This window comes from Microcystis sp. MC19 (genome assembly GCF_003019735.1).
GTDB lineage: Bacteria > Cyanobacteriota > Cyanobacteriia > Cyanobacteriales > Microcystaceae > Microcystis.
On the sequence record NZ_CP020664.1, the window covers coordinates 2,868,636 to 2,925,028 of the forward strand.

Below are 56,393 nucleotides of genomic sequence, written 5' to 3' on the forward strand. Positions count from 1 at the left end.
ATTGATCGCTAATCATTGTCAATGCTGACTGTGCTTTATCATTAATTATAGTCATTCACCCTAATTAAATACAAATGTTCAGGTTAATGATCGGGGTTGGGTTTTGGGGTTGGGTTTTGGGGTTTTAGTTGAAATTTCCCCACTTCCCCACTTCCCCACTTCCCCACTTCCCCCCGCAACGCGCACGAAGTGGTCTCCCCACTTCATAATTCATAATTCATAATTCATAATTCCCACTTCCCCTTTAAACAGGATTTAGTATGACTTTAATTGACTCCTCGGCGCTCTCCCCGGCCGTCTATTTTATTGGTGCGGGCCCCGGAGATCCGGAATTATTGACGGTAAAAGCCTATAAAATTCTCCAAAAAGCCGATGTTATCCTCTTTGCTGATTCCCTCGTCCCCAAACAGATTCTTGAGGATACTCGTCAAGATGCCGAGTTAATTCCCACCAGTAGCATCACCCTAGAGGAAATTATCCCTTTAATGATCGATCGCGTGCGTCGGGGTTTAGCGGTGGTGCGACTGCAATCGGGGGATTTAAGTCTCTATAGTGCCATCCAAGAACAAATTGAGCTTTTGACAGCAGCAGATATCCCCTTTCAGCTAATCCCCGGAATTAGTGCCTTTCAAGGATTAGCGGCCAAATTGGCCCTAGAATTAACGATTCCGGAATTAGTCCAGACAATTATTCTAACCCGGGTGGAAGGAAAAGCATCTCCCATGCCAGAAAGTGAAGAATTAGCCGCTTTAGCCGCCCATAAAGCCAGTTTATGCCTATATTTAGCCGCCCGTCATGTTGACAAAGCCCAGGAAAAACTCCTACAATACTACGGGCCAGAGCAACAGGTGGCCGTTTGTTTCCGTCTCGGTTGGCCCGACGAAAAAATCTGGATTGTCCCCCTGTCAGAGATGGCCCAATTAACCCATCGGGAAAATTTAACTAGAACTACCCTTTATCTAATTAGTCCCGCTTTAAACCAGATTACAGGAACTCGATCGCAACTTTATCACCCGCAACATTCCCATCTTTTCCGTCCTCATCCTTAGGTATTTTCTGGGAAGTCTATCGAAAGAAACACTAGGTTTCTACCTAAAGTTAGAGTTAAAGAGCGGCGATTTTGTTTAAAATCGCAGTAGGAGGTAAGACAATTTTAAAAGCTTTTAAAATTAGTCTAACAATCCATGCACAACTGCCCTATATGTTCGGGAATTACCCTTCGTCACCTTGTGGCTAGTCGTGCCTACTGGTATTGTCCTCACTGTCGTCAGGAGGTTCCTAACTTCCTTGATTGCTCCATTCCTCGCAGGGTAGAGCGAGTTAGAGCGGAAAAAACAGTCTAGATTTTCAAGTTGGTAGATGGCAATAAGATCTGTGGGATGGGTTAAAAATTAACCCATCCCACTTTACCTATCTATACATCCCGAGGATTGAGATGGCTCATTTCCCAAGTCACATAGGTACCGATCGGACTCCAAATCAGGTAGGGTAAGAGTAGGATGCCCGCCCAAGAAGAAACAGGGAAAACCAATAGCGCCAGAAGACAACCCAAGAAAAAACCCGTACCTCCGATAATCGTTCCCGCTTTGAGACTGCGTAGTTTACAGGTGACGGGAGTATAGGCAGTAATAGTCAATTCCACCAACAGATAAAAAGCCATCAAAAACCAGCGATTAGCCGGTTGAGCTTCCCAGACTAAATAAGCAGAAATTGCCCCACAAATATAGATAATTGTCCAGATAAGCGGGATTAATCTTTCAAAGGTTAACCAATCGGGACGACGCAATCGCGCAAACCAACGTACATCGCGAGAATTGAGTAATCCCCCAGCTAACGCTACCAAAAACCCCACGACACCGATAAGCAACCAAGAGGGAATCATGATTTTTAGCTATCCTCCGCTAATTTTGGCTTTGTAACCCGATTCAATGAGAATTTGTAGAATTTTTTGGCGATGATCTCCTTGGATCTCAATGGCATTTTCTTTCACTGTACCACCCGTTCCGCAAGCAGTTTTTAACTGTTTTAATAATTTCGTCAGAGTTTCGGTTTGGCATTGAAAACCTGTAACCATGGTAACGGTTTTTCCCGCACGACCAGAGCGGGAGGTTTGAACTCGCAAATTCTGCTGATTTGGGGGTAATTCAGGAATGGAACGCTCAAAAGCTTGAGAATTACTTTGATCTCCAAATTCCTGATAGGCAATCCGGTTTTTTTCTTTTGATTTACTCATATAGCAATTATCATAGTGGGTTTGGGGGTTGGGGAAGTGGGGAGATGGGAATTATGAATTATGAATTATGAATTATGAAGGGGAGCATCCCACTTTTGCAATAAGAAATTGTACTTAGATGCGAAATGCTTAGATGGCAAGCCTTTTCGGGAGTTCATAGATTTTTAACGGTTCTCTAAATTGTGTGATTCAAACCAGAATCGTTACTACAAAAGCCTTCTCCCCCTTCCGAGCATTTATACTCATTACATAATTGGGATGCTCCCATTATGAAGTGGGGAGAAGGGAGAATAAATAAAGATATAGCGTTTCCTGTTTGCAAGAGGTACATTATCGATGTTGAAAAGCTTAATCAGCAAAAGTTTAAATGTACCACACAGGTGTGACAAACGCTATAATCTCCCGACTATTGACTACTGACTCCTGACTCCTGACTACTGATAGCTCTTAATTGGTTGGACTGGCAGCGCATTTGATTAAGTTCAGCTGCCGACATTCGATCGAGATGACCTAAAATCATATTAACTCGACCTTGGGATTTTAATTTTTCTCGATGTCGTGCCAAAAAATCCCAGTAAAGAAAGTTAAAAGGACAGGCTAAATCCCCGACTCGTTCATTTTTTTTATACAGACAACCCCGACAATAATCACTCATTTTATCAATATAGTTGGCCGAGGCGGCGTAGGGTTTGGAGGCGAGAATTCCCCCATCGGCAAATTGTCCCATTCCCAACACATTAGTCTGCATTACCCAATCGTAGGCATCGATAAAAACACTATGAAACCAGTTTTCAATCTCTTGGGGAGAGCAACCAAAAATTAAGGCAAAATTGCTCAAAATCATTAATCTTTGAATATGATGGGCATAACCGGTATTTTCCACCTGTGATAATACTTGTTTGAGGCAATTCATCTCGGTTTGTTTACTATCCCAAAAGAAAGCTGGTAAGGGTTGTTGATGCTCAAACCAATTACCATTAGCGTAATCTTCTCCCAAATAATGATAAATACCCTGCATATATTCCCGCCATCCTAACACCTGACGGATAAATCCTTCGATGCTATTTAGGGCTAAATTATCTTTTTTATAGGCAATTGCTGCCCCTTGAATCACTTCCATCGGCGTTAGTAATCCTAGATTCAGATAGGGAGATAATAGGGAATGCCAGAGGGTTTCTTCTCCCGTTACCATCGCATCTTGGTATGGTCCAAAGTTGGGCAGACAATTAGTAATAAAATGCTCCAAAACCTGTAAAGCTTGTCTGCGGGTTACTGCCCAGCGAAAAGGTTTGATTTTTCCATATTTAGGAATATCTAAAGCTTCCACATCAGCGATAACCTGAAGGGTAATTTCATCGGGTTCAAACCAAAGAGGATCAGTTGTTTTTAATCCATCCTTGGGCGGTTTGCGGTTTTGTTTATCAAAGTTCCATTGTCCTCCTATGGGTTGATTATTTTCCATTAAAATCTGCCATTTTTTGCGACTTTCTCGATAGAAATCCTCTAGTAATAGTCTTTTACGAGATTTAGCCCAATTATTAAAATCTGTCCTTGTCCAGAGAAAGTGATTATTATCAATTAGGGTTATAGCACAGTCTAAATTGAGATTTTTAATTAATCTAAGAAAGGGCAAATCATTAGGCATCATTATCTGTAATTCTTTAATGCCTAATCGTTTAATCCAAGCGGATAAAATCGGCTCAAAATCTTCAGTAACTTCGTAGGTTACAGACCATCCTAAAGTTTTTAATTCTTCGGCAAAATGACGCATCGCCGACCAGATTAAAACTAATTTTTGCTGATGATAGGGTCTTTGTCGAATATGATTGTGGGATTCAATTAAAATAACTGGTGTTTCCTGTGAATAGGCTTGACGATTAGCTAAGGCCGCTTGTCCTGTCCATAATTGATCCCCTAAAATCCAAATGCCAATGGTCATAATTATCTCATGGCCTCTACTATTCCCCCGTATTTTTTAGCCATAATATCCGCCATTTCCCGAGCAGAAAATTTACTGGCTTTGTCCATGCTAGGTGTAAATGTCCCCGTAGAGGTTAAATAATGGGTAAATACACCGACTTTTTTGCTAATAATCCACATATTTCTTGAAGTCAAAAATCAAAAAGGGGATGGGAAGTGGGGTGTGGGGTGTGGGGTGTGGGGTGTGGGGTGTGGGGTGTGGGGAGTTTTCTCAGTGAACTGATAACTGATAACTGATAACTGATAACTGATTAGGTTTTTGTCCTGAGACTTTGGGCGCTTAGATAAAGTTGCGTCCATTCTTTGACCACTTGCGTGCGTTTACAGTTTAATTCGCCAGCGATTTCCTCAAGGGTTTTACCCGCTTTTAAGCCCTCGATAACGCTTTTACCCGTGGGAGAAAGGCCAGCATAGTAACTTTGCCATTGACTGAGAGTTAAGCCAAAATTATGCTCTTTCGGGCTGATTTGTAACCATTCAGCGATTAATTCTCTCTCTTCCTTGAGGGCAAAAACCTTAATCGCATGATAGCCAACTTTTTCCCGGAGACGATAGATCTGTTGGATGGGAATATTCATCTCTTTGGCGATCGCATCTTGGCTTTCGCCCCCTAGATAGAGGTTAAACCAAGTCACCGCCTCCCGACTAACATTTTCCTCTAGATACCTAGCAAAACTCTCTTGAACTTTTGCTCGGAGAATTTGCGCTTCTTGACAAGTGCGTTGATCTTCGTAGGTGGCAATCGCATTTTGATCCAGTAAACTTAAGCTAGTTTCCCCCTCATCACCACTAATTTCATCGGAGAGAATCCGGATCATTTCTTGCTGCGGCACATTAGTGATACCGCTTCTCGATTGACGACGGAGATAATTAACAAAACGATAGGCTAACAGGGGTTGATTGCGGATCGGACGCAGAGCGTATTCCTCTAGGGTGGCTAACAGCAGCTGATCGCGAGTAGCTTGCTCGTTGGTACAACGAGCGATCCATGTTAACTGGGATTGCAGATAGCGATCGCTATTTAACATTTCTTGAATAATTTCTTGCAAGACATCGGCCACCGCTTGCCGACGATCGCGACTTAAGGAAACCCAAGTGCGAATTTTTTGCCGGAGAGTGACACAAGCGCCGAGACGATCGATCAGGTTACGATAGGCGCGGGTGGGACTAACCTTGAGATAGCGTTGCCGCAGAATTTGCCAAAGATAGACTAATCCCCGTTTAGCGATTTCTAGCTCTCTCTCATCTAAATTTTCCCAACGTTGGCTATCTTCACCGAGTAACCAATTGATAATGGTATCCCTTTGGCGATCGGTTAAGGAATCCTCTGTTTGAGAGAGGCGATCTTGCCATTGTTGCCTTAACTCGTCGATTATTGTCGTCATCGAAAAATTGAGTTCCAAACCCCGTCTTTTGAGGACGGCTTTAGTTTGAATATTAGCGCATTTACACGATATATGCTAGAACCTGAGCCATCGAGAAAGCCGATCGCACCGATTTTACCCCACACCCGACTAGAACGAACTAATCAATTAAGTCTTTTGCCAGATAAGGATTTGGGGCGCACGCATCGCTTCCTAGGGTGCGTTTCCCTGAAAACATGACAATTTCAAGGTTAACCAATATTTGGGAATGCACCACCCCTACCATTTATAATTCGGGAACATTTTCCTGTGCATAGTTTTCTGTTAATATTCCCAAAATTTCCATTAAAGAAGCAAGAGGATGATTTTCATTTTCTCCTATTTCATCTATCAAATTATCTAACATAATTACTAATTGTTCATATTCTGATTCGCTACGAGGAATAAAGAGTATTGGCTTTAAGTTTGTCCAGGCTTGCCGTGTTTTCTCTAGATCTATCGTCGGCATTTTTTTACTCCTTCCATTTATTTTTGTCCTATTCAGCATGAGCCTGTAGGGTGCGTTCCCTCAAACCATTGTGGCTTTAACATTAATTTGTATTTGGGAACGCACCACCCCCAACGTTTACTCCCTATTGGGTTTCACTATCATTCAACCCAACCCACAATTGAAGGGTGATTATTCTTTTAATTGTCAGCATCAGGATTTTCAGGCTTGGGGGACTTTCAGGATGGTTTAGTTGAGGGCTGTGATTGATTTGCTGCTCAAAACCTAGGGCTATAGGTGAGAATTTTATTAATCAGTCCCGAAAATATTCCCGTTAATTAGCTTTAACTTTCTGCCCGATCGTATCGGCAGTGGTAGTAGAAACCATGGCCGCCATAACTTGTTCGGGGGAAACCGTAAAAGGCAGACGATGAATGTCCGAATTAGGCTGACAGGCAATTGCGGCCGCGTGGCGCAACTGGGCAAGGGAAACATCTCTTAATCCTAAATCCTCTAGGGATTTCGGTAAACCAATTTGTTCATAAAACTGGATTAGTTGCCCCCGGGCCGATACTGCCAATTGATTACCCAAAACTATTTCCTCTAGACGCAATTGGGCGAGGATGCCGTAGGCGACTTTTTCCCCGTGGAGCGCGTGATGGCAAGCGGGAATATGGGTTAAACCATTATGAATTGCATGGGCGGCCACGGTACGACAATTAGCGCCCCCTAAACCACCAATTACTCCGGCTAATAAAACGGTGGCATCTACCACCTGTTTCCAGTCCTCCCCGCCGATATTTTCCAGGGCTGCCGGGGATTTTTGGAAAAGAATATCCCGCAAAACCCGGGCTTGTTGGACAGCGGCAATGATCAGGGTTTCTGTGGAATGACCGCTACTGACGGAAGCTTCGTACCATTTAGCGATCGCATCGCCAATACCGGCGATTAAGGTTCTTTTCGGGGCAGTTTGGATAATACCGTAATCGAGAATTAATAAATCTGGACAACGGGCTAGGGACAGATCGTAAAGAAACGCCCCCGCGTCAGAATAGATGTTAGATAGGGCTGTCCAAGCGGCACAGGTGGCCGCGGAGGTGGGAATCGTGGCGATCGGCAAATGGCACTGATGGGCGAGTAATTTGGCCGTATCGAGGGCCTTGCCGCCACCCACACCGATGATAAAATCTGCCTCATGACTCTTGACAGATGCCTTTAAATAGGCTAGGGAATTTTCCGAACAATCGGGGGCGTAACTGTGATAGCTAGGAGTGAGATTTTTCAGGGGAGATGACAAAAAAGCTAAATTGCGATCGCCGCCCACCACGAGGGGACGTTTACCCAAATCCGCTAATTTGCCGGTGGATTCTTCTAGGGCATTGTCACCCCGAATCACTTGTGCGGGGGCGATTAACAGGGGCAAAACAGCGACAGCATTGGACATTTTTTGACAACCTCAAGGATTATTGGCTAATTTTAGCGAAACTTTCGGGAAAAAGCTGTAGTTCGGGTGTATTATCCCCCGGGGCGGAGAAGGATTTTTTAATCTGTCCTAAGTACAAAGGAGCAGATAAACCGGGCTGAGGATGAACGAGAGTGCGAGCGCTAATGATAAATTGATTATTACCGCCAGCACCGGCGCGACCAGAGGAAAACAAGTCACTAGCGGCTTGTTTTAGGGTTGCTTCCACTTGCTCGGCAGTAACAGTATTGGGCAGGGAGATAACAGCTTGATTTGCTCCGTTATCATAGACAAGGGAGAATCTCACCGCTCCCGGAATTTCGGTACGGGTAAATAATCCTAACCCAAGACCGAAAATCCCCACCGTCAACACAGCCATAAAGCTAGTGATACCGACGAGACGAAAGCGGATTCCCCAACCGACGAGAAAAGCGATAATCGTAAGTACCAAAAAAACCAGCGTGGCAATGCCAGACCATTGGATGTATTTGGCAAAGTTCAGGGGAATGTCCATATTTTCTATAATACTGATTCTATGAAAACGGTTAGCATAAACCATTGTACCTATCCTGTGGTCGAAACTTTCCATTCTGTTCAGGGCGAAGGCTTTTGGACGGGAAGCAATGCTTTTTTCCTCCGTTTGGGAGGTTGCGATGTCTATTGTCCCTGGTGCGACCAAAAAGAGTCTTGGAATGCCCACCGTTATCCCCAAAAATCCCTGGGGGAATTGGTAGAGATGGCAAAAGGGGCTAACCCCGCTATGGTGGTGATTACTGGGGGTGAACCTTTGATGCACAATCTTGATCCTTTAACCAAGGAATTAAAAAATCAGGGTTTACGGGTACATTTAGAAACTTCTGGCGCTCATCCTTTTACTGGGGTTTTTGATTGGGTGACTTTTTCTCCTAAAACTTATAAAATGCCCGATCCTAGTATTTATACACGGGTGAATGAGTTAAAAATTGTCGTGGCTCATCCAGAGGATTTAGACTGGGCAGCTATGCAGGAAAGTAAGTTATCGGAAGGGGTGATCAAATATCTACAACCCGAATGGAATACGGTAGAAAGCAAAGAGTTAGTCTTTAATTATGTTCTCCAGCATCCCCAATGGCGTCTCAGTCTCCAAACCCATAAGTTTTTAGGAGTCCGCTAGTCAGTTATCAGTTATCAGTTATCAGTTATCAGGAGTCAGGAGTCAGTAGTCAGTAGTCAGTTATCAGGAGTCAGTCTCGATGAAAAAATTTTCACCCCCACAGATGAAAGAGGTTTCCTTCCCTACACCCCACACCCTACACCCTACACCCTCTTTCAAGTCAGGAGATTACTTTTTATTTATTCTCCCCACTCCCCAATTCATAATTCATAATTCATAATTCATAATTCATAATTCATAATTCATAATTCATAATTCATAATTCATAATTCATAATTCATAATTCATAATTCCCAACCCCTAATTTACTAACAAGAGGTCAAATACTATGTCTAACAACAATTCTGAACGAGTAGTGCGTCGTGGTCGAGTTTTTCCGGAGATTCAATCTACAGAGGAAGAAAAGGCCAAACATCGCGCCCGACAATTAGAATTTTATCATCGTTGTTGGCCGATTTTTCAGAGTTTACAGCCCCGGTTAATGAAACATTATTATGGTTGGTACATTGCGATCGAACCCGATAGCGGCGATTATTTTATCGATCCCGATCAAGAAGTGGCCAGTAAAAAAGCAAGGGCAAAATATCCCGACAAAATCCATCATATCTTTGGCATTAATGAAACTGGAGTTAGTGGCAGAATATGATTGAAGGGAGATTTGGAACCAAAGGACAAATTTATTTTGATATCGATTTAGTTGGCGATGATGGATTGATTCTACCCGCAGAAGTTATGCTGGATACGGGTTTTACCGAGTTTTTAGCCATAAATAGTCAAGATGCTGACAGTCTTGATTGGCGTTTTTTGCGACAAAATAAATTGATAACCGCTCAAGGAGAAGCATTTTTTGATATATATTTAGGCAGAGTAAGAATTGATGGTCAGGAATACGAAATTCCCGTCTTTGCAGGGGAGGCAATTAAGGAGATTTTGTTAGGTTCGCGGTGGCTCAAACAATTTATCTTAGTAGCTAATTATCAACAAACACAGGTGACATTAGGATAATGACAAAAAAGGCGATTATTTTACTTTCTGGGGGATTAGATTCAGCGACAACAGCAGCGATCGCTCTAGCGGCTGGTTATCAATTAATTGCCCTTTCCTTTCGTTATGGACAAAGACACGAGCGTGAATTAGCGGCGGCGAAAAAAATTGCTAATTTTCTCGATATTAAAGAACATCATCTGATCGAAGTCAATCTATCTTTGTGGGGAGGTTCCGCTTTAACGGATCAATCTATAGCTATTCCCCAAGAGGGAATTAACCCGAATATTATCCCGATTACCTATGTGCCGGGGAGAAATACAGTTTTTATTTCGATCGCTCTTTCTTTAGCGGAAGCAAGGGAAGCGGAGGCGATATATTTAGGAATTAATGCGGTGGATTATTCTGGTTATCCCGATTGTCGTCCCCAGTATTTAGAGGCCTTTCAAACTTTAGCGAATTTATCATCGAAAGCGGGTTTAGAAGGGAAAGCACCCCAATTAATTGCTCCTTTGGTGATGGATAGTAAGGTAGATATCGTCCGTCGTGCTGTTAGTTTAGGTGTTCCCATTGCTGATACTTGGTCTTGTTATCAAGGAGAAGTTGAACCCTGCGGTTTATGTGATTCCTGTCGCATCAGAGATCAGGCTTTAATTGAGGCCGGTTATCCCGAATTAGCTACTTCCTTCTTGAAACAGTCAGGAAAAGGGGGAGCATAGTGAAAAATGGAGATAATCTAGGCGATTAAATGTTCAATGAGGATTTTACCGCCGATTAATATTAAAACTAAACCGCCGAGAATTTCCACCTTTTGACTAAATAAATTACCGAATTTATGCCCGATAAAAACAGCTATAAAACATAAAGCAAAGGTAATAAAACCAATGACAGTGCAAGCTAAAAGTAAGGGAGTTTTAATCATCGATAAACCCAAACCAACTACTAAAGCATCAATGCTAGTAGCGATCGCTAATCCGATTAAAGTATAGCAATCTAGAGGATTAAATTTTTTTTCTTCGTCGTCATTTTGAACAGCTTCGTAGATCATTTTACTGCCGATCGCCCCTAAAATAATAAAAGCGATCCAATGGTCAAAAGAGGCGAGGAAATCGCGACAGGTTAGGCCGATCCCCCAACCAATCATCGGCATAATTGCTTGAAATCCCCCAAAAAACAAAGCAATTTTCAGAGCCTTATTAACATGAATATGACGAATCATCAGGCCACTGGTCAGAGAAACGGCCACGGCATCGGCGGCTAATCCCACGGCAACAAAGGAAGTGGTTAAAAGTTCGAGTGAAGTAAACATCTATAGTTGTTTATCCTTTAATTTCCCCTTATCTTAACTAATTTTTCCCCAAAAAACTTTCATATTTCTCTCATGATCCTCTCATTTATCTATCATTTCTCTAACCTAATTAGGTAGGCGTTAAAAGTTGTCAGATACCCCCCTTATCAAGGGGGGATTAAGGGGGGATCGGCACCCCCCTTATCAAGGGGGGCAGGGGGGATCGAACCTAAAATCCATTTTTAATTTAATTATAACCAGCTACCTAATTAGTGAGAGGATCGAATTGAAAACGTTTAAAACCACATTACCGGTTCCTGACCGATTGCCTCGACCTGATGGATTGCTTCTGGGGTAAAACTGATAATATCCTCAGCTTCTAGGACTTTTTCGCTCGCTACTGCCATTTTATCGGGAAATTCAGCCGTAGGAGTCCGAGTAACCAATGCTGCTGTTTCATAAATTCCCCTGAATTTTTTCCCAGACAAAGTTAAGAAAGATACTTTTTCCCATCATCGATCATCCCGTCTGCTTTTAAGGTGGCGAACGCTACCATATAGGAAAAGTGCCAAGTAAAAAATTATGATAATTTCGAGAATTACCGGAGAATGAGGTGGGAGAGAACGGTGATAAAATTAGCTAATTGACTCCCCTAACTGAAGCCCCCAATAACCGCTCACTGAAAATATGGCTGATTTTTTTACCACCTATGGTTTTTTAATTGTTTCAATGATATTTGGAGCCAGCTTAGGCATTTCAGTTTATCTGCCCTTAATGGCCGGTCAATTATCCTTAGCAACCCCCGGTTTTTACGCTTTAGGGGGTTATGTGGCCGCCATTCTTTCCACGAAAGTTTTTACTAATACCGGTGGCAATTATCCCCTGGCTTTGGTCTTTTTAGAAATGTTAATTGCTGGCATTATTGCGGGAATATTAGCCATAATTTTAGGTATTCCTGTTCTCCGTTTGCGAGGTATTTATTTAGCTATTGCCACAATCGCCTGGGTAGAAATTTTGAGAATTATTGCCCTTAATCTCGAGATAACCGGCGGTGCGGTCGGTATTTTCGCCATCCCCCAACCTTTCACCACTCAATTAGGCTACCTTTGGCTGGCTTTGCCCCTCTTATTCCTAACTATGCTGTTTCTCTACCGGTTAGAAAACATCAAAATTGGTCGGGCATTTAACGCCATTCGTGCCGATGAATTGGCGGCTGCATCCATGGGAATTAATCCCACCTATCACAAAGTTTTATCCTTCACTTTCGGGGCAGTTTTAGCGGCAGTGGTGGGAGCGGTAAGCGCCCATTTTCTCAATACATGGAATTCCCGTCAAGGAACCTTTGATTCTAGTATTATTTTCTTGGCTTTTGTTTTAATTGGTGGTTCAAGAACTTTTGTCGGTCCGGTGGTGGGAGGCATTGTTTTAACTGCTTTGCCCGAAGTTTTACGCGCCCTCGGCGGCGTGAATGGTTTACCAATTTGGTTGGGGAATTTCTTGCGCGATGGTCGTTTGATTATTTTTGGAATTTTAATCGTTTTGGGAACAATTTTTTATCCACAAGGCTTAATTACACCTGAATTAATCAAAAAAATAATGCCTTTTAAAAGACGTTCCTCTCCTATTCAAGTTGATTCCTAGTTAGGGATCAATGTTGTCGATTGGATTCCTTTTTAATTAATGATATAATAGGATAGTTTATCCCCCTTTATATTCTCAGTCATCTCCGAGAATGACCCGCCAAATTCACGACCAATTTGCCAAGGAATATTTAGAGGAACTGTTAGCGCCTCTAGGAACCATAAAAAAGAGTAAGAAAGTGAAAAGTGAGGTTCAAGAAATAGATGTCTGGTTTGAACCGGCCAGTTCACCATCAAGGACCGAACTCCCTTTAGGTTTACTCGGAAAAATGGCGGCGACTTCCTGTTTGTTTGAACCTTTCCGTAACCCGCCCTCAGAAATAGAGATTCGCAGTTGTATATCAAAGTTATATACTGTTCATAATGACCTGTTAAGAAAGGCGAAACGGGCAAACAAAACTCTGACGGTCGCAGAATTGCCAGTTTTATGGATTCTCACCCCCACCTTTTCAGCTAGAATGATTCAAGGATTCAGGGCTGACAGCGATGAGAGGAATTGGTTAAAAGGGGTTTACTTTTTAGCTGACTTCCTCAAAGTGGCAATCGTTGCCATCCACCAGTTACCAGTGAGTGAAGACACTTTATGGTTGAGGGTTTTAGGAAAAGGAGAAACACAAAAAAGAGCCGTAGAAGAGTTAGTTCAATTGCCAGAAGATAACTCTTTTAAAGAAAATTTGTTAGAAATTCTAGCCAACTGGCGTAAGAATTTGGAATTGAGAGATAATTTAAGTAGCGAGGAACAGGAGGACATCATGAACCTATCACCAGCCTATCTAAAACAGCGAGAAGATTGGAAAATAGAAGGAAAACAGGAAGGCACTTTAGAGGGACAACTCTCGCTGATAGCTAGTCTTCTGGAAGGGCGGTTTGGAACCCTAGATTCGGAATTGTCTGGTCTAGTTGAACAGATTGCCCAACTTCCCATCTCAGAACGCACCGGGTTACTTCTTTCTTTAGTGAATTTATCCCGCTCTGAACTGTTAGAAAGATTGAGAAAAGATTAAAGTTTTAGTCCGCTCAAGCCATGAATTTTCATGCCAAAATCCTGATGGTAGTTTGTCTGCTGAGTTACTGTCATGGTCAAATCTAGCATTCCCTCAGACGCTCTAGCCCTGGGTTGGGTTGAGCTATTATTATTGAGCAGGTATTACCAATCGGATCAAAAGGCGAAACCCAACCAAGATTGTGAAAATATTCCTGGAAGTTGTTGGGTTTCCTTGGGTCAACCTAACCTACGAGTTTTACTCTAAACTTGGTCTGACTGAATCAAGGGGGCATTTGTCATATTTTTAGTGGGCAATTTAGCCTACTTTTGTGGTTTCTTTTCCGGTGGATTTAGAGGACTTCAGTTTGCGATTGAGGGTTGAGGCTGCGCCGAGAGTGCCGAGGGCGAGGAGGCCGATGGTTGAGGTGGGTTCAGGGCATGGCTTAACATTGAATGGTATCTCTTGACCACCAGAAGACGTACTTGTGATTGGGCTTTTAATTATTAACGTATGTGTACTAGGGGTAAACTCACCGCTCATTGTTAACCTGTTATTAGTACCGTGAAAACTATATGTTCCATTAGACTCGGTTACGCCGTACATATACATAGTACCGTTAAATTTTCCTCCAGATGGAGAATTACTACCTTTAACTGTAAATGTTATTTTGTTCATAACCGTATCTAGACTTACTCCGAAAAGCCAACTCCCATTATACAAAGACTTAGGAACACCGGGTCGGTTAACCTCATAGCAATAACAAAGGGTAGCTGCCTGAGCAGGTTCAACAGCAACAGCAACACCCACCGCAGTAACCATTGTTATTATTGGAACCATTGATAATCTTTGTAAGATATTCATTTTTACTGTTTCTATACATTTATTAGCTCATGTACCTTGAGTCAAGCAGCACCCCAACCCAACACCAAAGGGAGATAGCAGAAGCATACACACTCCCCCCCCACAACTGTAGCAAAAGCTACAATTTAATAAATCTTTATATTCTTCTCCCTAACTAGCGATTCACAGGGGAAAGAGTTTCAGGTATTTTCCCCTGTTTTACTGCTTCTCAGGCGACCTATCGCCTTCCGTGAGGGATTGTGGCGCGGTGTGTCAGATTCGATAATAGGGTTCAAAATTTCGCTAACATTGTTAGGTAATTATTTATTAACTGTTGTTAAGTCTTGCATCTCCCCGGTAGGCATGATTTCTAGACTTAGAGGTTATCTTGGTAGTTGGGAGGGTGTATTATACATCGCTTGCGATCGCAGTATAATTTCTTAGTTTATGGAGTTAGAGTCAAAAGATGGAGTTCGAGTGGGATGACCAAAAGAACAACATCAATATTGAAAAACACGGGATCGACTTTAATTTTGCCAAGGAAATCTTTTCAGGAGTCTGGATATCAAAACCTGATAATCGCAGAGACTACGGCGAAGAAAGATTAATCGCTTTGGGACTTTTAGGAGAATTTGTCCTAGTTGCAGTGTACACTCTACGAGAACAGAAAATACGGCTTATATCTACAAGACGCGCTAATGCAGAGGAAAGGGGAATTTATTATGAGTATGTCGAGAGAGGAACAATTAAATATCCTTGGTCAGATGAAAGATTCTGATATAGATTATTCAGATGTACCTGCTACTGATGCCGAATTTTGGCAAGAAGCTACTGTTAATTCTCCTCTAAAAGTTCCTGTAACTCTGCAGCTTGAACCCTCAGTTGTTGCTTGGTATAAACAGCAATTTCCCAAAAAATATCAGACTTTAATTAATGCCGTACTAAAAAAATATATGCTAGAACATAATTGTTAAGTGCGATTTCCGGTTCATAGAAAACTTTTACTTGAGCCATAGCGTTTTCCCTTAAGCAGAATTCACGCCGCCTCCAGTTCATAATGCAAGACCAGAAGCTCATCGCCTGGCAGAATAGCCATCGCATATTCCCGCCCCTGACTGTCAGAAAATTCCACTAAATATTGATAGCGCGAACCTTTTTCATACACCTCAACCACTGTTCCCACCTGTCCGCTTGGCAAGCTGGGGACAGCCTCATAATCTGGCTCAACCAAAGTCAATCGCTCCCGAGGGACGGAGTTGAGGATGGCAACCGGATCTAAAAGTTTGATGTCTTTCATGGTAGTTCACTGGATAAAGGCAGAAATTAGGCGAGGGTTGGGATTAATTAAGCCGATTTCCCAGATAGTTCGCAGTTGTGTTCCTTCCCGTTCTGGTATCGTCCAATCCACTTTAAACTGCTGGCCGAATTCCGTGACCGCTTGTTGCACAACTTACCCCTCCAGGGCAGCCTGTGAGATGAGCGATCGCAAAACCTCAGCGTTCTCGGCAGTTATTCCCAGACGAGAGCGAAAGACTCTGGCTTGATTTTTTCCTCTGGAATGTTCTGGATTTAAGCAATAGCCAATCAGTTTTTCCATCGAGATTTCTGCCAGTTCCCCGTTGGGTAATTTCATCTGCGGCACTCCGAACTTTCTGACTTCCCTCAGAGCAACTCGATTCGCAATTGGCGGCCCACCACAGAAGCCGCCCGTTGGATAGTATCGAGGGAAACGCCCGTCTTTTCCGGGTCGAGGAGGCGGTCAAGTTGCGCTCGACTGGTCTGCATCCGCGCCGCCATCTCCGTTTTGGTCAGAGAGATCCGTTTCATCTCCTCAGCCAACTGCCGCGCCAGTACCCGTTTGAGTGCCACCGCACTACAGTCCTCCTCAAGACCTTCTTCTTTGAGAAAATCATCGAAATCGGAGCCAGTATGGGGGTTAGCGGTCATATTTTTCCTGTTCCTTCTTGCGCTAGTAGGGGCGAACGGCCGTTCGCCCCTACTAGATTTCCCGTTTTGGGGTTTTTGGGACTTCGCCGATGTTGCCGTGCGGCAGAATCATCTCCCCTCGGCTGATGTAAAAGATGACCCGCGTGATGCGTCTGCCCGTAGGGGCAATTCATGAATTGCCCCTACTCCGCACCTCCCATAAGTCTTGATAACCGGAAAGTGAACGGCACAGGGGCAGCCGATGGGAAAGCTAAACTCTACGTCCTTGATATCGCTGCCAATAATCCGGCAATCTTCACGGCTGAGAGTTTTCCACCAATCTTTGACTGGCTCCGACCCACCTTCGGCTCGAAAAAACTTGGCTGGCAGCCTTTTCAATCCTTACCTTCTCAGTTATATGGTACATCAATCGGATTAATGAGATCTTCAACGGTCGCCCAGAAATTACTGGGAGTACCGCCCTTCGATTGGCGAAATATTGGCAAGTTTCCCCATCTCCCCCCGCAACGCGCACGAAGTGGTCTCCCCACTCCCCCATCACCCCACTTCATAATTCATAATTCATAATTCATAATTCCCACTCCCCACTCCTGTCCCCTAACCCACCCTACTGATACGGATATCCCCCTTCCGGCTAATGTAAAGAAAACGTTACAGTAACAGATAAAGCCCAGTAGCCAGGAAGCCGTCGATCATGTTTGAATACTTTAACCAGAAAGCTATCAAAGCGGTGATGTTCGCCCAAGAGGAAGCCCGTCGTACCGGTCACAGTGTCGTGGGTACGGAGCATTTACTGTTAGGATTGATAGGAGAAGCCACCGCCACCGCAGCCTCAATTCTCAAGGATTTAAAAGTCACCCTGCACGAAAGTCGCCGCCTGATTGAAGGAATGACCGGCCGCGGCACCGGTTACAGTCCCGTTAATATCCCTTTTACCCCGAAAGCGAAAAAGATGTTCGAGCAAGCATTTCAGGAAGCTCGACAATTAGGGGAACAGGCGATCGCACCTGAACATCTATTACTCGCTATCACCACCGATCCCGAATCCCTAGCCGCTAAAATTTTAATTATGCAGGGTGTTGATTTGATCAAACTTCGCGGACTTTTAATTAAAAATGCCGGGGAAAAAGTCGCTAGTGGTCGCTTCACGGCAAAGAGTGACTATGAAGACCAGAAAAATGCTCCCCAAGGCGGGATTTTAGCCCAATATGGTCGCAATTTAAGCCAAGAGGTCAAAAATGGCAAAATTGACCCTGTAATCGGTAGAGAGCCAGAAATCGAGCGAGTTGTCCAAATTTTAGGCCGTCGTACCAAAAGTAACCCGATTTTACTCGGTGCGCCGGGGGTGGGGAAAACAGCGATCGCTGAAGGGTTAGCACAACGCATCCATAGTGGCGATATTCCCGAACTTTTGCAGGATAAACAGGTAATTGCCCTCGATATGGGGTCTTTACTGGCGGGAACCCGTTTTCGCGGCGATTTTGAAGAACGTTTAAAGGGTGTGGTGGAGGAAGTTCGCAAATCGGGCAGTATTATCCTGTTTATCGATGAAATTCACACTCTTGTGGGTGCTGGTAGCATGGGAGGAGCTATGGATGCTTCTAACTTGCTTAAACCTGCTTTAGCTCGCGGCGAGTTACAGTGTTTAGGGGCAACTACTCTCGATGAGTATAAACAGCATATTGAGCGAGATGCGGCTCTAGAAAGACGTTTTCAGCCAGTTATGGTGGGAGAACCGACTAAAGAGCAAGCGATCGAGATTTTACGCGGTTTAAAAGCCACCTACGAGGATTTCCATCAGGTAAAATACGATCAAAAAGCGATCGAAGCTGCCGTTAATCTATCCTCGCGCTATATCAATGATCGCTTTTTACCGGACAAAGCGATCGATCTTCTCGATGAAGCGGGATCCCGCACCCATCTACGCTATTCCCTGCAAAGTAAAAGTCCCGCAGAGGTTAACGAAGAATCACCCCTAATTAACCCCGAATCTTTAATTCCGGTGGTAGATGCGGAGGAAATCGCCCAAATTGTCGCCGCTTGGACAGGTATTCCCGTTACCCAATTAACTGAAACTGAGTCGGAATCGCTCTTAAATCTGGAATGTCAACTGCACGAGCGGATTATTGGCCAACAGGAGGCAGTGAATGCCGTTTCTCGTGCTATTCGTCGAGCGCGAGTCAATTTAAAGAATCCTAACCGTCCGATTGCCTCGTTTATTTTTGCCGGTCCCACGGGAGTCGGTAAAACTGAATTAACGAAAGCCTTAGCTAAGTTGCTCTTTGGCTCGGAATCCAGTATGATTCGCCTAGATATGTCGGAATTTATGGAATCCCACACGGTTTCTAAGTTAATTGGTGCGCCTCCCGGATACATCGGTTACAATGAAGGCGGTCAATTAACGGAAGCAGTGCGTCGTCAACCCTATAGAGTGGTTTTGTTTGACGAAATCGAGAAAGCACATCCCGATGTTTTTAATCTTCTCCTGCAACTGTTAGAAGATGGTCATTTGACCGATAGCCAAGGTCGTCGGGTGGACTTTAAGAATACCCTAATTATCATGACCTCAAATATTGGCTCAAAAGTCATCGAAAAAGGCGGTAAGAGCTTAGGATTCGAGATTGCTGACGATTTTGCTCAATCCCGTTACCAACAGATATCTAATCGGGTGACAGAGGAGTTAAAACAATATTTCCGTCCCGAATTTCTCAACCGTCTCGATGAAATTATCGTTTTCCGACAGTTAACTCGCGAAGAAGTTACCCAGATTGCTGATATTCTGATCGCAGATCTAGCCAAACAATTGACAGAAAAAGGCATTTCTGTGCAAGTTACCGCCGCTTTTAAGGATTTGGTCATCAATGAGGGTTATGATCCTAGCTACGGTGCGCGGCCTTTACGTCGTGCTTTAACTCGACGCTTAGAGGATAGTTTAGCGGTCGCGATGTTATCGGGAAAAGTCAATTCTGGAGACCATGCGCTATTAGATGTAACTGCTGAAGCTGTGGTGACAGTCTCTAGTCATCAGCGCTCTGAGCAAAGCGATATTCTCTCGCAATTACAGTTACAACCAGTGGGTTAATCCCCTCAAAAATTGCTTTTTTCGGGGTTGAAAATGTTTCAACCCCGATTTTTATCATCTAAGTAGCTGGTTATATAGCGTTTCCTGTTCGCACTAGGTACATTATCGATGTTGAAAAGCTTAATTAGCAAAGGTTTAAGTGTGCCACACAGGTGTGAGAACCGCTATAATTAAATTAAAAATGGATTTTAGGTTCGATCCCCCCTGCCCTCCTTGATAAGGTAGGGTTGATTCATGAATCAACCCTACTATTTAGGCAACCAGCGTTCTTGAATTTGATTAATCGCCCAGCTTAAAATCGCCCCCGCAATTAAAATACTAATAGCAGGATTGAATAAGGGCAGCCAAAGACGCTGAAAAAGTTTAAATCCTAGGGGAATTCCCGTGGATTCACCGATAACAGCCACGGCAAACCAGAGAAAGCCCGCTATTACCAAAAACACATCAAATATTAAGATTCTATTCAACCACTTGACAAATTGCTCTTTCATTGCCTTAAAAACTTAGGTTATTTAACAGTTTATTCAGGAAAAATTATACCACTGTCACTTTAATCCCAAGCTCTCCAGAGCCAAGCTAGTCCGGCAGTAATGATTAAAACTTTAGTTAACCAATCTCCCCAGCGCACATATAAAGTCCTCGTGTCCCGTCGATAAATTGTTTCGCTATGGATTTGATATTTATCCAAATCCGATAGCCAAAGGTGATTACCGTGGGGATCGACAAAAGCAGAATAACCTGTATTGGTGGCGCGGGCCATCCATCGATCGGTTTCGATCGCTCGCATGGTATCCTGAGCATGGTGTTGAGCGGGCATGGCGTGGCTATAATGGGCGTTATTAGAAGCAGTAATAATAAATTCGCCTCCTCTAGCAGTTTGACGGCGAAAATGTTCGGAAAAAGCCGACTCGTAACAAATGCCCACAATGGTTTTACCGAAAGGACTGTCAATAATTTGATCGGGATTTCCCTGGATTAAATGCGCTTGCAGAGGAGAAAGGCGATCAACAATTCCGCCCAAAATTTCCTGAAAAGGAACGTATTCGCCTAAAGGCACGAGAATTACTTTATCATACCGACTAATCACCTGTCCCTCGCCATCGATGGTCAAGAGACTATTGTTATAACCCTTGTCCACCTTGCCGAATGCACCTAACCAGATCGGCGTTTTTTTGGCTAAAATTGCCGAATAAATCGAGCTATTATTAACTAAGTTCTCCCAATAGTAGGGTAAGGCGGTTTCAGGAGTTAAGACGGCATCTACTCCTTGAGCGGCGAGAATTTGATAACCAGTGGTGTAACCTTCGAGGGCCTTTTGAAATCCTAGGGGCGAAAGTTTGATCGTGTTGGGAATATTGCCCTGAATTACGCCAATTTTTATCCCTAAATCCCTTGACTTTTCGATCGGTTTATGGTATGCGTTCCATCCCCAGAGATGGAGGCTAAAACAAATGAGGAGGGGTAAAGAGAGAAAAGCGAGATTTTGCCGCGATTGACGGATTAGGAGCAAGCTTTCAGCGATTAAACCATTAACTGCCACAATTGCCGCCGTTACCGTCGTAAAACCCGATAATTTGCCCAATTGCAGAATCAATAAATTATGGGGACTTTGGCTATAAGCAAGGGTAGTCCACCAGAGAGGGGATTGACTCCAGAGAGATTCTAACCCACACCAGAGGGCAGTGCCGATGAAAACCCGCAGGAGGGCATCCCTAAAAGATGACTGATTAACACTTTTGTTGACATAAAACATAACTAACGTCCAAGTTAGCACGATCGCCGTTCCCCAAAAAGCGATAAACAACCAACAAAACAGGGCAATTGACAAACTGGCTAACCAGGGGACACCCATCCACGTCATCGGGTGAATTCCCGTGATCCAGAATAAAGCCAGACCATGGTAGGCAAAACCCCAGCCAAAACCGTATAAAAGCTGTTTTTTTAGGGATTTTTCCCCTAATATCGCAACCATCCACAGGGGGACTAGAGAAATCCAAGCGAGTAACCACCAGGAAACCGGTGCTACTGTTATCCCCATCCCCACACCCCCCAAAATTGCCCAGAGAAAACGCACCATCTTTCACCCCAGTCAGGTTGAACTCCTCTGACCTACTAGATCTCAGAGTAGCTAGAGGGAAGACAAAAAACAAGAGACAGACAGAAGTTTTTCAGCACATATACAATAGAGCAGTTAACGAGCAACAAAAGCCCTTCCATGAGATGCTATGGCAAGCTATAGACTCAGACAAACAAGGAGATGGGGAATGTCACCCTCACCCTAAAAGCCTAAACTCGGACTGAATAAGTGATTGAATACATGGATAATTTTAACCCCAAAATAACGGCTCTGGCTCTGGTCTTGAATGTCGAGGAAAATCTCGAAGATATTTTTCGGAAAATAGCTAGTACAAGCGCGCAGCAATTGCGGGCGCAGCACTGTTCAATTATGTTAAGCTCTCCACAGGAATTAAAGGGGGAAATTACCGATTATCTAGAAGTTTTTGCCCATTATGATGGTCTCTCACCTTTGGGGGATCAAGAAATAATTAAACTCGATCAAGCTATTGCCGGCACTGTGGCAACTACAGGAAAACCTCTACTAATTAAGGATATCACTCGATCGCCATTGGCCAGTGCAGCCGGTTATACCAGAAAATCAAATAATAACAGTTTTATAGCCGCACCGATTATCCTAAACGAGCAGATAATCGGAGTAATTAATCTCAGTTTTCCCCTAGACAAAAAACATTTTGAACCATTCGATTTAGAAATCTTGCAGTTATTCGCTCAACAGGCATCCCAATCCCTGCAAATTTTTCATTTGCAAGGGATGTTAAAATCTCGTTTTGTGGCTATGGCAGTGACTAGAGAAATAGCAGAAATTCAGTGCGAACATTCGATCGCTGTTCATCCTTATCCCCCGAAATTAGCCAAAATTGTCGCTAAGGCTTTTTTTAAAGAATTAACTCAGGCTGGTTTTGGAACCCATGAAGTTATTGAGATTGCTAATGAGGTTTTGAATTTACTACAAAAGACTCTTAATAAACATAAAAATCGTCTGGAAGCAAAAGATTGAGTGCTAATCAAGGGTTAAAATCAACTAACTTGCCACTCCCGTACAGTCGGCAGCAGTAATTGATATAGTTAACAGCTTAATTGACCGATGTTTACTGATTGCCGCTGCCGTCCTGCCGTCCTAATTCATAGACACCGGAGGCAACACAGGCGAGAATGCCGACACTAATCGGCCAACTTTTTCCTAAACTAATCTCGATTAACCAATCGGAGAAACCGCCGAGAATGAGAAAGGGAATAATACTAAAGATAGAAGCATAAAAAGCATTTTGGGATTCTCTGGCGACGCGAGTTTTTTCAAACTCCTCTAGGGAAGTATAGAGGAAACGCTCGGCAAAATTAAACCAGCCATAGAAAATTTCTATAAACCAATTTCGCACCCCGGCTAATCCCAGATACAATGCTAAAGACCAGAGACAGCTACCGGCAATAAAGGCTGGGGAAATATTGATAGTGAAGGGCAGAAAGTCGATTACCATAGATGAGGGCCACAGAATTGGTAAATTTGAGCGAGCGGCTTGATCAATCTTAACAAGTCTTGACCCTGGCACCAAAAAAAGGTGATTTCCAAACCTGACCATTTGGGTTTCTGCTTGCGGTCCTTGGGGGTTTCCCAGCTGCCTTATGCCATTTTTCTTTATTCGTGGCAGACATCCTACTCCCCTCTCCCCCCCTTGCTCCCCCGACATCGGGGGGGTGGGGTGAAGGTAATTAACTATCTCTGCCATTACTTTAGAAAAATGCTATGACGTTCTGGCATATATCCTGTAAATGCGCTAGTATTTAACAGTAAATCCGACCTAGAACGGGGGGGTTCAGACCCAATTTTTTCGATGAAAAGTTTTTTTAAGAAACCTTATCGGTTGGGAATTTTGATGCTTGTATCGACAAGTTTAATGGCCTGTAGTTCCTTAAACTATAGCTCTTTTGCGGAACTCGTACCATCTTTCTCTCCCTCTCCTTCTCCCTCTCCTTTAGATGCGGCAACTTTACAGGTTTTAGAGAATAAAATCTATCAACAGGTCAATCGCTATCGTCAATCTCGCAATTTATCTCCCCTACTGTTAAATCGGGCAATTTCCCAACAGGCAAGATTACATAGCCAACGTATGGCTGCCGGTTTAGTTCCTTTTAGTCATCAAGATTTTGACCAAAGAGCGCAAACTATTGGCGTTTCCGTTCCCTATCAAGCGGTGGGGGAAAATCTGGCAGTTAATCAAGGTTATGATGACCCGGTAATGATTGCGGTGGATGGCTGGATTAAAAGTCAAGGTCATCGGGAAAATATCGAGGGTGATTTTGATAGTACCGGGATTGGAGTAGCGACGGATAATCAAGGAAAATTGTACTTTACTCAAATATTTTTAAAACGTCAATCCCCTGCCGTTTCTCCTAATCACCTTAGCTACGATCCTATCGGGAATCAATCTTTTTTCATTACCCTCGAAGAAAACACTAATTATCAAGTTAATCGCTACCGAATTTCTCAAAATTTACCGCCCCTACGTCTCGATGCTCGCATTAGTCATGAAGCTCGCTTATTTAGTCAAAAAATGGCCAATCAACAGGCTCCTTTTAGTCATGATGGTTTCGAGGGACGAGTCAAGGCAGTACAAAGGAAGATTCCTTTAGAAAAAATGGGCGAAAATTTGGCTTTTATGAAGGGATATACTGACCCCGTTAGTGTTGCCGTCAAGGGTTGGATTAATAGCCCCGGTCATCAAAAAAATATGGTTGGTGATTATAACCTCACCGGTATCGGTATCGCTAAAAATAATGCTGGTGAATATTATTTTACACAACTTTTTGTTAAAAAGCGTTGACAAAATTACACCGATGATACCTAAAATTAATTACCAGTCTTTAGCTATCAGCCTTTTCGGTGATCAGTTATCAGTTATCAGTGATCAGTGATCAGGGAAATAAAGGCACTCGTGCAATAGGCAAAAGCATTACAAATTTCCCTCCTGTCTCCTGTCTCCTGTCTCCTATCTGCTAACTATATGAACTTAGACAATTTTCAAGTGTGCGATCGAGATTTAAGCGATGACCTATTATCCCGTTATCTAGGGGTTAATTCGATCGCTGTAGATACAGAAACTATGGGATTAATACCGGGGCGCGATCGACTGTGTTTAATTCAACTCTGTGATCCCAGTGGTTTTGTCACCGCTATTCGCATTTTTAGGGGGCAAACAGAGGCTCCTAATCTCAAAAAGGTCATGGAAGATGAGCGGATAGAAAAAGTCTTTCATTTCGCCCGTTTTGATGTGGCTCAATTATTCCATACTTTTGCCATTGCCACGCAACCAATTTTCTGTACCAAAATCGCCAGTAAACTGGCTCGGACTTATACCAGCAGTCACGGTTTAAAAAGTCTCGTGCAGGAATTGGAAGGCATAGAATTAGACAAAACCGCTCAGAGTTCTGATTGGGGAAATGCCGCTAATCTTACCCCACAACAACTGAGTTACGCCGCTAACGATGTGCGCTATTTACTGTCAGTGCGAGATAAATTAATTGTGATGCTGCAAAGAGAAGAAAGATGGGAATTAGCCCAAAAATGCTTTAGTTGTATCCCCATCTTCACCGCTTTAGATTTACAGCAATACAAGGATATATTTGAGCATTAGTCGGCAAAATTTACGGTCTAGTTAATAAGTAAATAGAAGATAGATTTTGTCTTTAATCCTCCCTCACCCTGATCAGGTGGTGCCGCTCCCCCTTTAATCCCTCCTTAATAAAGGGGGTATCTGACAATTTTTAACACCCACCTACTTAGTCTGATTGACTGCCAATCGAACTTTAAAAACCCAGTTATGGATTGTTTCTCCCCACTCCCCACTTCCCCACTGGCCACTTCCAGCACTGGTTACTGATCACTGCCAATGCTCCCTAGGACCAAAAGCTGCCAAGATCACAAAAAAGACCGCTATGATCCAAAATAGAATTAATCGTCATTGGTAGAGAATAGGTAAAAAATCTATGACATCTTATGCGGCCTCCTCTGCACGAGCCGAAATGAGCGAACTTCGGCGCCTAAAAACCCTACTACCCCCAGAATTACAAAGTTGGGTAACGGTAGAAGGTTCCACAGAGATTAACCCCCCCCTGATCCGTTGTGAAGAAATTGGCAGAGACGAGGTAGAAATTCAGATAGATTTAGCCAAATGGGAGAATTTAGCCATCGATCAGCGTAATTTGCTCTTTTGGCATGAAGTGGCCAGGATTCAAAATGATAGTATTCCCCGGGAAGGCTGGGAAATGGCCGCCCTCGCTATCGGCCTAGGTGGTGCAGTGGGGGAATTATGGGTACAGGACGGGTTATTATTGCTTTTGGCCATGGGATTATGTGGGATTTCCGGTTATCGTCTCTGGCGCAAAAATAATGGCGATAAAATTCTCAAAGAAGCGATCGAAGCCGATGAAAAAGCGATCGCCTTGGCCACCCGTTTCGGTTATTCTCTCCCCAACGCCTACAAGAGCCTAGGCAGTGCCTTTAAAACCCTAATCGAACAAACACCTAACCGTCGTCTGCGTAAGCGTTATGAGACCCGTTTAGATGCCCTGAGAAAGAGTGCAGCCAAAGCGAAAGCCCAAACCCAAGGCCGTCCGCCCCTAGGCGAGATTCGTTAGCTGATCACAGGTAATCTCTGACATCACCCATTGGTATTTGGGGAAAAGTGTAGTAAACATTAGGTAGGTCAACAGGCCTTGTTCATCCATCAAATCATCTTTTTGTGTCGATGACTTCCCAAATTCCTGAAACACGTTTTCTGATCATTCCGATGGAGTATCCGGTTTTGCGGATGCCGGATCGCTTGACTGTCCTGGAAGCAGTACAGTTCAAAGATATCTTTCACCATCTCATCGTCCAAACACCCACTCCCGAAAAAGTCATTCTCGATCTCAATGCCACTCAATTTATGGATAGTAGTGGTGTGGGTGCTTTAGTGCATAATCTCAAAACGGCCAGGGCAAAAAATATCGAGTTAGTACTGGCTAACGTCCACCCCCCGGTGATGGGGGTTTTATCGATTACGGGACTAGATCAATTATTCACCTTCCAAACCTGTCCCCTAGCACCCCAAGAAAATGACTTTACTGCCACTGAAAACCATCTACCCGAAACCCATCCCTCGATTCGCAGTTGCTTAAAGCGCGGTCTTGACATTGTTGGTGGAATCGTGGGTTTATTAATTACGGGGCTTATTTTTATCCCCATTGCCATCGCTATTAAGTTAGACAGTCCAGGTCCAATTTTTTTCAGTCAAACCCGCTGCGGTTGGTTGGGAAAGGAATTTAAAATTCTCAAGTTTCGTTCCATGTGTGTGGATGCAGAAGCACTCAAGGATCAAATCCCCAATCAAGCGGAGGGAGCCTTTTTTAAGAATAAAAATGATCCCCGGATTACCCGAGTAGGAAAATTTTTACGTCGTACCAGCTTAGACGAATTCCCCCAGTTTTGGAATGTGATCACCGGTGAAATGAGTCTTGTCGGCACTCGTCCCCCCACACCCGATGAGGTGGAACGCTACGATGTTCCCCAATGGCAACGTTTAGATGTAAAACCAGGTATGACGGGGGAATGGCAGGTGAATGGTCGCTCTCGGGTGCGTAATTTTGAAGAGGTAATTCAACTAGATTTGCGCTATCAAGAAAATTGGAGTTTAGGCTACGATCTACAACTGATTTTTAAAACAATTTTGATTCTCTTTCAAAAAAACAGTGGTGCCTTCTGAAGTCTTAAATTCCCCTTCTTTCCCCCTCCAATTCCATCTACAAGTCCAGACGGAATTGGCAGCTTTAATCCCGGTCCTACAATGGTTTGAATCTCACGGCCGCTCTTTTCTACCCGACTCGGTGCTTTGGCAGTGTAAGGTGGCTTTAGCGGAAGGATTTACTAATGCTGTCCGTTACGCCCACAAACATTTACCACCGACTACACTGATCGAGCTAGAATTAACTTTACAGTACCATTCTCTAGAAATAAGAATATGGGACCGGGGTCAACCTTTTGATCTGCAAGCAAAACTTGATTCTCTACAACAACGTCCCCTCGCACCTTTGGAAATGGAAAGCACTCGCGGATTACTTTTCATGCGTTCTCTTACTGATACTTTACAATATATCCGCACTGGCGAAGGCAGAAATTGTTTAATTCTCCAGAAAAGTTTTTAAGCCAATTTATCCTTTGCTAGAAACTATGTCCATGGTACAGGTTTCCAGGCGAGAAAAAAGAATTATGCCACCACCCACACCCCACACAAGGGTGGGAAGATGTCCAGAGGGTGCTTTGAGAGAGAAAGTAATTTGATCGTAGTATAACCACTTGTTATTAACTCGCCAACCGACTTTTGACCCAAAATCGTTCCATTTTTGTTGATCATAATTACCGCTTCCTCCCAAACTTTCATAGATTCTTTTCTGAACAGATATACCGAATTTTCCCTGACTATATTTTAACCAAAGTTGATTTATAGTGGCTAAATCTTCACAGGGAAAGTTATCTATATCTTCTATCTTAAGATATTTTTCTTTAGTTCGATCGGCAACTTTTAAAAATAGATTAGCCGTTTCTTGATCTGCCTCTTGCCATTTTTCTTGCGCTAAGAAATCCCGTAGGTTAGTGTAATCAATTTCCTTGGCACTTTTGAGGTTAATTTCCTCCCTGGTGGCGGACGGAAAAACTGGCAAAATCGTTTCTTGAATTGTGACCTGTGATCGAGGTTTTGGCGGAATCACTACGGCTAATTTTACTGCTAACTCTTGCAGGACTTCCCCGGCTGATTGATAACGTTTTTTGGTGCCAAATTCAATTAATTTATCTAAAATTTCACCTAATTCAACAGTAACAGGATTATTAAATAGGTGCTGTCTCCATACCCATTCATGTTCACTCATATCGAATAATTGCAAGGAAGATATTCCCGTTAATAAATAGATACAAGTGACTCCCAAACTATATAAATCACTGCTATTAATCGCTTTGCCATTGCCTTGTTCTGGAGCGATATATCCCGCCGAACCGATCACTGTTCCTGTCAGGGAAAGATTAGCAATGGTCATAAATTTAGAGGCACCAAAATCCACTAAAATTATTTTATTATCGCTGCGTCTCCTAATTATATTAGCGGGTTTAACATCCCTATGAATGACTCTTTTAGCATGGATAAAATCAAGAATTGGCAAAATTTCTAATAAAAGATGTTTGATCTTTTCTTCATTAAAAACTCCCTCGCTTTGTAATTCTTGTTCTAGATTTTGTCCCTCAATATATTCTTGCACAAGATATTGTCGCCCATCATTGCTGGTAAAATAGGCATAGAGGGAGGGAATTTGTGGATGTTGACCGAGATTATCTAAACTAATCGCTTCTTCTTTGAATAATTCCGCTGCTTTCTTGAGGGCATTACTACCTTGAGCGCTAGGAAAAAATTGTTTAATCACACAATAAGGTTTAGAAGGTTTATCCTCATCAATTGCTTGAAAAGTTTTACCGAAACCTCCTTGACCAATTAATTTTATAGCACGATAACGATCTTTGAGTAATAATTGAAAGCAACATTTTTGACAGAATTTATCCGTAGGAGCATTGTTATGCAGACAATCGGGATTAAGACATAAACTCATGGCTGGTTTCAACAGGGATAGGGAAATCATAAATTATAAATTATAAATTATAAATTATGAAGTGGGGAGTGGGGAGTGGGGAGCTTTTTTTCAGTGATCAGTAAACTGATAACTGATAACTGATAACTGATAACTGATAACTGATCACTGATCACTGATCACTGATAACTGATAACTGATAACTGATAACTGATAACTGATAACTGATAACTGATAACTGATAACTGATAACTGATAGCTAAATCGAGGTTTCTTCCTCTGGCCAAAATTCTGGCTGTTGATTTAATAAAAGCTGGGCTGCCTCTAACATATCATCAACAATATCGCGCAAATCTTCCTTATTATCGATATAAGCTTTTAACGCCTCCATCGGATCTAATTGATTACCCACCCCTAATTCTGGTAAACGGGGACGGGTTAATTGACTAATTAACTCAGCCCGAATACTATAACTATGGGCAGGTTTTAACGCCTCATCAAGCTGATTGGTGTTGATTAGCTCTAATTGTTCACTGCGAATTTTATAAACTAAGCGGATAACTGCTTCCTGAATATCGTATTTTTTGAGAGCTTTCAGCAATTCTTTTTGGGGGTTTGCTGCCTGGGAAACATCCACCTCGATGGAACGGAAAGGACGCACAGGTAAAGGGCAAAATTGCCATTTAACCTCTCCTTTAGCCACTTCTATTAAAACATAGCCCTTATCTTCTTTTTCCTCGCTAAAATCTACTCGATCGATGCTCCCAGGATAGACAATAGGCGGATCATTGCTAGGATTAAGATTCTGGTGTTTGTGAACATGACCGAGGGCAACATACTCGAATTGTGGACGATTTAGCAACGATAAAGGCACGGTAAAACCTTTACCAACCGCTAAAAATCTTTCTGCTCCTAAACTAGCTCGATCAGCCATTAAATGGGCTAATAAAACTGTTGGTAAACTTGTATCTAATTGGCGAATTTCTCCTTCTAAAACTGGCTCCAAACGGTTAATTAATAATTCATTTACCCCACTCAAGGATAACCCCTCGGTTTCGGGACGGGTTAAGAGAGTGGCGCGGGTTAACCAGGGTAAAGTAATGACTTGGATATCGCCGTTGCGGGTGGCGATGCGATGGGTGGTTAGGCGATCGCCAACAATAAACCCCGGCACCGCTAGGGTACGATAGATGGAGAGACTGACACCGCCATTACCCTGAGAATGTTGATCGTGATTACCCACTAATAACACCGTCGGGATCTTAGCATCGGCAAGACGACGGAATTGACTGGCAAAAGCTTCGTGAACAAAAGGAGGAGGAGTGGCATCGGGAAAGGCATCTCCCCCAAAAAGCACTAGATCCACAGGGGAGGCAATAGCCCGATCGATACAGAGGCTTAAACTGCCCATAAAATCCTCTAAACGCGTGTTTAATCCCGTTTTTGGATTTAAACGACCATGGGAAAAACCGCTCCCCATGTGAATATCCGATAAGTGCAGTATTTTAATCATAAGTAGTAGGCAAAAGGCAAGAGGTGGTGAGATATGTCTAATTAATTGCGTCTAGCTACTTAAGACCTCCTGAAAAAGTAAGTTCTAGAACCGCTATCTAGTCAAAATATCTAAAAACTCAGATAAATCTGACATAATCTTAGGTTTTGTGGATAGCATAGTTGTTTCTTGTCTTTTTTATCCTCCTGTCTCGGATTATCCTATCGACCGTCTCCTCACCTAACGGAAGATTTTTGATTTTTGCAGGAAATCTATAGTAAAGGAAAAACAGGCGTAATTAAGTACACCTGTTCGGGATTATTTTCCTAATTTTTTATCGCCATCTTGGCGACGGCGATCGCGCCATTCTGTAGTCGTCAGGTAGAGAATGCCACCACTGACGATAACGAGGAGAATTAAGGCGACTAGAAAGAGAGTGTTGAGAATCAAGGATGTTTCCATGGTATCTATAGATTACCTAGAAACCGTTACGACCCCAAACCACCATGGCGATCGACCAAGTGAACAGGGCGAGAATGCTAACCCAACCAAGTGTCAAAATATCCATAATTGCCTTTGTTAAACGAATTACTTAGGAGTTGACACTCTCCGCCCTAAAAGTGCGGAGATTCTTGGGCTGAATCTTGCCGCTACTAGCAAAGCTAATTTTGGTCTTACAGTTTCATGTCTAGTCCGACTACACCTACAAGGTAAGCACCCTTAAAGACTACTCCCCAAGCGTAAATTTCTGTGTGTCCCACAGTATTTAATTGTTTTTCGCTCTTACCATGTGGACTTAGGATGAAAGCTTTTGTACCAGTGATGGTTAGAGATTTAGGGATTACGGAGTGTCGCTTGTTTCCTGCGTTCCCAAAGTCAACGACTCAATTTAATGCTAACATAAAGTCGCCCTAAAGGGCGAGGTTTTCAACCCAAATTTTCGATAATACTCCATCAGTGACTCCGTTTTAGAGAGGCGATCGTGCAAATTACGCTCAAGGAAAGAATCGAATCCATACAGGTGGGGAGTATCTCGGCGCTGGCTTTCCTGGTTCCCTATCTGCTATTTTTAACTGTTGATCGACTATTTTTAGGGGAATCGCTCACAGTAATTGGCGCTTTTGTCAAGATATCCGGGGCGATAATTAGCGGATTTCTCTTCGGTGTCACCTATCGTTATGTCGTCCGTAACGATGATAATCCCCATCTCAAAGATGGTACAGTGGCAGCTTTTGCCCTAGTCCGCGGCCTAGTTCCCCTACAATTATCCACAGACTTGATCGCTGACGCTTGGCAATTAAGTCTCTTTCTGGGAGAGAGCTTTATCTGTTTTTTATCCTGTCGTCTGCTCTTAGAGTTGACTAAGCTGCGTCAATAACCGATCATCTTTTTGGCTATCGGGAGTCAGGAGTCAGGAGATTATTTTTATTTATTCTCCCTGCTCCGGCACTCCCCATCTCCCTACCTCGCAATTCATAATTCATAATTGATAATTTATAATTACCACACCCCATGGCTATTTGTATTCCCGTTAATTTACCTGATCGCTCCTATAATATTCTGATCGAGAAGGGCAGTTTAGCTAATCTCGGTGCAGAAATGAGCCAGTTAAGCTTAGGCAAAAAGGTTTTATTGGTTTCTAATCCCGAAATTTTTGACTATTACGGACATAAAGCCGTTAATTCCCTAGAAAAAGCGGGATTTGTCGTTTTTACTCATCTGATCCCCGCCGGCGAAAATTATAAAACCCTCGATGCGATCGCCCAAGTTTATGATAGCGCCCTCGCTCACCGGCTGGAACGTTCCTCGACTATGGTTGCCCTCGGTGGTGGTGTAATCGGTGATATGACGGGATTTGCGGCAGCCACATGGTTACGAGGCGTTAATTTTGTCCAAGTTCCCACCACTCTGTTAGCGATGGTGGACGCTTCCATCGGGGGTAAAACCGGTGTTAATCATCCCCAGGGCAAAAATCTGATCGGGGCGTTTTATCAACCGAAATTAGTTCTGATCGATCCTAGCGTGCTTAAAAGCCTACCCGTGCGAGAATTTCGGGCTGGAATGGCAGAAGTGATTAAATATGGTGTAATTTGGGATGCTGAGTTATTTCAACAGTTGGAAGACTCGGACAATTTAGCCAGTTTTTCTCAGATCGATGGCGAGCTATTGCAAACAATTATTACAAAGTCTTGCCAAGCTAAAGCAGATGTGGTAAGCAAAGACGAAAAAGAGGCGGGTTTGCGGGCGATCTTAAACTATGGTCACACGATCGCCCACGGCATTGAAAGTTTAACGGGATATACTAGGATTAACCACGGGGAAGCGGTGGCGATGGGGATGGTGGCGGCAGGAGCGATCGCTGTTAAACTGGGAATGTGGACCGCCGGGGAAAATCAACGTCAAACCGATTTAATCGAAAAAGCTGCCTTAGAAACCCGTATGCCGCCTTTAAATGCCGATGAGATGGTCAATGCTCTCACTGCCGATAAAAAGGTTAAAGATGGCAAGGTTAGATTTATTTTACCAACGGCAATCGGCCAAGTCACCATTAGCGATCGAGTCACCCCTACCCTGGTGCGGGAGGTGTTATCACCAACCGAATCCGGGCAGTAAAAGCTTTTTCAATTGTTGCATCGCTTGTTCCGTAACATCCCGGTATTTTAAATCTCCCACGAGAATACGTCCCATCAGTTGACCGGCGATCGGCCGTTTAACGGCGACATTGTAGGCGATTTGGGTAAATTGATAGAATAAACTGGCTAATTTGGCCGCTAAAGCCATATCTTCCCCCCATTCTTCCCGAATTATCCGACTATAGCTCGCCAAAGCCCGATTATCTCCGGCTAAAGCTCGATCGATCGCCTCGGCTGCCTTAACTCCCGTCAAAATTGCCGGACGGATACCCTCCCCGATGAGCGGATCGAGAATACCCGCCGCTTCTCCTGTAATTAGGGCATTTTGGGCGTGTAGCGGTTGATTTCCGTTCCAAAGGGCTAAAGCATACTCACTATAGCGATAATCCTCTAAATTCCAGCCCTTTTGACGGGCATAATTTAACAGTTGTTTTTTTAGCTCCTCGGATTTGATGCTGCCCTTAAAACAACCACCGCTAATTGTGTAACCATTAGACTTGGGAAAAGCCCAGATATAACCATTTTTTAGGGAACCAAAATCAAAAAAAGCTTTTTGGGGGGGAATAGTCACTTCTGCGTTAGTAATTTCGAGAGTAGCCCCGATCGCTTGGTTTTTCGCTGGTAATCCTAACCAGCGACTGGTATTGCCCTTAACACCATCGGCAGCAATCAGATATTTGCCTGAAAATGTTCCCTGGGATGTGGTAACTTGCCAGTGATCTTGAAGGAATTTGATCTGGGTAACTTCGCTGTTATCTTGGATGGTTGCCCCGACTGCGATCGCCTGTTGACCTAAAAAATCATCGAAACGATCCCTTTGTACCATCCACATCGGTTCTAGCATATTTAACTTAGTGGTGACGGTATCCCCCTGTTTCCAAGTAAACTGTACTTGCGTGACGGTATTCTCGATCACGGGGGTAAAGTCAAAATCAAACCACTGCTTAATTGCCGGGGATACCCCCCCACCACAGGGTTTATAACGGGGTAATTTCGCTTTATCAAGGATCAGGACAGATCGTCCCCTTTTAGCTAGATGATAACCCGCCGTCGTTCCTGCTGGTCCCGCACCGATGATAATACAGTCAAACATTTGTACTAATTTAAGTCGTTGAACAAATTTATAGACAATTTACGCTATTTTGGGCAACTTGTCTTGAGTCTGGTTTCTTGTCCCTTCTTCAGACGGTTGATCTGGCCTCTCTAGTTTCTAGCTGATTTATCCCCCCATGTCCAAGAGAGCCTAATCTCTGGCTTTTTTGACTAATTGATCAATTATCTTCACCTGATCAATCGTATAATCAAAAAAACTATAACGGCTCGATTATATCATGAAAATTGTTTCTATTAAAATAAAAAACTATCGTATGTTTAAAAACATACACATAAGAGATATTCCCCCTTTTTGTGTGATTATTGGAGCTAACGGCACGGGAAAATCTACTCTATTTGATATTTTTGTGTTTCTGCGAGATGCCCTCAAAAACAACATTCGCCAAGCCTTACAAATTCGCGGCGGTTATAGAGAAATTATCACTAGAGGTCAAGAACAGGAAGATATTGAAATCGAGATGCAATTTCCCATGAAAATCTTAGATACAGAACGTCTGGTTACTTATCAAATCATAATTGGACAAAACAATAATCGCCCCGTTATCAAACGCGAAATACTTCGCTATAAACGGGGTGAACACGGTAAACCTTTTCATTTTTTAGATTTTAAACTTGGTCAAGGATATGCTATCACCAACGAAGAAGATTTTAGTAAACCGGATAAAGAACTCGATCGAGAAGAACAACAGCTAGAATCTAACGACATACTAGCGATCAAGGGAGTAGGACAATTTCAACGTTTTAAAGCCGCTACAGCCTTTCGTTCTCTGATTGAAAATTGGCACGTTTCTGACTTTCATATTAGCGAAGCTAGAGGAAGTAAAGAAATATCTTATGCTGAACACTTATCCCCCACTGGCGACAACATAGCTACAGTTGCTCAATATATTTATCAACAATATCCCGAAATTTTTCAGCAAATTCTCGAAAAAATGAAAGAACGAGTTCCGGGTATTTCCTCTGTAGAAGCCAAAGAAACCGAAGACGGTCGCTTGATTTTACGTTTTCAAGATCAGGCCTTTAAAGACCCTTTTATTGATCGCTATGTTTCTGACGGGACTATGAAAATGTTTGCCTATTTAATATTACTATTCGATCCCAATCCTCATCCCCTACTCTGTGTCGAAGAACCAGAAAACCAACTTTATCCTACTTTATTAAAAGAACTAGCCGAAGAATTCGCCCACTATAGCTATCGGGGGGGTCAGGTATTTATTTCTAGCCACTCCCCCGATTTTCTCAATGCGGTTCCACTAGCTAGTATTTTCTGGCTAATTAGGGTCTGCTGAAAAAGTCATTGAAAAGTACAGGTCTCTTAATCAATGATTTCACTTAGCTACAAGCATAAGCTTTAGTTGTTGATTAATTTTTAAATTATAACTTATCCTAATCATTGACCGAGAAAAAGTGCTGTTTTTCCATTTCAGACATAAAAAAGCCCAAAAAACCTGCCTCAACAGGTTAGAAAGATTCATGACTAAAAAAGTAATAGCAATCGCTGAAAAGGAAGTATGAGGAAGTTTAGCCATCACTTTACCTAAGCTAAATCTTCTTTTCCCCTGTCCAAATTTGCCCTCTATACAATTCCGAATCCTCTCATCATCGGTAGCTTGTTTCTTTTGTTCTTTACTAACATTTTTGGCTGGTCTTCCTAATGGGGGACCACTGATTCTGATTCCCCTTTCTTTACACCAAGCTCGGTTTTCTCTGGTTCGATAAATTTTGTCCACATGAACTGATTCTGGATAGTATCCTGTATAGTCATAATAAGCTTCTATTTGTGCTTTTAAATCTCCCGATTCATTAAAGTTATCCCAACTAATCCGGTCTAAAAATATGTAACCATCTATACAGCTTGCTGAGAATTTAGCCCCAAATTCTACGGGTTTTCCAGCTTTTCCTCTGACTATCGGACGGATATGGGGTTGAGTTAAGCTGACAATTCTGTCTTCAATACTCTGTTTGTTATTTTGGTACATCCAGAGTTGTTGGCGATAAACTTCTGTGACTACTAATAACAGCTTATAGTCTCTTTTTTTCAAGCTTTGTAGCGAGGCTCCTTCTGCTAAAAGTTGTTCAATATGGTCGAGATTTCTTTTTAGATATTGCAGTTGTCTTTTCAGAGCTTTTCGTCTTTGTTTGACGGTAGGTTTTCTTTTTTTTGCTACTTCTAAATAACTTTTTCTGGCTAGGAGACGATAGGTTCTCGGTTTTTGAACAAGTTTTCCTTTTAAAGTTTCATAGAGAATATCAATAATTTTTTCGGTTTGTTTTCTTCCTTGATTTAACAGGTTTAAATCCGTAGGATAACTAATATCTGCGGGCGCACAACTGGCATCTAAAATTAATTTACCTCGATTTTCTGGTTGACTTTGGGTTTCGCTCTCTAACTTTTTTTCGGTGTTTTCTTCTTCTTTTATTTCTCTCGAATTTTTGACCATAAAGCGATTCACTTTATTAATTAGTTCCAGAGTAATTCTTTCTCGAAAGTGAACCAACATTGACGCTTCAAACCGGGGTTCATTGCTGTAGGATGAAAACCCCAAGAAGTATTGTAAATAAGGATTTTCTTTGATTTGTTCTACCGTTTCTCTATCGCTTGTTCCTAATTTTTCTTTAATAATTAATGCTCCGAGTGCTGTCCTGAATGTTTTGGCGGGTGTGCCCATTTCTTCTGAAAAAAGTGATGCGTATTCCGCTTCAAATTCTGACCAGGGAATGAGGTTGGCCATAATTACCCAACGATTGTCTTGGGATAATTTCCCCTCAAAGGGCAGCTCGAATTTTTCTGGTGGGGTTGAGGGTAACTCGCTTTTACGGTACATTAGCACTAATTAGAGAAGATGCAAGGGTGATGCAAGGGTTTTAAGAGATTCTAGCAGATTTAAGTGCATTTGGGAAGCTCTCAATCAAGCTAAAAGCCCTTTCCTGTAAGGTTTTTACCATTATTCAGCAAACCCTAATTAAATCCCAAGGTATCACCCAAATCCATAGGGCTGCCGATAGCGAAATCATCAAAAACTTAGTAGCGGAAGGCGATTTACCCGGCTATCTTTGGAATCAAGGCTGGTTTGAAGGAGTAGCACCATAATGAACTATGATATCGTATTTTTGCTAGAAGAGTCATCTATAGAAAATGTGTTAAACGAACTTTTGCCTAAACTTATTCCCCCAGAAATAAGGTATAAATGTATTAGTAATCAAGGCAAACAAGACCTAGCCAAATCTATTCCTATAAAACTCAAAGCTTTCAATAAATCTAGTCCCAATACCAAATTTATTATTGTCCACGATCAGGATTCCCACGACTGTCAAAAACTCAAAAAAGACCTAGGGCAAATTTGTCAAAATTCCAGTGATGCTCAAGTCTTAATTCGGATTATTTGCCATGAATTAGAATCTTGGTTTCTGGGAGATTTAGCAGCGGTGGCCAAGGCCTATAATTTAAATAGTCTCGGTCAAAAACAAAATAAAAGTAAATACAGAGAACCGGACCGGCTTAACTCGGCTAAACAAGAATTAAAAAAGCTAGTGAAAGAGTATTATGCAGGAACCCACTCTAAACAGATTGCCCCCCATCTTTTCCTAACTGAAAATAAATCCCTTTGACCACTGCTGTTATTGTATGTCTTGAATCCGCAAAGGTCCGTATAATTTAGCCAATAAAATTATTTTTCAATTAATCCAGATTCAGTTTTTTTAAGTAAATCTGAGGCAAATCTTTCACTAAATCCCACTAAAAAAGCACAGGAAAAGATAAATAAATCCTGACGGGCTTTGTTTGTTATTAAACTAGAAGAATTTTTATCCTGGGTAATCATAAAATCAATTTTAATCAACGTATCTGAGCTAATTAAACTAAAGATAAAAATACCGAAAATTAGACCAATTAAGGGTCTAAACAAACCAATAAAAAGAGGAATGAGGGGGTCGTCATATTTTTTGTCTGTAAAGTCGATAATTCTGAGTAAAATACTCGCAACACTTCCCAACACTCCTGCTGTTGCCGCATAAACTAAACCATAAAATATATGCCGATTAGGATTTATCGTATCACTCGATGATTTTAACTGTTCTGAATAACTACTAGAAGGAATGGGTACTGGGGAGTTTGCTTGAGGTAATGGTTTTGAAATAAGTGCCTCCTCTTGAGAGTGTTTCTGGTGTAAATTATCATCAAATATGTAAATTTCTTGAGCAGAAAATTTGAGGGCAATCATAGATAAAAAAGTTGTCATAGATAAACCTAAAAATATTTTGAATGGGACTGATCTTGTAGAATAGATAGAACTAAATCCATTTAAAATATGTCCCCATAAAAAATAGCGACTATGATTAATTTCCTTTTCTAGATTAATTCTGAATTCTCGAATAGCATCAACTCCGACTTTATTAGTTTTTGCCATGAGCAATATATATTTAATTTCCTCTAATAACAAAATAAATTTAGTTGGATCATTGTTAAAAATAAACCAACCAATTTTCCAGCTATTACTTTTTTTATAAATCAAATAATTCAGGTGATGAATCTGTTGAACTAACTTAGTGAGTTCTAGTTGTAATTCAGGAGAAATTATCGGCAAAACCTCTAATAAAACTTCCCTAATATCCGCATTTAAGGCGTTAACATCGTCATTTTTTTTGACTGGAGTGGAAGTTATCATATTTTTGGGGACTTTTTAGATTGATTAATAGAATGAAAAGGCTATCTCTCCAGCTTCCCCTTACTCGACGTTGACCCTTCGGCTACGCTCAGGGTCAATCCGTTGCCGGATTTTCTCTATGATAGGGCGGGTTTTCTAGATTACTAAAATTCTAACATAAAGTCCCCCTAGAAGGAGGAGGTTTTAAACCCAGTTTTTTGATAAAACGTTTCACCCTGGATAATTGTGATATATTTGTTACATTTCGTTACTTAAAATAAAATTATCTTTGGTTTGAGTTTTTGAATTTACCTCAAAATCCTCTACTCTTAAACAGCTATCTAATTGCTGCTGTAATATTTTTGTATTCATTGCCTCCGTGCTAATTAATACCAATTGGGTAAAGGGTGGATTATTACCCCATTCTTCGCCTATTTCTAAGGTAATTCTCGGCCCCACTTGTTGCAAAATTACTCCTCTATTGGGATGTTCAACAGTAGATAAAATACCCTTGGCTCGCCATACAGTTACGGGTAATTTCCCTAATATTTTTCCCAGGGTTAATAACTGAAAAGGGCGAACACTTTCATAACTCCAAGTATGAAAGTTATCAGAGTGATTAGATTTTAATTGACTAGATACAGAACGAACGGGAAATGAGTCCCTAAATCCTAATAATAAATCTAGGGAAACATCCCCATAACTCCCTTTTAACAAACGCACCCAAGGTGCTATTTTTTGGATAATTTGACTAGCATTAATTTGTGCTTTTTCATCAATCAAATCAATTTTATTGAGAACCACAATATCAGCAGCCGAAATTTGATCAATTAGCAAATCTTGATAGTTAATTTTTCCAGATGGTTCACAAATTTGGGGTAGATAGGTCGCATCAACTAGGGTAATAATGCTTTCCAAGCGAATTATTCTACTTAAAACTGGACGCTTTAGGGTTTGTAACAGGGTATAAGGGTTAGCAATTCCACTGGCTTCAATTAAGATCTGATCTGGACGGAGAGATAGGATTTTGGGAAGGGAATTAACCAGATTATTTTGTAAACTACAACAAACACAACCTCCCTCAAGAGTGATTAGATCATCGTCTCTATTTTTAATTAACATCTGATCAATATTAAGACTACCAAAATCATTGACCAGTATGCCGAAACGGCGATCACTTTTACCCTTAAGAATGGAGTTAAGTAAAGTAGTTTTACCCGCACCTAAAAAACCCGTCAGCAGTGTTACTGGTGTCTTCCAGAGATTTGATGACAAAACCATTATACTTGTCCTCCCGATGGTTGTTTATAGATGACTCCCCGTTTCATCACAAAATCAACTTTACCAGTAACATTAATATCCTCAAAAGGATTACCCGGCATAGCGATAATATCAGCAAATTTCCCCACCGCTAACGCACCAATATTCGGCTGCATTAATAATTCAGCTGCTACAGTAGTTGCTGCTTTTAAAGCGCGTAAAGGAGTAATCCCATTTTGAACCATCGCTGGAAACTCTTTCCAGTTATCTATATGAGGAAAAGTTCCCGCATCAGTACCAAAAGCAATCTTAACGTTACTTTTAGCTAAATTATCAGCACAAGCAATCAGTTGAGAGGCATATTTTTGATATTTAGCGTGTTGCCAAGGAGAACGATTTTGCCAATATTCAGGATTATTGGCATTGCGAGCTTTTTCTAAAACAGTGTATTGAGTTGGTACCAGATAAACTCCCTTCTGCTCCATCAATTGCAAAGTCTCGGAACTGGCAAGATTACCATGTTCAATGGAACGTACCCCCGCATTAACAGCACGTTGAACCCCTTCCCCTCCATAAGCGTGAGGACAAGCAGAAATACCGAAATCTTTGGCGGTACTAACCAGAATATTCATCTCCTCTTGGGAATAGGTGGTTTGACTCGGATCATCCGTAGGAGAGCTAAAACCCCCTGTGGCACAGAATTTAATCCAATCTGCTCCTGAGCGAATTTCTTCCCGTACTATGCGGATAATTTCTGCTGTTCCGTCTGCTACTTCAAATTTTTCTGGTCTGAACTGAAAAGCAACTAAAGAGGTAAAATCACCATGTCCTCCTTGGGCTGAAATCAGGTGAGGTGCTACCAATAGATCTGGTCCAATAATCCAGCCCTTGGCGATCGCTTTTTTGAGATCGACGGTAATAAATTCTGGATCGGGACAGCCCACTTCCCTTACAGTAGTAAAACCGTTCATTAACAGTATTTTCAGGGGATTTAAGCTATAAAGGGTCATTAATGGCACTGTCACCATATAAGGATTTTCTGGAATTGTAGGATCCCCTTCACAGAAGGTAATATGAACATGACAATCAATGAAACCAGGGGTAACGGTGTGTCCTTTTAGTTCAATAATTTGAGCGTTGCTGTGATCAACTGTTGTAGCGATCGCAGTGATATTCCCATTTTCGACGCGAATTTCCGTGGCACCAAGGGGATTATCAGCCAAACCATCCCAATATTGATCGGTTACGATTACATAATTTGGGCTAGTGGAATTAGTACCAGTCATCGTTGTTTCTCCTGTTGTTAATTTTTTCAGCGTTTTTATTAGTCTTGAGCTAGGCGATCGCTTAATATCTCGACTTCCACTGGATGAATAAGCCAATTCAAGTTGATAGTTAGCGAATCCGCTTTAATGGTTAGTCTTGATAGACATTCATAGTATGTAGCCAAATGGTATCCGTATCCGCGTTTTCTTGTGTACTCCCTAACAAAATTTCAAAATAGGAACGACTATCATAGACATGACGAAGGATGTTACAACGTTCGCTGTCTTCAATCACTTCAAAATCCGCCGCTTTATTCGGTATTAAAGTAATCGACTGCATCCCATTATCAGCGGCAAAGCAGAGATGAATATCTAAAGGACTTCCCAACCAAGAGGGATCATCAAAACCAAAGACAGAAAATAATCTAGCATTGGCAACCACTAGAGGTATATTGTAGGGTTTAAACTCAAAAGGAATAGCTCCCATATCGGCTTCACCCCGTCTGTCTCCGACAAAATCGCAGGGAAAGTTATTAAAATTCCATAAAAAAGATCCATCCTCATCTTTGACGGTGATGGTATAGCTTTCTTTGCATCGGTATAAAACCATAAATTGATGACCTCCTTGAATATTTGATTAAGTTTTGTTGATTCAAGAGATTGTTAGGTTGGTTGAGGAAAGTTTGTTTTTTTTTCTCACACCAACCAACTGGTACTATAGCGTCCTATTCGCTTAATAACCCGTTTGGGCATCGATTGCCCCAGCATCAATACCTGCAACTGCCCAACCGACAGCAACGGGATCCTCTGTCACCACGCCAAAAACCAACGCGGCGGCGGAAACAAGATCACTGATCCAGGTATGCCCAACACCGCTAGTCCCCTTATTTGGTACTAACATTCCATTCTCAGGAATATTTGATTCTGGATTATAAGCTGCCAAGGTACTTAGGAAAACACCACATGAACCAGTTGCACACATATAAGTCAGATTGGCATCGGCAATGATGCCCCAGGGGCTCCCTGAGATGGTTGCATCCTGTTGGGCGGCATTGCCCGCCGTATTACTCTTGACATCAACAACCCAGATACTGCCCATAGAGGAATTAGAGGGGTTGGACGGGGCCGTGGCAATAAAGATTGCTCCCTCTGGATAATTTCCCGGATCTGCATTACCGGCGTTGGGTGAATAGGCCAAAGATAAAATGACCTGTCCACTGGGTACTGTCCAAATAGGACTTAACGAGGCATTGAACCCACTATAGGGCTGATAGTGTAAACCGCCAGCCGGGGTTGCCCAGTAAATGCCTTTTGGTCCCTTACAAACGTCAGTTGCATTACATCCACCGTCATACCCGTAAAGGGTAGGAGTTGAAGATGGGTTTTTGGCATTGAAAATAACCCCCGTGGCCGCACACCCGCCGAGTAACAGACAATCGTAATTAGTTAGCGTCCCCGCAGGGAAAAAGGTCAGAGATACGGACGCTCCATCCGTCTGGCTATAAGATGTGTTTGAACCCACATAAGACAAGCTCGGCACGCCGTTAGACCAAGTGACTGAATACCAGTAGAGGTTGCCATTAGACGCTGCCACGTAAAGAAGGCTTTCGGGGAAATAATAGAAAAGTCCGGCAATTGGCGCATCGGGTTGTTTTTCCGAAGCGATCTGAGTCGTGACATTACTACTTGTGAAGTGGCTGCCTCCAGTAGCGGGATTAATGCTATTAAGCCAAATATTCTCGTCTTCAGATCCGTAAACAAAATAGTAAGGTGGTGAATAGTCAGTGTTGCTGTAATCAAGCAGAAACTCAATAGCAGTGGTACTGGCACCATTATTATCAAGATTACTCACTCCCCCTAAAGTATAACTTGGTGGGGTTGGATTCGGTGAAAATTGCCCAACCGAGATCCCACTTTGGTAAGCAGCGACGACAAAAGTATAGTTCTTATATTCACCAGCAGGAATAGTGATTGCCGAAAGACATTGAGTGTAGGGAAAAGACATGATTATCTCCTTTTGAGTTGAAATTAAAGGGAATTACTTAAGAGGTCAGAAGTAAATAATTTAATTATTTTCCCTTTCTTTCCCTCCCCATTTAGAGTCGTGCCGATTCCCACTGCCGACTGTATCAGAGATTTAGGATAACTAGGCTCAATTAGGGGCGATCGCCTATCTAATGGCAGTTACCATAGGGGTAAGTTATTTGCCCGTCGATACCCTTTTAAAATGTTTAAAGGGACTCCATTAATGAGAGCAGAAAAATTATTGACAGTGGTTTCTAGTTGACCTGTACTGGTATTGACGCGATTCCACCAATCAGTGGCAATAATGTTAGATTTGATGCCATTTAAACCAGCAAAAAAGCTAGAGAGTTCTTTAGGCACATTAGCTGGTACTCCATAAGCACCTTCATAATTATACTGAGCCATTAATGACCAGAGAAAATTATTAGGTTGGTTGATAGCGTCAATTTGTTGTTGTAAATAACTCTGCACGTCTGACCAAAGAGTTACACTTGTACCACACCAATATTGTTTAATAGAACTGCTCCAAAAGGGTGTATTTTGTGCTAACCAATCAGACATACTATCAGGAAATTCGAGAGAACCAACTACAACTCGGCCAGTAGTTTGCCAAAGGTCTTTTAAGGGTTGAGAAATACCAGAGGGCGGAATTAATTTATCCTGTCCAATAGTGTTGATAATCAGATTAGATAAATCTTGATAGGTTTGGCTTGTCCAATTTCCCTCAAAATCATGTAAGTCAAGAATAACAAATTCTTGGGGATTATCAGCTAAAAATTGCGTTACTTGATTGAGAAAATCTACTAAAGTCAGGGGGAGAGCAAAACTCCCGTGACACATAACAAATTGATTATCCCCTGAGCCACTACTAAGCATTAACCTGAGATCAAGGGCGCGAATACCTTGACTAAGTTGCTGATTGATGTTTTGGTATTGAGTTTGTACCCATGATTGGCTAATACTACCAGCGCAATAAGTTGAGGCATCGTGAGTGCCTGGCAGGGTTAACTCATTGAGACAAAGGTTTTGAATACAAGGGGCAAATAATTCCATCCAATTATTAGCCCAGTGTAATACGGAAGGACGTAACACACTTTGATCATCTGCTAATCCGCCACTGCCATAATTAGGGGTTGGATAAGGACTAATTTGGCTTTGGGTATTACCAGGGAAATAACCAAGGGCGATCGTTACTACCCCATCATGTATCCATCCTACAGCAGATGTATTAGTAGTATCTGGAGTAGGATAAACAAAAAGACCATTAGGAATATTTTGCCATTCAACTAAAACCCCATAACCTGCTTCTGAGGGGACAGGCGTTGATAGTCCGTGAACTCCACTTTTTTTAGCACTGATTGTAAAGTTAAAGTTACTTACCCCCTCAAGGGTGTAGTTAGCATCACCCGCATCATCTATACTGTCATGACCTACTGTTTCTTTAAACTCAGCATAAAATTGAGTAAAGGAATTAGGACTAATCTGAGAAGATGGCTCCCACTCCATCTGGTAACTGTGGGATTTTACTTGATTGATGTTATATGGCGTAGCGTTGACAATTTGTATGTGAAATCCAGCACCCATAATAATTTTCTCCTTGATGAAGATGAGTATTGTTGACTTTTTAAAGTCGTTAATTGAGTTACAGTTAAAGATAATTACTTGAGAGGTCAGAGAAGTAAATAATTTAATTATTTTCCCTTTCTGTTCCTCCCCATTTACAGTCGTGCCGATTCCCACTGCCGACTGTTTAGCGATAGAATAATTAGCTTAACTTAGTGGCAATATCATCTAAATCTTGCTCTGTTAGCGTGAGAGAATCAGCCACATTTTCCGTCAGCGGCCAGTCAATTTCCAGAAGATTGAAATAAGCTTGAATGTGCTGAAAATAGGCTTCTTGCAGAAATTGCTTCAGGGGAGTTGTTTGCGGTTGAGAAAAAACGCCACATTCACCCTTCATGGCAAAAGTGCTGGGATTTAAGGCGAGATAATTACAGTTTTTCACTTTCTGAATTTGACTATTAACTAATAGTGCAATTCTCGAAGATTTAGGAATATTACAAGATTCATACAGGGTGGGAATCTGCTTTAATTGCTGAATATTCCAAGCATGGGGAACAATATCCAAACTATTCCAGAGGCGGCTGCTTTGATTGAGACCTGGCTCCGTATTTCCGTAGTAATCAGAAAAGGTTTGATCCCCTGGGGTTGCTCCCGCAGAAAATTGGGTATTGACGGTGATTTGTTTACCGGTAGGGTTCCAGGTTGCTTGATTTTCGTACAGCCATAATGCCATTACTGGAGATAATGCACCACCTAAACTATGGCCGGTGGTAATGATTTCGAGCGGTTGGTCGGATTGGCTGGGAATTTCCTGGGTCAAAAATTCTAACAGAGAGCGGTTAGAGGTATCTTTCAGGTTTTGCAGAATAGTAATTCCGGTATTTGTTCCTTCCGAAATTTTTCCGCGTTCGGGGAATTGCGTTGACCAGGAAACCATGTTATGGGTAGCAGCATCCTCCTGTAACCAGTCAAAAACTGATTTCGGATTCGTAGCAGCGATCGCAACTACATATTGAGGGTTATTGGTTTCGGCATTTTCTCCCTTCGCCACATACATAATATTATCCCAGTTCTGATTTTTAGGATCATGATAATAAATAACAGGACCCCAAAGAATTGTCCATTGACCAATTTTTGCTTGAACCGTAGGATTGGCTAAATCTGTAATAACTTTCTCGCTATTACTGATGTTAGCGAACATGGAAAGACAGAAAAGCGTTTGTTGTTGATCGTAAGTAGGCATTGAAATTTTCTCCAATTGTGAATTGATTTGTCGTATCTTAGACAAATCTAGGTAATTGTCACAACACAAATTTCACAAAAAAGGGATGACCGCTCTTTTTAACTTGATTAAGTTGACCCCAATTTACCCCATCATTAGAGGTGTAAAAATTAGCACCAGAACAGCTATTGGCGGAAAATGTAGGACAAGCATTGCTAAACAGGAAAAACTTTGATCGCTTTTTCGTAGTAAGCCTGACGATCAGCTAGTCCGTTAAGACCACCATTGACTCGTCGGGTGATTTCTTCCACCGTTGCACCGCGATCACAAAGAGCATTCATGTTATTGTTATGCCACCAAAAACCGCCACTGGTAAAAGGATAGGTGGTACTAACATAGTCAACTCCATCCATCACTTTCGGATCATGAATATAATTCGCAAAAGCTTGATAGTTACTGCGTCCCGTTAGTTGAATAACGCCTGCTCCCTTATATTTGGGACCATCTCCTGGATAAATATTTCCTAGGTCTTTCCGTCCGTTATACTCCTCACCGCTACCGAGTTCTTTCATCCATTTCAAGCCTCCACTTTCATGGGCAGTTTGGCTTAAGAAATGACACATTCGGGGGTGAGTGTTAATGTCAAAGCGATTTAAGCAAGAATTGAGGTCTGCTAATTGTCCATCGCTAATGACATTACTGTAGATAGATTCGGCTTGAGCTTTGGAGATTAAATTATTACCCCCTGGTAATTCTTTAAGTTCTAGTAAAAATTTCGCCGAAGATGCTCCCAAGGTATCCAATTCGCCTTCTTTGATTTTTTGTTTGAATTGCTCAAAGGCTTGTTTTGTTTGGGGTCCATAAATGCCATCAACACCATTAGCAGGAAGCAATCCGAGAACTTGCAAACGGGTCTGAACTTCTCGGCAAAGTTCGGAGTCTCCTGCTAAGGAATCAATGGGTTTAACGAGGTTTTGTTGAATGATGTCTTCTAATTTCATGGTGTTTATTTTCCAGTTCAGATTTTCCGATGGTGATCTTGGTTGTTTGGGCTGTTTTTGTATTTCCTGAGTCAGGAATTATAAGAGGGATAAATTGCTTGAATTTTTCATTCCTTGCAAAATTTTTATCCCGTATTTGTTCCCTCAGAAATATGACCTTGTTCTGGGTTTGTGCTAGACCAGAGAACCATATTGTGGGTATTAACATCCTCCTGTAACCAGTCAAATACAGACTGAGGATTTGTCGCTGCAATCGCCACTACATATTGAGGATTATTTGTTGTTAGATTTTGACCTTTAGCACAGACTGACACCGCAAGCCCTGCGGCCAAAATATTTTTACTGGCGTTAATATCTCGGTCATGGTGTGTCCCACAGTTCGGACAGTCCCACTCTCGAACATTTAACGGCAGCTCTTTCACAATATACCCACAATTACTGCACCGTTTAGAACTGGGAAACCATCTATCTATTTCGATGTAATTTCTGCCATACCAACGGCATTTATAGGCTAATTGTCGCCCCCCCCAACCCCCCCGACGTCGGGGGGGCAAGGGGGGGCAGCTTACATCAGATATTGCCTGAGATAATTTCGGGTTTTTGACCAGATTCTTGACGGCTAAATTCTCAACCACAATCGTTTGGTTTTCACGAACTAATTGAGTGGTTAGCTTATGTAAATGGTCTTTTCTGCTATCGGTGATTTGAGCGTGAATCTTGGCTACTTTGATTCTTGCTTTTTCCCGATTTTTTGACCCTTTCTGTTTTCTAGAAAGATTTTTTTGTGCTTTTCGCAGTCTCCGATAATGCTTGTTAAAATGCTTAGGATTAGATACTTTATCGCCATTGCTGGTAATCACGAGGCTACTAATTCCTAAGTCAATTCCAATGGCTTTATCTGTTACTGGTAAAGGCTTAATTGTTGGGTCATCAAATCTAATTGAGATATGCCAGCGTCCTGATGGATGCAATCTGACTGTTACTGTGCTTGGTTCACAGCTTTCTGGGATTTGTCTTGACCATCGAATAGGTAAAGGTTCTGTGCATTTAGCTAAATAGATTTGTCTGTCTTTGAACTTAAAAGCAGATTTGGTAAATTCGGCACTTCCTCCCTGATGTTTTTTCTTAAAGTTGGGATACTTAGTACAACCAGCAAAGAAATTAGTGAAAGCTGTTTGTAGATGTCTTAACCCTTGTTGTAAAGGTACACAGCTTACTTCATTGAGAAAGTTTAATTCTTCTTGCTTTTTCCAATCGGTTAGCATTGAAAAAGTTTGAGCGTAGCCTACTCTTTCTTGTCTTTCATACCAAGCTTGTGTTCTGAGATGGAGAGCTTTATTGTAAACTAATCTTACACAGCCCAAAGTGCGCCGCAATAGCGACTCTTGTTCGGGTGTGGGGTAAAATCGAAACGAATAGGCTTTTTCCATACCTCACATTTTAGCATATATTTCGTAAACGATGCTCATATTTAACAGTAAAGCCGTCGTAGAACGACGGGGTTTCAGACCCAAAATTTTCGATGACTGGACTTCTATATATATCTGTACTAGCTATAACTAAAAGTCTTACAGAGCCTGAGTTAAAGTTATGTAATACTAACAGACTACTGGACGCAAACTCCTGAAGTTCTTACGCAGATAGGGTTTAAAGCCAAATTTTTCAAATTTGACCTTTCCACGACTATAGCTTGTTTCGGGATGGACTACAGGGCAATCGCACACAATTCTTAACATTTTTGGACTTTGGACAAGGAAAAAAAAGATTTTTTGCGTAAATTTTACGCAAATCTAATTGGGGTTGGCTGAAAAAATCTAAAAATCTTGTTGGATAATATCTTGAGGCTTTTTTAAAACCCACATTCCGCACCCTCAACTGTCACAGATCAAAAAAGCCATTAAAGTAGTACATAATAACTAAAATTAATTCAAAGGTTAAAAGGGTTAATGAGAATATATAGCATTAAAAGGGGTATGGAGCGAGAAAGAGAAAATTCAAGAGAAAAAAATAATTGTTCAGAAAACAAGAAATAATTGATTACAATAAGTAGTCGTGCAAAATTAATTTCCTAGTGAAGATAGGCAAGAGGCAAGAGCGGGGTTAGATATGTGTAATTAATTTTGCTTAGGTACTTAGAAGTAGTGGAGGAATCTGTTGTGAAATTAAAACCCCAAGAAATAGAAATTCAGAACATAGACCATCTAGGGATAGTGGCAGGAATAATAGACTCAATCGGAATAGTAGAAATAATAAACGAATTGATAGGAGTCGAAAAAGACGAAAAAGTAAATGCAGGTCAAGTAGTAAAAGCCATGATAATCAACGGGTTAGGATTTGTTTCCAAACCCTTATATATGTTTCCCGAATATTTTGAAACAATCGCCTGTGAACATCTAATAGGAACAGGAGTAAAACCAGAATATCTCAACGACGATAAATTGGGGAGAGTCATGGATAAACTATTTATAAAAGGATTAGATACAATATTTTTCATCATCGCAGTAAAAGCCGCCCAAAAATTTGGAGTATCACTATCAACATCACATCTAGACTCATCATCAATCCACGTACATGGGCAGTATAACACTAGCTTACCAGAAGTAATATTTGAGAATCAAAAAATAGGAAATAACCAAGAATTAGAAGAAATAGCAGTAAAATCACCAAAAGAAATAACCATCACTTATGGTTATTCTCGTGACCATCGGCCGGACTTAAAACAGTTCATCATAGAAATGATATGTTCAGGAGATGGAGACATCCCAATATTTTTGAAACTAGCATCAGGAAACCAAGCAGACTCATCATGTTTTGGTCAAATAGCAGTAGAATATCACAAACAATTAGAAGTTAATAGTCTCATGGTTGCTGACTCTGCCTTATATACAGAATCAAACCTGAAAATGATGTCAGATTTACAGTGGTTATGTCGAGTACCATTAAGCATAAAAGCAGCAAAATCATTAATATCAACAATACCAGAATCAGAATTTATTGATAGTACAATACCAGGATATAAATTAGTATCAAAAACCGAAAATTATGCAGGAATAGAACAAAGATGGTTAGTAGTACAAAGTCAAGAAAGAAGAGAATCAGACCTGCGTAAACTAACCCAAAAAATTACCAAAGCCGAATCAAAAGCGGTTCTTGATTTGAAAAAGTTATCACAAGAGAGATTTGCTTGTGAAGCAGATGCTATCAAGGCATTATCAAAATTATCAACCCAGTTCAAATATCACCAAATTAACGAAAGTAAGGTTACTCCAGCCAAATCTAATAAAAAAGATTCTCTAAATGAAATATCCTACCAAATATCAGCTACAGTCTGCCAGGATGAAAGTAAAATTAATACAGAATTGCTGAGTGCAGGATGTTTTATTATTGCTACGAATGTTTTAGATTCACAGGAACTTAGTGATGATTCTATGCTCAGGGAATATAAAGCTCAACAATCATGTGAACGGGGGTTTGGTTTTCTCAAAGACCCATTATTTTTTGCCGATAGTATTTTCCTTAAAAGTCCTGAGAGAATAGAGTCTATGGGAATGATTATGGGTTTATGTCTCTTGGTTTATACATTGGCTCAACGTCAAATTAGAAATGCTCTGAAAGAGTCTAAATCAACAATTAAAAATCAATTAGGTAAAGCAACTAATTCCCCTACTTTACGCTGGATTTTTCAATGCTTTCATTGTATTCATTTGATTACACTTAATCAGGAGGAACATATTTCTAATTGGAATAAGGACAGAGATTTTATCTTGCGTCTTTTACCAGATGATTGTTTACGTTACTATCAATTAGCCACCTAATTATTATCTCTATCAATTTAATTTCTATGAGTGAACATGAGCTAATATCTTTGATTTATAGCTCCACTTTACTATGTCTATAATTTAGTTTTTTACTTTAATTGATTAGTCTAAATTATGATTTATCTCTTGGATTTCTTCTTTTATTTATCTGTTGACTCCTCTAGGTGGTGTTAATTCTTATTGCTCCTTATTGAGAATAGGTTTTGATGCCATTTTTGGTGCTTTACTGTTTCTCAAATGCCTTTTTTCGCTCCTTATGTTTATTTTTATGCTCACTTTGATTTTTTCTCTCCGTAATTTCTCTCTGTGACAGCTTAGGGTGCGGAATGTGGGTTAAAATCAAAAAGTGCCGGTCCTGGGAGTGAGCGGGGGGAAGATTTGGGCATTTTTAGTCCCAAAAATATTCCCCCCGGCAGAACCGAGGGGAAAATGGCAAAAAAACCTCTAGATTAGCAGTTTAAGGCTAAGTCTTGGGATTCTTTTTTCAAGAGATTAACCAGGGTTTCGTCACCATTGTCTTCAGCGATTTGTAAACGAAGTTCCAAACGACGACGAATATTGTTCAGATGGATGCTAGAAAGAGTTTCCTCTTGGACGACAATAGGGGGTTTGACAACGGGTAACGGACAAGTGTTCGGGATGACTTGCCCAGCAAGATGAGGACGGGTACTGTAGGCAACTCCGCGATACTGACGATGCAGTTTCGGTTCTAATTGGAGCATATGGCGAGGATAATGGTGATTCCAGTCTTGACCTCGGTATTTACCCCCGATATCTCCAGTCTTCATCTCCAAGGGGAGAGAATCCCTTTCGTACTTAACTCCTCGATAAACTAACGTCATATCACCGACTCCCTGCAATGCTTTAAAGTGACTTTAATCCCTCTTGTCGTCCCTATATAGGGACAACAAATGAAAAGATTTTATTTCTTATTCTGTATCTATTTTTACATTTTGCCCAGGAAATTGAAAAAACTTTATAAAAATTTAATATTTTCTAGCTGGCCATAGTATCCTTTTCCGGCTGGGTTTGGTCGCCTGCCAAACTAGCCTCTAGGGGTTTGAGGATTAATTTGGGTTGTTCGTCCTCATCGATGAGACGAATTTGAATTTGCGGGCCGGAGGCGGCTAAACGAACCACCATACCATCGACGACGGCGGTTTTCTCGATCAGTTTGCCATTGAGAAACGTCCCATTTGCCCCTAAATTTTCCAATTCCCAATCATTGCGATCATTACGGCGGATTTCTAAGTGCCGCCTCGAAACCACAGCACTATAGAGAACTACATGACTATCCAGCGCCCTGCCGATGAGAATGGTTGATTGATCATTGTCAAATTGCCAATGCTGTAGGGACGTGGCTTGACTGGGGTGTAAAAGAGTTAAAGTGATCACGGTGACTGTTGGCGGCACGATAGGGGCGGTGGACAGGATAAATCTTATTTGCTGTCAAGATTCGTCCTGGCCATTAAGTCTTCAGTCCTAGCAATGAATATCTCTAGTTAATTGACTCAGCCCTTTATTCCTATTGTCTCATACTTTCCCATTCCCTCGGAACCGACCTTGCCCAGAAAATCTAGCCAGTTCGCCCTAGTATTAATAAAACCGATGGGGGATGATTTCCAGATTTTGACCAAATCTTAACCTCTTCAGGGATAAGATAGTGCTTGTGTCCCCTAAACATCCATCTATGAGCGGCTTTATCATCAAAATAATCTTGATATCGGCTTTGATTTCCCTGGGAATTAAATATCTTGCCCCTTTATTATCGATCGCTCCTGGTCCTCTTAACACTTTAATTCTGGTTTTTACCCCTTTCCTGCTCACGGTTTTTGCCCTCTGGAGACGGACCATAACTGATTAGGAATTTTTCTCCTTACTCATCATGACTTTTGGCAGCAGCCTCGGTTTAGTCCTGTTAGTCTTTTGTCTGCTGATTCTCTGGCAGATTCGACAGATTCTCTTATTATTATTGATGGCGATTCTTCTGGCGCAGATTTTAAATTTGGCTGTGACTTGGTGGCAGCGTCATCACCTCAAGCGTTCCCATGCCCTAATTATCACCCTTTTAAGCTTCTTTATTGGTATTATCGGTATTTTTGTGGGGATTATACCCGCTTTAGTCCAACAATTTCGCCAATTATTTAGTTTACTGCCCCAAGCGGTAGAAAGACTCTGGGGACAAGTCCATAGTCTTGAGGATTATCTCGATCCTAGTCTGGCCAGTGTCTTCCCGGATTTTAAAACGCTGCTGGCTCAATTACAACCCCTGATTAACCAAATTGCTGGGCGGGGTTTAAGCATTTTTTACGGTACTTTCGGCATTATCCTCAGCTTACTGCTAATTGTTGCCCTGAGCTTGATGATTCTCGCCGATCCTGCCGCTTATCACCGTTGTTTTCTGCGTTTATTTCCCGCTTTCTACCGTCCTAGGGTACGATCGATCCTAGAAGATTGCGATCGAGATTTAAAAGCTTGGCTAAAAGGGATTTTCTGTCATATGTTGATTATGACCTTGGGCAGTTGTCTAGGTCTATCCCTGATCGGCATTCCCCTCGCTTTTTCCCAATCTATTCTGGCGGGATTTCTCACCTTTATCCCCAACCTTGGGCCGGTTTTAAGCACGATTTTACCCTTTTCTATCGCCCTTCTGGAAGCTCCTTGGCAACCCTGGGCGGTTTTACTACTCTACAGCAGTATTTATCTGTTAATTCAATATTTCGACCGTCATTCACCGCTGCCCATTTTAACAGTGCGGTCGCTCAAGCTCTTACCCGCTTTTACCCTGTTGGCCCAGTTGTTTTTTGCCTCGATTTTTGGCTTTTTAGGGCTATTTCTGGCGGTTCCCCTGACGCTTATCGGTCGTATTTGGCTAAAGGAAGCTTTGATCAAGGATATTCTCGACCATTGGCGGCTTAGGGATAAAAAATACTAAACTGGGGATCTAGGATTCGAACCTAGGAAATGGCGGGACCAAAACCCGCTGCCTTACCGCTTGGCTAATCCCCATTGCACAGACCTTTTTAATATTAGCATTTATCTCCCGGGTTTTGTCAAGAAGTTGATAAAAATTTTTTACTTAGGGTTTGCGGCAAAAAGTTTTTCGTGGGGGCAGGGTGTGGGGTTTGGGGTGTGGGGTTTGGGGTAGGGTTGATTCATGAATCAACCCTACTATGAATCAACCCTAGGGTTTGGGGATTAAGGAGAAAAATCTATGGATAATAGCCCACAAAACTGGTACATTGTCCGGGAAAATACCGGAATTTGTCAGATTATAGCCCTAGAAAAGGGAAAACCCCCAGTCAATGGTCAATACTGGGGTCCTTTTGCCGAACGGGGAGAAGCGATCGCCCGTCGGGTGGGTTTAATTCGAGCGGGCAAATGTCAACCTATTGTTTAGCGGTATTGGTGGGTTTTTTCTTGGCGTCTGCGATTTCTTGCTCGAGGATTTCAAAAGCCTTCTTGAATTGCGGATCTTGGAAGGTTCCCACCTGATCCCGCTCCTGTTGAAGATTTTTGCGATCTTCCTCGCTTAGTTCCGACTCCACATCGGGATGAATACCATCTTTATTGATGTCCCGTCCGTCGGGGGTGAGATACTTGGCAATCGTCACCGCTAATCCGGAACCGTCACTGAGACTGCGTACCGATTGCACTAATCCCTTACCAAAGGTTTTCGTACCGACAATAACCGCCCGATCATGATCCTGTAAAGCTCCGGAGAGAATTTCACTGGCGCTGGCGGAACCCCCATCGACGAGGACAACCAGAGGTTTATTAGTCAAAGCTTGATTGTTGGCCCGTTGACGTTCCGTCACCCCTTTGCGATCGACCGTAGAGACGATTAAACCATCGGGTATCCACATCCGAGCGATTTCGATGCTGGCGTAGAGTAAACCGCCGGGGTTAGAACGCAGATCGAGAATATAACCCTTCACCTCTTCGGCTTCTAATTCGCGAATCGCTTGACTCATATCCCCACTAGCCTGGGCGCTAAATTGATTGAGACGGACATAACCGATTTTACCGATCGGGGTGTTTTCCGTGCGGGCCCGGACTGGGTGAATTTCAATTTTGGCCCGGGTAAGAGTCAATTCTTTTTTCTCCTCACCCCGTTGAATCGTGATCTTAACACTTGTCCCCACTTTGCCGCGGATCATGCTCACCGCTTGCTCCAGTTCCATACCTTGGGTAGATTTACCATCGATAGCGATAATCACATCTTTGGGCAGCACACCGGCTTTAGAAGCAGGTGTATCCTCAATGGGTGAAACCACGACTAACTGCTTAGTTTTCTCATCTTTGGTCAGTTGAATCCCTACCCCAGTCAATTCTCCCGATGTATCGATCTTCATATTGTTAAACTCTTTGGGATCCATAAAACGGGTATAGGGATCATTGAGAGTTTTCAACATCTCGCGGATAGCGGTGTATGCTTCCTCTTGATTTTTGTAGGAACGATTTAAATACTCACTGCGGATGGCGTTCCAGTCCGATTGATTAAAAGTGCCATCTAAATAAGTGCGGTTGATGATCTGCCAAACCTCATCAACGGTTTCCTTGGGACTTTCCTGAAAAAAAGCTTGACTTTGGGAGAGACGGAATCCCGCCCCCGTGACGGCGACGGTAGACAGGACCACTGCTGTAGCACCGAGAACAAGTCCGCGTTTGTTGATAACCATAGGTAATTTTCAGATAAATTAGGCTGTTCTTGCCGGAACGCTCTTTCGGGCTGACCGTCGAAATATCTTGGCAAAAAGGAGCGTTTAGGTTTCTTGGAGACAGACAAAAGAACGCCTGTAGACTAATACTGTTATAACATTGATTATCTCTTTCTTTGTCAAACTGATTACTTGAGTGGCGATCGAGTTGCCAGCGGCCCACTTCGCGACCTAAGATAACAGCAAAACTGCCCGAGATTTTCCCCATGAGCGATCAAATCCTTTCTTCCCTCTCCCTGGAACAAAAACGACAAAACCTGCGCCACCAAAGGCGATCAAAGGTGTGGCAAGCCCTAGGTCGCTTTCTGGTGGTTAGTGGTTTAGCGGCGGGATTAGCTTGGGGGATGACTTCGCCCTATTGGACAATTAGCAAGGCCGGACAGGTGGAAATCGAAGGCACGGAATTAATGTCGCCCCAGTCGATTCGCGCTTGGCTGAAATTAAGCTATCCCCTGTCTCTCTGGGAATTACCCACCCATCAATTGCGAGCAAAACTAGCGGCTA

60 protein-coding genes, 1 tRNA gene and 4 pseudogenes (2 of these 65 cut by a window edge) are annotated in these 56,393 nt (G+C 42.1%); 27 read left to right on the forward strand and 38 right to left on the reverse strand.

All coding sequences use genetic code 11. From position 1 onward, the window contains the following. Positions 1-16 carry the start of a replicative DNA helicase gene (gene dnaB, locus B5D77_RS14530; RefSeq protein WP_106909092.1) on the reverse strand. Its footprint begins 1,742 nt before the window's first position, so 16 of the gene's 1,758 nt are visible here — the first part of the coding sequence; its start codon is at positions 14-16; its stop codon lies beyond the left edge, outside the window. 244 nt (positions 17-260) lie between these two features. Here dnaB and cobM point away from each other — a divergent pair, with 244 nt between their 5' ends. Then, positions 261-1,049: a precorrin-4 C(11)-methyltransferase gene (gene cobM, locus B5D77_RS14535; protein ID WP_106909093.1), complete on the forward strand. Its 789-nt coding sequence runs from the start codon at positions 261-263 to the stop codon at positions 1,047-1,049. Between the two features lie 365 nt (positions 1,050-1,414). Here cobM and B5D77_RS14540 read toward each other — a convergent pair whose 3' ends face one another. The 8 genes from B5D77_RS14540 to B5D77_RS14570 form a co-directional block, all read right to left on the reverse strand. Then, a complete protein-coding gene (locus B5D77_RS14540; RefSeq protein WP_002799098.1) occupies positions 1,415-1,882 on the reverse strand; it encodes a TspO/MBR family protein in 468 nt (155 codons plus the stop codon). Between the two features lie 9 nt (positions 1,883-1,891). Then, on the reverse strand, positions 1,892-2,233 hold the full coding sequence (locus B5D77_RS14545) for a translation initiation factor (protein WP_002740237.1): 342 nt from the start codon (positions 2,231-2,233) through the stop codon (positions 1,892-1,894). 406 nt (positions 2,234-2,639) lie between these two features. After that, positions 2,640-4,172: a cryptochrome/photolyase family protein gene (locus tag B5D77_RS14550; protein ID WP_106909094.1), complete on the reverse strand. Its 1,533-nt coding sequence runs from the start codon at positions 4,170-4,172 to the stop codon at positions 2,640-2,642. 2 nt (positions 4,173-4,174) lie between these two features. Next, a complete protein-coding gene (locus tag B5D77_RS26265; RefSeq protein ID WP_008206835.1) occupies positions 4,175-4,333 on the reverse strand; it encodes a hypothetical protein in 159 nt (52 codons plus the stop codon). Positions 4,334-4,464: 131 nt separating this feature from the next. Beyond that, positions 4,465-5,598: a HetZ-related protein 2 gene (locus tag B5D77_RS14555; RefSeq protein WP_106909095.1), complete on the reverse strand. Its 1,134-nt coding sequence runs from the start codon at positions 5,596-5,598 to the stop codon at positions 4,465-4,467. Positions 5,599-5,863: 265 nt separating this feature from the next. Then, on the reverse strand, positions 5,864-6,085 hold the full coding sequence (locus tag B5D77_RS14560; protein ID WP_106909096.1) for a hypothetical protein: 222 nt from the start codon (positions 6,083-6,085) through the stop codon (positions 5,864-5,866). A gap of 313 nt (positions 6,086-6,398) precedes the next feature. Next, entirely contained in the window at positions 6,399-7,508 is a 1,110-nt protein-coding gene (locus B5D77_RS14565; RefSeq protein WP_106909097.1) for an iron-containing alcohol dehydrogenase family protein, read from the reverse strand. 19 nt (positions 7,509-7,527) lie between these two features. Then, positions 7,528-8,085: a Ycf51 family protein gene (locus tag B5D77_RS14570; protein ID WP_106909098.1), complete on the reverse strand. Its 558-nt coding sequence runs from the start codon at positions 8,083-8,085 to the stop codon at positions 7,528-7,530. Here B5D77_RS14570 and B5D77_RS14575 point away from each other — a divergent pair. From B5D77_RS14575 to queC, 5 genes are all read left to right on the forward strand, one after another. Further along, positions 8,062-8,679 (forward strand): 7-carboxy-7-deazaguanine synthase QueE, encoded by a 618-nt coding sequence (locus B5D77_RS14575; RefSeq protein ID WP_106909099.1) that lies wholly within the window; start codon positions 8,062-8,064, stop codon positions 8,677-8,679. The genes B5D77_RS14570 and B5D77_RS14575 overlap by 24 nt on opposite strands. Positions 8,680-8,706: 27 nt before the next feature. Next, on the forward strand, positions 8,707-8,892 hold the full coding sequence (locus tag B5D77_RS28125) for a hypothetical protein (protein WP_371515168.1): 186 nt from the start codon (positions 8,707-8,709) through the stop codon (positions 8,890-8,892). Positions 8,893-9,007: 115 nt separating this feature from the next. Further along, entirely contained in the window at positions 9,008-9,325 is a 318-nt protein-coding gene (locus B5D77_RS14580) for a hypothetical protein (protein WP_002736011.1), read from the forward strand. After that, positions 9,322-9,684 carry a hypothetical protein gene (locus B5D77_RS14585; RefSeq protein ID WP_002781773.1) on the forward strand — a complete coding sequence of 121 codons (363 nt, stop codon included), beginning with the start codon at positions 9,322-9,324 and terminating at the stop codon, positions 9,682-9,684. The genes B5D77_RS14580 and B5D77_RS14585 overlap by 4 nt, the downstream gene beginning before the upstream one ends. Continuing rightward, complete coding sequence (queC, locus tag B5D77_RS14590) at positions 9,684-10,382, forward strand: 7-cyano-7-deazaguanine synthase QueC (RefSeq protein WP_106909100.1); 699 nt, start codon at positions 9,684-9,686, stop codon at positions 10,380-10,382. Before B5D77_RS14585 ends, queC begins: the two co-directional genes overlap by 1 nt. A 17-nt stretch (positions 10,383-10,399) precedes the next feature. On the opposite strand, the gene B5D77_RS14595 is transcribed toward queC, so the two are convergent. Then, entirely contained in the window at positions 10,400-10,972 is a 573-nt protein-coding gene (locus B5D77_RS14595; RefSeq protein ID WP_045359923.1) for a manganese efflux pump MntP family protein, read from the reverse strand. Positions 10,973-11,247: 275 nt separating this feature from the next. Next, entirely contained in the window at positions 11,248-11,439 is a 192-nt protein-coding gene (locus B5D77_RS14605) for a hypothetical protein (RefSeq protein WP_039900637.1), read from the reverse strand. A gap of 199 nt (positions 11,440-11,638) precedes the next feature. Here B5D77_RS14605 and B5D77_RS14610 point away from each other — a divergent pair, with 199 nt between their 5' ends. Both B5D77_RS14610 and B5D77_RS14615 read left to right on the forward strand, forming a co-directional pair. Next, positions 11,639-12,592: a branched-chain amino acid ABC transporter permease gene (locus B5D77_RS14610; RefSeq protein WP_106909101.1), complete on the forward strand. Its 954-nt coding sequence runs from the start codon at positions 11,639-11,641 to the stop codon at positions 12,590-12,592. Positions 12,593-12,683: 91 nt separating this feature from the next. Next, entirely contained in the window at positions 12,684-13,595 is a 912-nt protein-coding gene (locus B5D77_RS14615) for a hypothetical protein (protein WP_061430168.1), read from the forward strand. A gap of 297 nt (positions 13,596-13,892) precedes the next feature. On the opposite strand, the gene B5D77_RS27265 is transcribed toward B5D77_RS14615, so the two are convergent. After that, positions 13,893-14,438: a PEP-CTERM sorting domain-containing protein gene (locus B5D77_RS27265; protein WP_254052967.1), complete on the reverse strand. Its 546-nt coding sequence runs from the start codon at positions 14,436-14,438 to the stop codon at positions 13,893-13,895. A gap of 445 nt (positions 14,439-14,883) precedes the next feature. Between B5D77_RS27265 and B5D77_RS14630 the strand changes: the two genes are divergently transcribed. Both B5D77_RS14630 and B5D77_RS14635 read left to right on the forward strand, forming a co-directional pair. Further along, on the forward strand, positions 14,884-15,195 hold the full coding sequence (locus B5D77_RS14630; RefSeq protein WP_061430167.1) for a BrnT family toxin: 312 nt from the start codon (positions 14,884-14,886) through the stop codon (positions 15,193-15,195). Beyond that, positions 15,182-15,391 carry a BrnA antitoxin family protein gene (locus B5D77_RS14635; protein ID WP_228009492.1) on the forward strand — a complete coding sequence of 70 codons (210 nt, stop codon included), beginning with the start codon at positions 15,182-15,184 and terminating at the stop codon, positions 15,389-15,391. The genes B5D77_RS14630 and B5D77_RS14635 overlap by 14 nt, the downstream gene beginning before the upstream one ends. Before the next feature lie 62 nt (positions 15,392-15,453). Here B5D77_RS14635 and B5D77_RS14640 read toward each other — a convergent pair whose 3' ends face one another. The 4 genes and pseudogenes from B5D77_RS14640 to B5D77_RS25905 all read right to left on the reverse strand — a co-directional run bounded on the left by B5D77_RS14640 (position 15,454) and on the right by B5D77_RS25905 (position 16,537). Continuing rightward, positions 15,454-15,714, reverse strand: coding sequence for a DUF4926 domain-containing protein (locus B5D77_RS14640; protein ID WP_002765844.1), 261 nt, complete (start codon positions 15,712-15,714; stop codon positions 15,454-15,456). A 6-nt stretch (positions 15,715-15,720) separates the two neighbouring features. Further along, a pseudogene (locus B5D77_RS28130) lies at positions 15,721-16,050 on the reverse strand (DUF6883 domain-containing protein). A 29-nt stretch (positions 16,051-16,079) separates the two neighbouring features. Continuing rightward, a complete protein-coding gene (locus tag B5D77_RS14650) occupies positions 16,080-16,364 on the reverse strand; it encodes a helix-turn-helix domain-containing protein (RefSeq protein WP_106909102.1) in 285 nt (94 codons plus the stop codon). Then, complete coding sequence (locus B5D77_RS25905) at positions 16,361-16,537, reverse strand: hypothetical protein (RefSeq protein WP_157221775.1); 177 nt, start codon at positions 16,535-16,537, stop codon at positions 16,361-16,363. Before B5D77_RS25905 ends, B5D77_RS14650 begins: the two co-directional genes overlap by 4 nt. Between B5D77_RS25905 and B5D77_RS25910 the strand changes: the two genes are divergently transcribed. Next, a complete protein-coding gene (locus B5D77_RS25910; RefSeq protein WP_159036969.1) occupies positions 16,536-16,931 on the forward strand; it encodes a hypothetical protein in 396 nt (131 codons plus the stop codon). The genes B5D77_RS25905 and B5D77_RS25910 overlap by 2 nt on opposite strands. 127 nt (positions 16,932-17,058) lie before the next feature. Then, entirely contained in the window at positions 17,059-19,446 is a 2,388-nt protein-coding gene (locus B5D77_RS14665) for an ATP-dependent Clp protease ATP-binding subunit (protein ID WP_106909103.1), read from the forward strand. 248 nt (positions 19,447-19,694) lie between these two features. Here the strand turns inward: B5D77_RS14665 and B5D77_RS14670 are convergent, their stop codons facing one another. Together B5D77_RS14670 and lnt are read right to left on the reverse strand one after the other, a co-directional pair. Further along, the gene (locus B5D77_RS14670) at positions 19,695-19,937 is read right to left on the reverse strand and encodes a hypothetical protein (protein WP_008206795.1); all 243 of its coding nucleotides are present in this window, start codon (positions 19,935-19,937) and stop codon (positions 19,695-19,697) included. A 59-nt stretch (positions 19,938-19,996) separates the two neighbouring features. After that, the gene (gene lnt / locus B5D77_RS14675) at positions 19,997-21,523 is read right to left on the reverse strand and encodes an apolipoprotein N-acyltransferase (RefSeq protein ID WP_008206792.1); all 1,527 of its coding nucleotides are present in this window, start codon (positions 21,521-21,523) and stop codon (positions 19,997-19,999) included. Positions 21,524-21,763: 240 nt separating this feature from the next. On the opposite strand from lnt, the gene B5D77_RS14685 reads away from it, so the two are divergent. After that, positions 21,764-22,522, forward strand: coding sequence for a GAF domain-containing protein (locus B5D77_RS14685; protein ID WP_008206790.1), 759 nt, complete (start codon positions 21,764-21,766; stop codon positions 22,520-22,522). 91 nt (positions 22,523-22,613) lie between these two features. Here the strand turns inward: B5D77_RS14685 and B5D77_RS14690 are convergent, their stop codons facing one another. Continuing rightward, the gene (locus tag B5D77_RS14690) at positions 22,614-23,000 is read right to left on the reverse strand and encodes a hypothetical protein (RefSeq protein WP_106910008.1); all 387 of its coding nucleotides are present in this window, start codon (positions 22,998-23,000) and stop codon (positions 22,614-22,616) included. 354 nt (positions 23,001-23,354) lie between these two features. On the opposite strand from B5D77_RS14690, the gene B5D77_RS14695 reads away from it, so the two are divergent. The 5 genes from B5D77_RS14695 to B5D77_RS14715 all read left to right on the forward strand — a co-directional run bounded on the left by B5D77_RS14695 (position 23,355) and on the right by B5D77_RS14715 (position 27,702). Beyond that, on the forward strand, positions 23,355-24,344 hold the full coding sequence (locus tag B5D77_RS14695; RefSeq protein WP_039900634.1) for a CAP domain-containing protein: 990 nt from the start codon (positions 23,355-23,357) through the stop codon (positions 24,342-24,344). 180 nt (positions 24,345-24,524) lie between these two features. Next, on the forward strand, positions 24,525-25,154 hold the full coding sequence (locus B5D77_RS14700) for a ribonuclease D (RefSeq protein WP_008206784.1): 630 nt from the start codon (positions 24,525-24,527) through the stop codon (positions 25,152-25,154). A 352-nt stretch (positions 25,155-25,506) separates the two neighbouring features. Next, positions 25,507-26,157 carry a DUF3318 domain-containing protein gene (locus B5D77_RS14705; RefSeq protein WP_002781787.1) on the forward strand — a complete coding sequence of 217 codons (651 nt, stop codon included), beginning with the start codon at positions 25,507-25,509 and terminating at the stop codon, positions 26,155-26,157. A 110-nt stretch (positions 26,158-26,267) separates the two neighbouring features. Continuing rightward, on the forward strand, positions 26,268-27,263 hold the full coding sequence (locus tag B5D77_RS14710; RefSeq protein ID WP_008206782.1) for an anti-sigma factor antagonist: 996 nt from the start codon (positions 26,268-26,270) through the stop codon (positions 27,261-27,263). Next, positions 27,250-27,702, forward strand: coding sequence for an ATP-binding protein (locus B5D77_RS14715; protein ID WP_008206779.1), 453 nt, complete (start codon positions 27,250-27,252; stop codon positions 27,700-27,702). Before B5D77_RS14710 ends, B5D77_RS14715 begins: the two co-directional genes overlap by 14 nt. A gap of 6 nt (positions 27,703-27,708) precedes the next feature. Here the strand turns inward: B5D77_RS14715 and B5D77_RS14720 are convergent, their stop codons facing one another. The 4 genes from B5D77_RS14720 to petN all read right to left on the reverse strand — a co-directional run bounded on the left by B5D77_RS14720 (position 27,709) and on the right by petN (position 31,193). Further along, entirely contained in the window at positions 27,709-29,154 is a 1,446-nt protein-coding gene (locus B5D77_RS14720; protein ID WP_039900643.1) for a serine/threonine-protein kinase, read from the reverse strand. Positions 29,155-29,392: 238 nt separating this feature from the next. Continuing rightward, positions 29,393-30,646: an exonuclease subunit SbcD gene (gene sbcD / locus B5D77_RS14725; protein WP_008206775.1), complete on the reverse strand. Its 1,254-nt coding sequence runs from the start codon at positions 30,644-30,646 to the stop codon at positions 29,393-29,395. A gap of 297 nt (positions 30,647-30,943) precedes the next feature. Beyond that, positions 30,944-31,087: a hypothetical protein gene (locus tag B5D77_RS26270; RefSeq protein WP_002736416.1), complete on the reverse strand. Its 144-nt coding sequence runs from the start codon at positions 31,085-31,087 to the stop codon at positions 30,944-30,946. Positions 31,088-31,103: 16 nt separating this feature from the next. Beyond that, positions 31,104-31,193 carry a cytochrome b6-f complex subunit PetN gene (petN, locus tag B5D77_RS14730; RefSeq protein WP_012265708.1) on the reverse strand — a complete coding sequence of 30 codons (90 nt, stop codon included), beginning with the start codon at positions 31,191-31,193 and terminating at the stop codon, positions 31,104-31,106. Positions 31,194-31,607: 414 nt separating this feature from the next. Between petN and B5D77_RS14735 the strand changes: the two genes are divergently transcribed. Both B5D77_RS14735 and aroB read left to right on the forward strand, forming a co-directional pair. After that, positions 31,608-32,003, forward strand: a complete 396-nt coding sequence (locus tag B5D77_RS14735) for a hypothetical protein (protein ID WP_008206772.1) — start codon at positions 31,608-31,610, stop codon at positions 32,001-32,003. Positions 32,004-32,137: 134 nt separating this feature from the next. Continuing rightward, complete coding sequence (aroB, locus tag B5D77_RS14740; RefSeq protein WP_008206770.1) at positions 32,138-33,238, forward strand: 3-dehydroquinate synthase; 1,101 nt, start codon at positions 32,138-32,140, stop codon at positions 33,236-33,238. Here the strand turns inward: aroB and B5D77_RS14745 are convergent. Next, positions 33,215-34,351 (reverse strand): geranylgeranyl reductase family protein, encoded by a 1,137-nt coding sequence (locus B5D77_RS14745; RefSeq protein WP_008206768.1) that lies wholly within the window; start codon positions 34,349-34,351, stop codon positions 33,215-33,217. The two genes, aroB and B5D77_RS14745, sit on opposite strands and share 24 nt — an antisense overlap. 238 nt (positions 34,352-34,589) lie before the next feature. Between B5D77_RS14745 and B5D77_RS14750 the strand changes: the two are divergent. Next, positions 34,590-35,651, forward strand: a pseudogene (locus B5D77_RS14750) (AAA family ATPase); the annotation flags it as partial. A gap of 48 nt (positions 35,652-35,699) precedes the next feature. On the opposite strand, the gene B5D77_RS14755 reads toward B5D77_RS14750, so the two are convergent. Beyond that, complete coding sequence (locus tag B5D77_RS14755; RefSeq protein ID WP_106908527.1) at positions 35,700-37,196, reverse strand: IS5-like element ISMae6 family transposase; 1,497 nt, start codon at positions 37,194-37,196, stop codon at positions 35,700-35,702. A gap of 134 nt (positions 37,197-37,330) precedes the next feature. On the opposite strand from B5D77_RS14755, the pseudogene B5D77_RS28135 reads away from it, so the two are divergent. Both B5D77_RS28135 and B5D77_RS14765 read left to right on the forward strand, forming a co-directional pair. After that, positions 37,331-37,462: pseudogene (locus tag B5D77_RS28135) on the forward strand (AAA family ATPase); the annotation flags it as partial. Next, positions 37,462-37,980, forward strand: coding sequence for a DUF4276 family protein (locus tag B5D77_RS14765; protein WP_106909104.1), 519 nt, complete (start codon positions 37,462-37,464; stop codon positions 37,978-37,980). The pseudogene B5D77_RS28135 and the gene B5D77_RS14765, both read left to right, overlap by 1 nt. A gap of 59 nt (positions 37,981-38,039) precedes the next feature. On the opposite strand, the gene B5D77_RS14770 is transcribed toward B5D77_RS14765, so the two are convergent. From B5D77_RS14770 to B5D77_RS14810, 9 genes and pseudogenes are all read right to left on the reverse strand, one after another. Continuing rightward, complete coding sequence (locus tag B5D77_RS14770; protein WP_106909105.1) at positions 38,040-39,035, reverse strand: hypothetical protein; 996 nt, start codon at positions 39,033-39,035, stop codon at positions 38,040-38,042. A 237-nt stretch (positions 39,036-39,272) separates the two neighbouring features. Further along, complete coding sequence (locus tag B5D77_RS14775; RefSeq protein WP_002795432.1) at positions 39,273-40,295, reverse strand: GTP-binding protein; 1,023 nt, start codon at positions 40,293-40,295, stop codon at positions 39,273-39,275. Next, the gene (locus B5D77_RS14780; RefSeq protein WP_106909106.1) at positions 40,295-41,560 is read right to left on the reverse strand and encodes an amidohydrolase family protein; all 1,266 of its coding nucleotides are present in this window, start codon (positions 41,558-41,560) and stop codon (positions 40,295-40,297) included. Before B5D77_RS14780 ends, B5D77_RS14775 begins: the two co-directional genes overlap by 1 nt. 130 nt (positions 41,561-41,690) lie before the next feature. After that, entirely contained in the window at positions 41,691-42,149 is a 459-nt protein-coding gene (locus B5D77_RS14785; protein ID WP_002799153.1) for a hypothetical protein, read from the reverse strand. 123 nt (positions 42,150-42,272) lie between these two features. Further along, the gene (locus B5D77_RS14790) at positions 42,273-43,544 is read right to left on the reverse strand and encodes a hypothetical protein (RefSeq protein WP_106909107.1); all 1,272 of its coding nucleotides are present in this window, start codon (positions 43,542-43,544) and stop codon (positions 42,273-42,275) included. Between the two features lie 179 nt (positions 43,545-43,723). Beyond that, a complete protein-coding gene (locus B5D77_RS14795; RefSeq protein ID WP_106909108.1) occupies positions 43,724-45,148 on the reverse strand; it encodes a phosphatidylinositol-specific phospholipase C domain-containing protein in 1,425 nt (474 codons plus the stop codon). 181 nt (positions 45,149-45,329) lie between these two features. Beyond that, a complete protein-coding gene (locus B5D77_RS14800) occupies positions 45,330-46,370 on the reverse strand; it encodes a lipase (RefSeq protein WP_106909109.1) in 1,041 nt (346 codons plus the stop codon). A 194-nt stretch (positions 46,371-46,564) separates the two neighbouring features. Next, the gene (locus B5D77_RS14805; RefSeq protein ID WP_002799158.1) at positions 46,565-47,350 is read right to left on the reverse strand and encodes a hypothetical protein; all 786 of its coding nucleotides are present in this window, start codon (positions 47,348-47,350) and stop codon (positions 46,565-46,567) included. Between the two features lie 302 nt (positions 47,351-47,652). Further along, positions 47,653-48,780, reverse strand: a pseudogene (locus tag B5D77_RS14810) (RNA-guided endonuclease InsQ/TnpB family protein); the annotation flags it as partial. Positions 48,781-49,506: 726 nt separating this feature from the next. Between B5D77_RS14810 and B5D77_RS14815 the strand changes: the two are divergent. After that, positions 49,507-51,165 (forward strand): IS1634 family transposase, encoded by a 1,659-nt coding sequence (locus B5D77_RS14815; RefSeq protein WP_104395285.1) that lies wholly within the window; start codon positions 49,507-49,509, stop codon positions 51,163-51,165. Between the two features lie 452 nt (positions 51,166-51,617). Here the strand turns inward: B5D77_RS14815 and B5D77_RS14825 are convergent, their stop codons facing one another. Together B5D77_RS14825 and B5D77_RS14830 are read right to left on the reverse strand one after the other, a co-directional pair. Next, on the reverse strand, positions 51,618-52,010 hold the full coding sequence (locus B5D77_RS14825; RefSeq protein ID WP_008206762.1) for a DUF4278 domain-containing protein: 393 nt from the start codon (positions 52,008-52,010) through the stop codon (positions 51,618-51,620). A 154-nt stretch (positions 52,011-52,164) separates the two neighbouring features. Next, entirely contained in the window at positions 52,165-52,563 is a 399-nt protein-coding gene (locus B5D77_RS14830; RefSeq protein WP_039900640.1) for an FHA domain-containing protein, read from the reverse strand. A gap of 490 nt (positions 52,564-53,053) precedes the next feature. Between B5D77_RS14830 and B5D77_RS14840 the strand changes: the two genes are divergently transcribed. Continuing rightward, the gene (locus B5D77_RS14840) at positions 53,054-54,103 is read left to right on the forward strand and encodes an AI-2E family transporter (protein WP_008206755.1); all 1,050 of its coding nucleotides are present in this window, start codon (positions 53,054-53,056) and stop codon (positions 54,101-54,103) included. Position 54,104: 1 nt separating this feature from the next. Here B5D77_RS14840 and B5D77_RS14845 read toward each other — a convergent pair. Next, positions 54,105-54,177, reverse strand: a tRNA-Gln gene (locus B5D77_RS14845). A gap of 205 nt (positions 54,178-54,382) precedes the next feature. Between B5D77_RS14845 and B5D77_RS14850 the strand changes: the two genes are divergently transcribed. After that, complete coding sequence (locus B5D77_RS14850) at positions 54,383-54,568, forward strand: hypothetical protein (protein WP_008206753.1); 186 nt, start codon at positions 54,383-54,385, stop codon at positions 54,566-54,568. Here B5D77_RS14850 and ctpC read toward each other — a convergent pair. Further along, entirely contained in the window at positions 54,558-55,850 is a 1,293-nt protein-coding gene (gene ctpC, locus B5D77_RS14855; RefSeq protein ID WP_008206751.1) for a carboxyl-terminal processing protease CtpC, read from the reverse strand. The two genes, B5D77_RS14850 and ctpC, sit on opposite strands and share 11 nt — an antisense overlap. A gap of 245 nt (positions 55,851-56,095) precedes the next feature. Here ctpC and B5D77_RS14860 point away from each other — a divergent pair, with 245 nt between their 5' ends. Next, a protein-coding gene (locus B5D77_RS14860; RefSeq protein ID WP_106909110.1) for a cell division protein FtsQ/DivIB crosses the window boundary here: on the forward strand, positions 56,096-56,393 show its 5' end (the start). It continues 524 nt past the right edge of the window; 298 of the gene's 822 nt are visible here — the first part of the coding sequence; it begins with the start codon at positions 56,096-56,098; its stop codon lies beyond the right edge, outside the window.

Excerpts from the sequence above, each read along its gene's own strand:
- cobM (WP_106909093.1), top strand. The coding sequence starts at position 261 with ATGACTTTAATTGACTCCTCGGCGCTCTCCCCGGCCGTCTATTTTATT.
- B5D77_RS14540 (WP_002799098.1), bottom strand. The coding sequence starts at position 1,882 with ATGATTCCCTCTTGGTTGCTTATCGGTGTCGTGGGGTTTTTGGTAGCG.
- B5D77_RS14545 (WP_002740237.1), bottom strand. The coding sequence starts at position 2,233 with ATGAGTAAATCAAAAGAAAAAAACCGGATTGCCTATCAGGAATTTGGA.
- B5D77_RS14550 (WP_106909094.1), bottom strand. The coding sequence starts at position 4,172 with ATGACCATTGGCATTTGGATTTTAGGGGATCAATTATGGACAGGACAA.
- B5D77_RS26265 (WP_008206835.1), bottom strand. The coding sequence starts at position 4,333 with ATGTGGATTATTAGCAAAAAAGTCGGTGTATTTACCCATTATTTAACC.
- B5D77_RS14555 (WP_106909095.1), bottom strand. The coding sequence starts at position 5,598 with ATGACGACAATAATCGACGAGTTAAGGCAACAATGGCAAGATCGCCTC.
- B5D77_RS14560 (WP_106909096.1), bottom strand. The coding sequence starts at position 6,085 with ATGCCGACGATAGATCTAGAGAAAACACGGCAAGCCTGGACAAACTTA.
- B5D77_RS14565 (WP_106909097.1), bottom strand. The coding sequence starts at position 7,508 with ATGTCCAATGCTGTCGCTGTTTTGCCCCTGTTAATCGCCCCCGCACAA.
- B5D77_RS14575 (WP_106909099.1), top strand. The coding sequence starts at position 8,062 with ATGAAAACGGTTAGCATAAACCATTGTACCTATCCTGTGGTCGAAACT.
- B5D77_RS14570 (WP_106909098.1), bottom strand. The coding sequence starts at position 8,085 with ATGGTTTATGCTAACCGTTTTCATAGAATCAGTATTATAGAAAATATG.
- B5D77_RS14580 (WP_002736011.1), top strand. The coding sequence starts at position 9,008 with ATGTCTAACAACAATTCTGAACGAGTAGTGCGTCGTGGTCGAGTTTTT.
- B5D77_RS14585 (WP_002781773.1), top strand. The coding sequence starts at position 9,322 with ATGATTGAAGGGAGATTTGGAACCAAAGGACAAATTTATTTTGATATC.
- queC (WP_106909100.1), top strand. The coding sequence starts at position 9,684 with ATGACAAAAAAGGCGATTATTTTACTTTCTGGGGGATTAGATTCAGCG.
- B5D77_RS14595 (WP_045359923.1), bottom strand. The coding sequence starts at position 10,972 with ATGTTTACTTCACTCGAACTTTTAACCACTTCCTTTGTTGCCGTGGGA.
- B5D77_RS14610 (WP_106909101.1), top strand. The coding sequence starts at position 11,639 with ATGGCTGATTTTTTTACCACCTATGGTTTTTTAATTGTTTCAATGATA.
- B5D77_RS14615 (WP_061430168.1), top strand. The coding sequence starts at position 12,684 with ATGACCCGCCAAATTCACGACCAATTTGCCAAGGAATATTTAGAGGAA.
- B5D77_RS27265 (WP_254052967.1), bottom strand. The coding sequence starts at position 14,438 with ATGAATATCTTACAAAGATTATCAATGGTTCCAATAATAACAATGGTT.
- B5D77_RS14630 (WP_061430167.1), top strand. The coding sequence starts at position 14,884 with ATGGAGTTCGAGTGGGATGACCAAAAGAACAACATCAATATTGAAAAA.
- B5D77_RS14635 (WP_228009492.1), top strand. The coding sequence starts at position 15,182 with ATGAAAGATTCTGATATAGATTATTCAGATGTACCTGCTACTGATGCC.
- B5D77_RS14640 (WP_002765844.1), bottom strand. The coding sequence starts at position 15,714 with ATGAAAGACATCAAACTTTTAGATCCGGTTGCCATCCTCAACTCCGTC.
- B5D77_RS14650 (WP_106909102.1), bottom strand. The coding sequence starts at position 16,364 with ATGACCGCTAACCCCCATACTGGCTCCGATTTCGATGATTTTCTCAAA.
- B5D77_RS25910 (WP_159036969.1), top strand. The coding sequence starts at position 16,536 with ATGAATTGCCCCTACTCCGCACCTCCCATAAGTCTTGATAACCGGAAA.
- B5D77_RS25905 (WP_157221775.1), bottom strand. The coding sequence starts at position 16,537 with ATGAATTGCCCCTACGGGCAGACGCATCACGCGGGTCATCTTTTACAT.
- B5D77_RS14665 (WP_106909103.1), top strand. The coding sequence starts at position 17,059 with ATGTTTGAATACTTTAACCAGAAAGCTATCAAAGCGGTGATGTTCGCC.
- B5D77_RS14670 (WP_008206795.1), bottom strand. The coding sequence starts at position 19,937 with ATGAAAGAGCAATTTGTCAAGTGGTTGAATAGAATCTTAATATTTGAT.
- lnt (WP_008206792.1), bottom strand. The coding sequence starts at position 21,523 with ATGGTGCGTTTTCTCTGGGCAATTTTGGGGGGTGTGGGGATGGGGATA.
- B5D77_RS14685 (WP_008206790.1), top strand. The coding sequence starts at position 21,764 with ATGGATAATTTTAACCCCAAAATAACGGCTCTGGCTCTGGTCTTGAAT.
- B5D77_RS14690 (WP_106910008.1), bottom strand. The coding sequence starts at position 23,000 with ATGGTAATCGACTTTCTGCCCTTCACTATCAATATTTCCCCAGCCTTT.
- B5D77_RS14695 (WP_039900634.1), top strand. The coding sequence starts at position 23,355 with ATGAAAAGTTTTTTTAAGAAACCTTATCGGTTGGGAATTTTGATGCTT.
- B5D77_RS14700 (WP_008206784.1), top strand. The coding sequence starts at position 24,525 with ATGAACTTAGACAATTTTCAAGTGTGCGATCGAGATTTAAGCGATGAC.
- B5D77_RS14705 (WP_002781787.1), top strand. The coding sequence starts at position 25,507 with ATGACATCTTATGCGGCCTCCTCTGCACGAGCCGAAATGAGCGAACTT.
- B5D77_RS14710 (WP_008206782.1), top strand. The coding sequence starts at position 26,268 with ATGACTTCCCAAATTCCTGAAACACGTTTTCTGATCATTCCGATGGAG.
- B5D77_RS14720 (WP_039900643.1), bottom strand. The coding sequence starts at position 29,154 with ATGAGTTTATGTCTTAATCCCGATTGTCTGCATAACAATGCTCCTACG.
- sbcD (WP_008206775.1), bottom strand. The coding sequence starts at position 30,646 with ATGATTAAAATACTGCACTTATCGGATATTCACATGGGGAGCGGTTTT.
- B5D77_RS26270 (WP_002736416.1), bottom strand. The coding sequence starts at position 31,087 with ATGGAAACATCCTTGATTCTCAACACTCTCTTTCTAGTCGCCTTAATT.
- petN (WP_012265708.1), bottom strand. The coding sequence starts at position 31,193 with ATGGATATTTTGACACTTGGTTGGGTTAGCATTCTCGCCCTGTTCACT.
- aroB (WP_008206770.1), top strand. The coding sequence starts at position 32,138 with ATGGCTATTTGTATTCCCGTTAATTTACCTGATCGCTCCTATAATATT.
- B5D77_RS14745 (WP_008206768.1), bottom strand. The coding sequence starts at position 34,351 with ATGTTTGACTGTATTATCATCGGTGCGGGACCAGCAGGAACGACGGCG.
- B5D77_RS14755 (WP_106908527.1), bottom strand. The coding sequence starts at position 37,196 with ATGTACCGTAAAAGCGAGTTACCCTCAACCCCACCAGAAAAATTCGAG.
- B5D77_RS14765 (WP_106909104.1), top strand. The coding sequence starts at position 37,462 with ATGAACTATGATATCGTATTTTTGCTAGAAGAGTCATCTATAGAAAAT.
- B5D77_RS14770 (WP_106909105.1), bottom strand. The coding sequence starts at position 39,035 with ATGATAACTTCCACTCCAGTCAAAAAAAATGACGATGTTAACGCCTTA.
- B5D77_RS14775 (WP_002795432.1), bottom strand. The coding sequence starts at position 40,295 with ATGGTTTTGTCATCAAATCTCTGGAAGACACCAGTAACACTGCTGACG.
- B5D77_RS14780 (WP_106909106.1), bottom strand. The coding sequence starts at position 41,560 with ATGACTGGTACTAATTCCACTAGCCCAAATTATGTAATCGTAACCGAT.
- B5D77_RS14785 (WP_002799153.1), bottom strand. The coding sequence starts at position 42,149 with ATGGTTTTATACCGATGCAAAGAAAGCTATACCATCACCGTCAAAGAT.
- B5D77_RS14790 (WP_106909107.1), bottom strand. The coding sequence starts at position 43,544 with ATGTCTTTTCCCTACACTCAATGTCTTTCGGCAATCACTATTCCTGCT.
- B5D77_RS14795 (WP_106909108.1), bottom strand. The coding sequence starts at position 45,148 with ATGGGTGCTGGATTTCACATACAAATTGTCAACGCTACGCCATATAAC.
- B5D77_RS14800 (WP_106909109.1), bottom strand. The coding sequence starts at position 46,370 with ATGCCTACTTACGATCAACAACAAACGCTTTTCTGTCTTTCCATGTTC.
- B5D77_RS14805 (WP_002799158.1), bottom strand. The coding sequence starts at position 47,350 with ATGAAATTAGAAGACATCATTCAACAAAACCTCGTTAAACCCATTGAT.
- B5D77_RS14825 (WP_008206762.1), bottom strand. The coding sequence starts at position 52,010 with ATGACGTTAGTTTATCGAGGAGTTAAGTACGAAAGGGATTCTCTCCCC.
- B5D77_RS14840 (WP_008206755.1), top strand. The coding sequence starts at position 53,054 with ATGACTTTTGGCAGCAGCCTCGGTTTAGTCCTGTTAGTCTTTTGTCTG.
- B5D77_RS14850 (WP_008206753.1), top strand. The coding sequence starts at position 54,383 with ATGGATAATAGCCCACAAAACTGGTACATTGTCCGGGAAAATACCGGA.
- ctpC (WP_008206751.1), bottom strand. The coding sequence starts at position 55,850 with ATGGTTATCAACAAACGCGGACTTGTTCTCGGTGCTACAGCAGTGGTC.